At 67.3% G+C, this 53,807-nt stretch carries 62 protein-coding genes and 2 pseudogenes (2 of these 64 cut by a window edge); 38 read left to right on the top strand and 26 right to left on the bottom strand.

Going from position 1 to position 53,807, the window contains the following annotated elements; all coding sequences use genetic code 11:
- From QFZ27_RS27790 to QFZ27_RS27755, 8 genes are all read left to right on the top strand, one after another.
- Nucleotides 1–773: the 3' portion of a lipoprotein-releasing ABC transporter permease subunit gene (locus tag QFZ27_RS27790; protein WP_429229706.1), read on the top strand. It extends 475 nt beyond the left edge of the window; the window shows 773 of its 1,248 coding nt (coding positions 476–1,248); its start codon lies beyond the left edge, outside the window; the stop codon is at nt 771–773.
- A 40-nt stretch (nt 774–813) separates the two neighbouring features.
- Nucleotides 814–1,071, top strand: coding sequence for a type II toxin-antitoxin system prevent-host-death family antitoxin (locus tag QFZ27_RS27785; protein WP_429229705.1), 258 nt, complete (start codon nt 814–816; stop codon nt 1,069–1,071).
- Nucleotides 1,059–1,373, top strand: a complete 315-nt coding sequence (locus QFZ27_RS27780; RefSeq protein WP_429229704.1) for a type II toxin-antitoxin system RelE/ParE family toxin — start codon at nt 1,059–1,061, stop codon at nt 1,371–1,373. The genes QFZ27_RS27785 and QFZ27_RS27780 overlap by 13 nt, the downstream gene beginning before the upstream one ends.
- 86 nt (nt 1,374–1,459) lie before the next feature.
- Nucleotides 1,460–4,933: a DNA polymerase III subunit alpha gene (dnaE, locus tag QFZ27_RS27775; protein WP_429229703.1), complete on the top strand. Its 3,474-nt coding sequence runs from the start codon at nt 1,460–1,462 to the stop codon at nt 4,931–4,933.
- Between the two features lie 206 nt (nt 4,934–5,139).
- On the top strand, nt 5,140–6,417 hold the full coding sequence (locus QFZ27_RS27770; RefSeq protein WP_429229702.1) for an ABC transporter substrate-binding protein: 1,278 nt from the start codon (nt 5,140–5,142) through the stop codon (nt 6,415–6,417).
- Nucleotides 6,418–6,432: 15 nt separating this feature from the next.
- Nucleotides 6,433–7,347 carry a carbohydrate ABC transporter permease gene (locus QFZ27_RS27765; RefSeq protein ID WP_429229701.1) on the top strand — a complete coding sequence of 305 codons (915 nt, stop codon included), beginning with the start codon at nt 6,433–6,435 and terminating at the stop codon, nt 7,345–7,347.
- On the top strand, nt 7,344–8,207 hold the full coding sequence (locus QFZ27_RS27760) for a carbohydrate ABC transporter permease (protein ID WP_429229700.1): 864 nt from the start codon (nt 7,344–7,346) through the stop codon (nt 8,205–8,207). The genes QFZ27_RS27765 and QFZ27_RS27760 overlap by 4 nt, the downstream gene beginning before the upstream one ends.
- A gap of 26 nt (nt 8,208–8,233) precedes the next feature.
- On the top strand, nt 8,234–9,133 hold the full coding sequence (locus QFZ27_RS27755) for a nucleoside hydrolase (RefSeq protein WP_429229699.1): 900 nt from the start codon (nt 8,234–8,236) through the stop codon (nt 9,131–9,133).
- A gap of 12 nt (nt 9,134–9,145) precedes the next feature.
- Here QFZ27_RS27755 and mazF read toward each other — a convergent pair whose 3' ends face one another.
- Together mazF and QFZ27_RS27745 are read right to left on the bottom strand one after the other, a co-directional pair.
- Nucleotides 9,146–9,481 carry an endoribonuclease MazF gene (gene mazF, locus QFZ27_RS27750; RefSeq protein ID WP_429229698.1) on the bottom strand — a complete coding sequence of 112 codons (336 nt, stop codon included), beginning with the start codon at nt 9,479–9,481 and terminating at the stop codon, nt 9,146–9,148.
- Nucleotides 9,482–9,727, bottom strand: coding sequence for an AbrB/MazE/SpoVT family DNA-binding domain-containing protein (locus QFZ27_RS27745; RefSeq protein ID WP_429229697.1), 246 nt, complete (start codon nt 9,725–9,727; stop codon nt 9,482–9,484). It abuts the gene before it with no gap.
- A gap of 191 nt (nt 9,728–9,918) precedes the next feature.
- Between QFZ27_RS27745 and QFZ27_RS27740 the strand changes: the two genes are divergently transcribed.
- From QFZ27_RS27740 to QFZ27_RS27660, 17 genes are all read left to right on the top strand, one after another.
- Nucleotides 9,919–10,494 (top strand): chromate transporter, encoded by a 576-nt coding sequence (locus QFZ27_RS27740; protein ID WP_429229696.1) that lies wholly within the window; start codon nt 9,919–9,921, stop codon nt 10,492–10,494.
- A gap of 4 nt (nt 10,495–10,498) precedes the next feature.
- Nucleotides 10,499–11,023: a chromate transporter gene (locus QFZ27_RS27735; RefSeq protein WP_429229695.1), complete on the top strand. Its 525-nt coding sequence runs from the start codon at nt 10,499–10,501 to the stop codon at nt 11,021–11,023.
- 65 nt (nt 11,024–11,088) lie between these two features.
- The gene (locus QFZ27_RS27730) at nt 11,089–11,502 is read left to right on the top strand and encodes a DUF3592 domain-containing protein (protein WP_429229694.1); all 414 of its coding nucleotides are present in this window, start codon (nt 11,089–11,091) and stop codon (nt 11,500–11,502) included.
- A gap of 107 nt (nt 11,503–11,609) precedes the next feature.
- Nucleotides 11,610–12,149: a queuosine precursor transporter gene (locus QFZ27_RS27725; RefSeq protein WP_429229693.1), complete on the top strand. Its 540-nt coding sequence runs from the start codon at nt 11,610–11,612 to the stop codon at nt 12,147–12,149.
- Between the two features lie 13 nt (nt 12,150–12,162).
- Nucleotides 12,163–13,200: a tRNA preQ1(34) S-adenosylmethionine ribosyltransferase-isomerase QueA gene (queA, locus tag QFZ27_RS27720; protein ID WP_429229692.1), complete on the top strand. Its 1,038-nt coding sequence runs from the start codon at nt 12,163–12,165 to the stop codon at nt 13,198–13,200.
- On the top strand, nt 13,197–14,324 hold the full coding sequence (gene tgt, locus QFZ27_RS27715; protein WP_429229691.1) for a tRNA guanosine(34) transglycosylase Tgt: 1,128 nt from the start codon (nt 13,197–13,199) through the stop codon (nt 14,322–14,324). The genes queA and tgt overlap by 4 nt, the downstream gene beginning before the upstream one ends.
- A gap of 9 nt (nt 14,325–14,333) precedes the next feature.
- On the top strand, nt 14,334–14,807 hold the full coding sequence (gene queF, locus QFZ27_RS27710) for a preQ(1) synthase (protein WP_429229690.1): 474 nt from the start codon (nt 14,334–14,336) through the stop codon (nt 14,805–14,807).
- Nucleotides 14,804–15,934 (top strand): tRNA epoxyqueuosine(34) reductase QueG, encoded by a 1,131-nt coding sequence (gene queG / locus QFZ27_RS27705; protein WP_429229689.1) that lies wholly within the window; start codon nt 14,804–14,806, stop codon nt 15,932–15,934. Before queF ends, queG begins: the two co-directional genes overlap by 4 nt.
- An 81-nt stretch (nt 15,935–16,015) precedes the next feature.
- Nucleotides 16,016–16,507, top strand: a complete 492-nt coding sequence (parS, locus tag QFZ27_RS27700) for a type II RES/Xre toxin-antitoxin system antitoxin (protein ID WP_429229688.1) — start codon at nt 16,016–16,018, stop codon at nt 16,505–16,507.
- Nucleotides 16,504–17,010 carry an RES family NAD+ phosphorylase gene (locus tag QFZ27_RS27695; RefSeq protein ID WP_429229687.1) on the top strand — a complete coding sequence of 169 codons (507 nt, stop codon included), beginning with the start codon at nt 16,504–16,506 and terminating at the stop codon, nt 17,008–17,010. The genes parS and QFZ27_RS27695 overlap by 4 nt, the downstream gene beginning before the upstream one ends.
- Before the next feature lie 106 nt (nt 17,011–17,116).
- Entirely contained in the window at nt 17,117–18,499 is a 1,383-nt protein-coding gene (locus tag QFZ27_RS27690; RefSeq protein WP_429229686.1) for an RsmB/NOP family class I SAM-dependent RNA methyltransferase, read from the top strand.
- A gap of 1 nt (nt 18,500) precedes the next feature.
- Nucleotides 18,501–19,031, top strand: coding sequence for a GNAT family N-acetyltransferase (locus QFZ27_RS27685; RefSeq protein WP_429229685.1), 531 nt, complete (start codon nt 18,501–18,503; stop codon nt 19,029–19,031).
- The gene (locus tag QFZ27_RS27680; protein ID WP_429229684.1) at nt 19,028–19,300 is read left to right on the top strand and encodes a DUF1294 domain-containing protein; all 273 of its coding nucleotides are present in this window, start codon (nt 19,028–19,030) and stop codon (nt 19,298–19,300) included. Before QFZ27_RS27685 ends, QFZ27_RS27680 begins: the two co-directional genes overlap by 4 nt.
- Nucleotides 19,301–19,407: 107 nt before the next feature.
- On the top strand, nt 19,408–20,982 hold the full coding sequence (gene guaA, locus QFZ27_RS27675) for a glutamine-hydrolyzing GMP synthase (protein WP_429229683.1): 1,575 nt from the start codon (nt 19,408–19,410) through the stop codon (nt 20,980–20,982).
- Between the two features lie 387 nt (nt 20,983–21,369).
- A protein-coding gene (locus tag QFZ27_RS27670) for an IS5 family transposase (protein ID WP_429227308.1) occupies nt 21,370–22,124 on the top strand; the annotation gives its coding sequence in 2 pieces (ribosomal slippage) (nt 21,370–21,708 and nt 21,711–22,124; 753 coding nt in all).
- 37 nt (nt 22,125–22,161) lie between these two features.
- Nucleotides 22,162–22,533 (top strand): Arm DNA-binding domain-containing protein, encoded by a 372-nt coding sequence (locus tag QFZ27_RS27665; protein WP_429229682.1) that lies wholly within the window; start codon nt 22,162–22,164, stop codon nt 22,531–22,533.
- Complete coding sequence (locus QFZ27_RS27660) at nt 22,476–22,823, top strand: phage integrase central domain-containing protein (RefSeq protein WP_429229681.1); 348 nt, start codon at nt 22,476–22,478, stop codon at nt 22,821–22,823. The genes QFZ27_RS27665 and QFZ27_RS27660 overlap by 58 nt, the downstream gene beginning before the upstream one ends.
- A gap of 117 nt (nt 22,824–22,940) precedes the next feature.
- Here the strand turns inward: QFZ27_RS27660 and QFZ27_RS27655 are convergent.
- The 3 genes and pseudogenes from QFZ27_RS27655 to QFZ27_RS27645 all read right to left on the bottom strand — a co-directional run.
- Nucleotides 22,941–23,327, bottom strand: a pseudogene (locus tag QFZ27_RS27655) (ATP-binding protein); the annotation flags it as partial.
- Nucleotides 23,328–23,374: 47 nt separating this feature from the next.
- Nucleotides 23,375–23,539, bottom strand: a pseudogene (locus QFZ27_RS27650) (MFS transporter); the annotation flags it as partial.
- A gap of 216 nt (nt 23,540–23,755) precedes the next feature.
- Nucleotides 23,756–24,496, bottom strand: a complete 741-nt coding sequence (locus QFZ27_RS27645) for an SDR family NAD(P)-dependent oxidoreductase (RefSeq protein WP_429229680.1) — start codon at nt 24,494–24,496, stop codon at nt 23,756–23,758.
- A 173-nt stretch (nt 24,497–24,669) separates the two neighbouring features.
- Here QFZ27_RS27645 and QFZ27_RS27640 point away from each other — a divergent pair, with 173 nt between their 5' ends.
- Entirely contained in the window at nt 24,670–25,620 is a 951-nt protein-coding gene (locus QFZ27_RS27640) for an AraC family transcriptional regulator (protein ID WP_429229679.1), read from the top strand.
- Here QFZ27_RS27640 and QFZ27_RS27635 read toward each other — a convergent pair.
- From QFZ27_RS27635 to QFZ27_RS27620, 4 genes are all read right to left on the bottom strand, one after another.
- A complete protein-coding gene (locus tag QFZ27_RS27635; RefSeq protein WP_429229678.1) occupies nt 25,589–26,314 on the bottom strand; it encodes a glutathione S-transferase family protein in 726 nt (241 codons plus the stop codon). The genes QFZ27_RS27640 and QFZ27_RS27635 overlap by 32 nt on opposite strands.
- An 80-nt stretch (nt 26,315–26,394) precedes the next feature.
- A complete protein-coding gene (locus QFZ27_RS27630; RefSeq protein WP_429229677.1) occupies nt 26,395–27,150 on the bottom strand; it encodes an SDR family oxidoreductase in 756 nt (251 codons plus the stop codon).
- Between the two features lie 178 nt (nt 27,151–27,328).
- A complete protein-coding gene (locus QFZ27_RS27625) occupies nt 27,329–28,240 on the bottom strand; it encodes a LysR family transcriptional regulator (protein WP_429229676.1) in 912 nt (303 codons plus the stop codon).
- A 226-nt stretch (nt 28,241–28,466) separates the two neighbouring features.
- Nucleotides 28,467–29,339 (bottom strand): AraC family transcriptional regulator, encoded by an 873-nt coding sequence (locus QFZ27_RS27620; protein WP_429229675.1) that lies wholly within the window; start codon nt 29,337–29,339, stop codon nt 28,467–28,469.
- Nucleotides 29,340–29,471: 132 nt separating this feature from the next.
- On the opposite strand from QFZ27_RS27620, the gene QFZ27_RS27615 reads away from it, so the two are divergent.
- From QFZ27_RS27615 to QFZ27_RS27600, 4 genes are read left to right on the top strand one after another with little or no spacing between them, the layout of a single operon-like run.
- The gene (locus tag QFZ27_RS27615; protein ID WP_429229674.1) at nt 29,472–30,215 is read left to right on the top strand and encodes an SDR family NAD(P)-dependent oxidoreductase; all 744 of its coding nucleotides are present in this window, start codon (nt 29,472–29,474) and stop codon (nt 30,213–30,215) included.
- A 10-nt stretch (nt 30,216–30,225) separates the two neighbouring features.
- On the top strand, nt 30,226–30,627 hold the full coding sequence (locus QFZ27_RS27610; protein WP_429229673.1) for a VOC family protein: 402 nt from the start codon (nt 30,226–30,228) through the stop codon (nt 30,625–30,627).
- Nucleotides 30,628–30,631: 4 nt separating this feature from the next.
- A complete protein-coding gene (locus QFZ27_RS27605) occupies nt 30,632–30,943 on the top strand; it encodes a nuclear transport factor 2 family protein (protein WP_429229672.1) in 312 nt (103 codons plus the stop codon).
- Nucleotides 30,944–30,994: 51 nt separating this feature from the next.
- Nucleotides 30,995–31,984 (top strand): saccharopine dehydrogenase NADP-binding domain-containing protein, encoded by a 990-nt coding sequence (locus QFZ27_RS27600; RefSeq protein WP_429229671.1) that lies wholly within the window; start codon nt 30,995–30,997, stop codon nt 31,982–31,984.
- 44 nt (nt 31,985–32,028) lie between these two features.
- On the opposite strand, the gene QFZ27_RS27595 is transcribed toward QFZ27_RS27600, so the two are convergent.
- The 5 genes from QFZ27_RS27595 to QFZ27_RS27575 all read right to left on the bottom strand — a co-directional run bounded on the left by QFZ27_RS27595 (nt 32,029) and on the right by QFZ27_RS27575 (nt 35,246).
- Complete coding sequence (locus QFZ27_RS27595) at nt 32,029–32,427, bottom strand: VOC family protein (protein WP_429229670.1); 399 nt, start codon at nt 32,425–32,427, stop codon at nt 32,029–32,031.
- A 14-nt stretch (nt 32,428–32,441) separates the two neighbouring features.
- Nucleotides 32,442–33,188, bottom strand: a complete 747-nt coding sequence (locus tag QFZ27_RS27590; protein WP_429229669.1) for an SDR family NAD(P)-dependent oxidoreductase — start codon at nt 33,186–33,188, stop codon at nt 32,442–32,444.
- A gap of 29 nt (nt 33,189–33,217) precedes the next feature.
- Complete coding sequence (locus QFZ27_RS27585; protein WP_429229668.1) at nt 33,218–33,949, bottom strand: SDR family oxidoreductase; 732 nt, start codon at nt 33,947–33,949, stop codon at nt 33,218–33,220.
- An 8-nt stretch (nt 33,950–33,957) separates the two neighbouring features.
- Nucleotides 33,958–34,440 carry a nuclear transport factor 2 family protein gene (locus QFZ27_RS27580; protein ID WP_429229667.1) on the bottom strand — a complete coding sequence of 161 codons (483 nt, stop codon included), beginning with the start codon at nt 34,438–34,440 and terminating at the stop codon, nt 33,958–33,960.
- A gap of 65 nt (nt 34,441–34,505) precedes the next feature.
- Nucleotides 34,506–35,246: an SDR family NAD(P)-dependent oxidoreductase gene (locus tag QFZ27_RS27575; protein WP_429229666.1), complete on the bottom strand. Its 741-nt coding sequence runs from the start codon at nt 35,244–35,246 to the stop codon at nt 34,506–34,508.
- 208 nt (nt 35,247–35,454) lie between these two features.
- Between QFZ27_RS27575 and QFZ27_RS27570 the strand changes: the two genes are divergently transcribed.
- The gene (locus tag QFZ27_RS27570; protein ID WP_429229665.1) at nt 35,455–36,012 is read left to right on the top strand and encodes a TetR/AcrR family transcriptional regulator; all 558 of its coding nucleotides are present in this window, start codon (nt 35,455–35,457) and stop codon (nt 36,010–36,012) included.
- 339 nt (nt 36,013–36,351) lie between these two features.
- Here the strand turns inward: QFZ27_RS27570 and QFZ27_RS27565 are convergent, their stop codons facing one another.
- Together QFZ27_RS27565 and QFZ27_RS27560 are read right to left on the bottom strand one after the other, a co-directional pair.
- Nucleotides 36,352–36,999, bottom strand: coding sequence for a TetR/AcrR family transcriptional regulator (locus QFZ27_RS27565; RefSeq protein ID WP_429229664.1), 648 nt, complete (start codon nt 36,997–36,999; stop codon nt 36,352–36,354).
- 49 nt (nt 37,000–37,048) lie between these two features.
- Nucleotides 37,049–37,288, bottom strand: a complete 240-nt coding sequence (locus tag QFZ27_RS27560; RefSeq protein ID WP_429229663.1) for a hypothetical protein — start codon at nt 37,286–37,288, stop codon at nt 37,049–37,051.
- On the opposite strand from QFZ27_RS27560, the gene QFZ27_RS27555 reads away from it, so the two are divergent.
- From QFZ27_RS27555 to QFZ27_RS27545, 3 genes are all read left to right on the top strand, one after another.
- On the top strand, nt 37,287–38,180 hold the full coding sequence (locus QFZ27_RS27555; protein WP_429229662.1) for an NAD(P)/FAD-dependent oxidoreductase: 894 nt from the start codon (nt 37,287–37,289) through the stop codon (nt 38,178–38,180). The two genes, QFZ27_RS27560 and QFZ27_RS27555, sit on opposite strands and share 2 nt — an antisense overlap.
- Before the next feature lie 22 nt (nt 38,181–38,202).
- Nucleotides 38,203–38,676 carry a methyltransferase family protein gene (locus QFZ27_RS27550; RefSeq protein ID WP_429229661.1) on the top strand — a complete coding sequence of 158 codons (474 nt, stop codon included), beginning with the start codon at nt 38,203–38,205 and terminating at the stop codon, nt 38,674–38,676.
- Nucleotides 38,677–38,810: 134 nt separating this feature from the next.
- Nucleotides 38,811–39,140: a hypothetical protein gene (locus tag QFZ27_RS27545; RefSeq protein WP_429229660.1), complete on the top strand. Its 330-nt coding sequence runs from the start codon at nt 38,811–38,813 to the stop codon at nt 39,138–39,140.
- 44 nt (nt 39,141–39,184) lie between these two features.
- Here the strand turns inward: QFZ27_RS27545 and QFZ27_RS27540 are convergent, their stop codons facing one another.
- The 8 genes from QFZ27_RS27540 to QFZ27_RS27505 all read right to left on the bottom strand — a co-directional run bounded on the left by QFZ27_RS27540 (nt 39,185) and on the right by QFZ27_RS27505 (nt 50,300).
- Nucleotides 39,185–39,610: a type II toxin-antitoxin system VapC family toxin gene (locus QFZ27_RS27540; protein WP_429229659.1), complete on the bottom strand. Its 426-nt coding sequence runs from the start codon at nt 39,608–39,610 to the stop codon at nt 39,185–39,187.
- Nucleotides 39,610–39,852, bottom strand: a complete 243-nt coding sequence (locus QFZ27_RS27535; protein WP_429229658.1) for a type II toxin-antitoxin system Phd/YefM family antitoxin — start codon at nt 39,850–39,852, stop codon at nt 39,610–39,612. The genes QFZ27_RS27540 and QFZ27_RS27535 overlap by 1 nt, the downstream gene beginning before the upstream one ends.
- A gap of 230 nt (nt 39,853–40,082) precedes the next feature.
- Complete coding sequence (locus QFZ27_RS27530) at nt 40,083–41,321, bottom strand: TIGR02679 family protein (protein ID WP_429229657.1); 1,239 nt, start codon at nt 41,319–41,321, stop codon at nt 40,083–40,085.
- Entirely contained in the window at nt 41,318–45,481 is a 4,164-nt protein-coding gene (locus QFZ27_RS27525) for a TIGR02680 family protein (protein ID WP_429229656.1), read from the bottom strand. The genes QFZ27_RS27530 and QFZ27_RS27525 overlap by 4 nt, the downstream gene beginning before the upstream one ends.
- On the bottom strand, nt 45,478–46,755 hold the full coding sequence (locus QFZ27_RS27520) for a TIGR02678 family protein (protein WP_429229655.1): 1,278 nt from the start codon (nt 46,753–46,755) through the stop codon (nt 45,478–45,480). Before QFZ27_RS27520 ends, QFZ27_RS27525 begins: the two co-directional genes overlap by 4 nt.
- Nucleotides 46,752–48,272, bottom strand: a complete 1,521-nt coding sequence (locus QFZ27_RS27515; RefSeq protein ID WP_429229654.1) for a TIGR02677 family protein — start codon at nt 48,270–48,272, stop codon at nt 46,752–46,754. Before QFZ27_RS27515 ends, QFZ27_RS27520 begins: the two co-directional genes overlap by 4 nt.
- 117 nt (nt 48,273–48,389) lie before the next feature.
- Nucleotides 48,390–49,034, bottom strand: a complete 645-nt coding sequence (locus QFZ27_RS27510) for a Vgb family protein (RefSeq protein ID WP_429229653.1) — start codon at nt 49,032–49,034, stop codon at nt 48,390–48,392.
- 45 nt (nt 49,035–49,079) lie between these two features.
- Nucleotides 49,080–50,300 carry a hypothetical protein gene (locus QFZ27_RS27505; protein WP_429229652.1) on the bottom strand — a complete coding sequence of 407 codons (1,221 nt, stop codon included), beginning with the start codon at nt 50,298–50,300 and terminating at the stop codon, nt 49,080–49,082.
- Nucleotides 50,301–50,390: 90 nt separating this feature from the next.
- Between QFZ27_RS27505 and QFZ27_RS27500 the strand changes: the two genes are divergently transcribed.
- Nucleotides 50,391–50,627 (top strand): hypothetical protein, encoded by a 237-nt coding sequence (locus tag QFZ27_RS27500; RefSeq protein ID WP_429229651.1) that lies wholly within the window; start codon nt 50,391–50,393, stop codon nt 50,625–50,627.
- A gap of 28 nt (nt 50,628–50,655) precedes the next feature.
- Nucleotides 50,656–51,555 carry a GFA family protein gene (locus QFZ27_RS27495; RefSeq protein WP_429229650.1) on the top strand — a complete coding sequence of 300 codons (900 nt, stop codon included), beginning with the start codon at nt 50,656–50,658 and terminating at the stop codon, nt 51,553–51,555.
- A 57-nt stretch (nt 51,556–51,612) separates the two neighbouring features.
- Here QFZ27_RS27495 and QFZ27_RS27490 read toward each other — a convergent pair whose 3' ends face one another.
- Nucleotides 51,613–52,017: a VOC family protein gene (locus QFZ27_RS27490; protein ID WP_429232498.1), complete on the bottom strand. Its 405-nt coding sequence runs from the start codon at nt 52,015–52,017 to the stop codon at nt 51,613–51,615.
- A gap of 116 nt (nt 52,018–52,133) precedes the next feature.
- On the opposite strand from QFZ27_RS27490, the gene QFZ27_RS27485 reads away from it, so the two are divergent.
- Both QFZ27_RS27485 and QFZ27_RS27480 read left to right on the top strand, forming a co-directional pair.
- Nucleotides 52,134–52,616 carry a MarR family winged helix-turn-helix transcriptional regulator gene (locus QFZ27_RS27485; RefSeq protein WP_429229649.1) on the top strand — a complete coding sequence of 161 codons (483 nt, stop codon included), beginning with the start codon at nt 52,134–52,136 and terminating at the stop codon, nt 52,614–52,616.
- 132 nt (nt 52,617–52,748) lie between these two features.
- On the top strand, nt 52,749–53,615 hold the full coding sequence (locus QFZ27_RS27480) for an aldo/keto reductase family oxidoreductase (protein ID WP_429229648.1): 867 nt from the start codon (nt 52,749–52,751) through the stop codon (nt 53,613–53,615).
- A gap of 3 nt (nt 53,616–53,618) precedes the next feature.
- Here QFZ27_RS27480 and QFZ27_RS27475 read toward each other — a convergent pair whose 3' ends face one another.
- Nucleotides 53,619–53,807: the final stretch of a LysR substrate-binding domain-containing protein gene (locus tag QFZ27_RS27475; protein ID WP_429229647.1), read on the bottom strand. Its footprint extends 675 nt past the window's final position; only the last 189 of its 864 coding nucleotides appear in the window; its start codon lies beyond the right edge, outside the window; the stop codon is at nt 53,619–53,621.

Raw genomic sequence — 53,807 nt, 5'->3', positions numbered from 1 at the left:
GCCTCGGCCTGGGCGGCAAGCTGACGCTGCTGGCGCCGGGCGCGGCGGGGCAGGGGGAGCAATCCGCCGGACCGACCGCGCGGGCCTTCACAGTGGTCGCGATCTTCGATGCCGGCCTCTACCAGTTCGACAGCGGCGTCGCCGTGGTGCCGCTGCCGGCGGCGCAGTCTCTTCTCGGCCTCAAGGGCGTGTCCCGGCTCGACCTCATGGTCCGCGACCCGGACCGGATCGGTGAGATCGCTGCGGCCCTGCAGCAGGCCGCCGGCCCCGGCGTGCGCTTCTTCGACTGGAAGCAGGCGCTGAGCGGCTACCTCGACATCGTCGCCGGGCAGCGCAACGTGCTGTTCGTGATCCTGTCGCTGATCGTGCTGGTGGCCGCCTTCAACATCATCTCCAGCCTGATCATGCTGGTGAAGGAGAAGGGCGCCGACATCGCCATCCTGCGCACCATGGGGGCCTCGCGCGGGTCGATCCTGCGCATCTTCTTCCTGGCCGGCGCCACCATCGGCGTGATCGGCACCCTGGCCGGGCTCGGCCTCGGCATCGCCCTGGCCGACAGCCTGGAGACACTGCGGCAGTGGCTGCAGCAGCTCACCGGCACGCCGATCTTCGACCCCCGGCAGTACTCCCTGACCCGGATACCGACCGAGATCGACGCCGCCGAGGTCATGCTGGTCTGCGGCATGGCGCTAGCCCTGTCGCTGCTGGCCTCGATCTACCCCGCCTGGCGCGCCGCCCGTCTCGATCCGGTCGAGGCTCTGCGGTACGAGTGAGCGCCTTGCCGGGATGAAAGTGATACTCTAGTATCACTCCATGCGAACCGAACTGGTAACGACCCTCAAGCGCAAGGCCACCGATCTACTCGCCGAGCTGGAGCGGGACCGCGAGCCGATCCTGATTACCCAGCATGGGCTGCCGAGCGCCTATCTCGTGGATGTTGAGACCTTCGAGACCCTGCAGCAGCGCATGGAGTTGCTCGAAGGCATCGCCCGTGGCGAGCAGGCGATTGAGGACGGGCGAACGTTGACGCAGGACGAGGCCGTGCAGCGCATGGCGCGATGGCTGAAATAGTCTGGACCGAGCCGGCGCTGAGCGATCTGGATGCGATCGCCGACTATATCGCGATCGAGAATCGGGCGGCGGCGCAGCAGCTTGTCAAGCGCGTCTTCCGGCATGTTGGCAGGCTGGCAGAGCAGCCAGACCTGGGGCCGAGGCCGCCAGAGTTGGCGAATTCACGCTTTCGGCAGATCGTTGAGCCGCCTTGCCGCGTCTTCTATCGAGAGGATGGAGAGCGGGTCTTCATTCTCCATGTGATGCGCGGGGAGAGGCTTCTCCGGCCCGAGCTTCTGGCGGCTCGAACCTCGTCGCAGTGACGACGAAGGCCTCCCCGATACGCTATGAATATCCGTCGCCCGATTCCGTCGGGCCATTCCCGTCCGTCGCCGCGGAGAGCCGCCGCATGCCACACGCCGATTTCGTCCATCTGCGCGTGCACAGCGCCTATTCCCTCTCGGAAGGGGCGATCAAGATTAAGGAGCTGGTCGGCATCTGCAAGAAGCTGCAGATGCCCGCCGTGGCGGTCACCGACACCGGCAACCTGTTCGGCGCGCTGGAGTTCGCCTTCGCTGCCAAGGATTACGGCATCCAGCCGATCATCGGCACCATCCTCAGCATCACCCGGGCGGAGACGGAATCGGGCGCCCGCGTCGGCGGCCCGGCCATCGCCGACCCCGACTGCCTGGTGCTGCTGGCCCAGAACGAACGCGGCTACGAGAACCTGATGGCGCTGACCAGCCGCGCCTATCTGGAGACCGAGCAAGGGTTGGCGCCGCAGCTGGCGCTGGAGGATCTGGCGGGCCACACCGAGGGCGTCATCGCCCTGACCGGCGGGCCGAAGGGCCCGGTCGGCCGCCTGCTGCTGGCCGAGCATCCGGAGCGGGCGCTGGCCACGCTGCGCTATCTGAAGACGCTGTTCCCCGGCCGGCTCTATGTCGAGCTGATGCGCCACGGCATGGAGGAGGAGGACCGGATCGAGGCCGGCCTGATCGACTTGGCCTATGCCGAGGACGTGCCGCTCGTCGCCACCAATGACTGCTTCTTTGCCGGCGAGGATATGTACGAGGCGCATGACGCCCTGCTGTGCATCGCCGACGGCACCTATGTGGTCGAGGCCAACCGCCGGCGGGTAACGCGCGACCACCGCTTCCGCTCGGCCGAGGAGATGCGGCAGCTTTTCGCCGACCTGCCGGAGGCGGTCGACAACACGATGGTGATCGCCCGGCGCTGCGCGGTGATGCCGAAGAAGCGGAACCCGATCCTGCCGACCTTTCCGAGCGAGGCCGGCCGGACGGAGGCGGAGGAACTGCGATCCCAGGCCCATGACGGGCTCGCGGCCCGGCTGGAGGCGCATGTCTACACGCCGGAGATGACGGCGGAGGAGCGGGAGGCGGTGCGGGAAAAGTACACCGCCCGGCTCGACTACGAGCTCGACGTCATCGAGAAGATGGGGTTTCCGGGCTACTTCCTGATCGTCGCGGACTTCATCAAATGGTCCAAGGCGCACGACATCCCGGTCGGGCCGGGCCGTGGCTCCGGCGCCGGCTCGGTGGTCGCCTGGGTGCTGACCATCACCGACCTCGACCCGCTGCGCTTCGGCCTGCTGTTCGAGCGGTTCCTGAACCCCGAGCGTGTGTCGATGCCGGACTTCGACATCGACTTCTGCCAGGACCGGCGCGACGAGGTGATCACCTATGTCCGCGACAAATACGGCCATGACCGGGTCGCGCAGATCATCACCTTCGGTAAGCTGCAGGCCCGCGCCGTTCTGCGCGACGTCGGCCGGGTGCTGCAGATGCCCTACGGCCAGGTCGACCGGATCTGCAAGCTGGTGCCGAACAACCCGGCCAACCCGGTCACCCTGGTCCAGGCGATCGATGGCGAGCCGGCGCTGCAGCAGGAGCGCGACAACGACCCGGCGGTGCGCCACCTGATCGACCTGGCGATGAAGCTGGAGGGGCTGTACCGGCACGCCTCGACCCATGCCGCCGGTGTCGTCATCGGCGACCGGCCGCTGCACGAGCTGGTGGCGCTGTACCGAGACCCGCGCTCGCCGATCCCGGCCACCCAGTTCAACATGAAGTATGTCGAGCAGGCCGGGCTGGTGAAGTTCGACTTCCTCGGCCTGAAGACGCTGACCGTGCTGCGTGTGGCCGAGAACCTGATCAAGGCCAGCGGCGTCGACATCGACCTGGCGCATATTCCGCTCGACGACGGCCCGACTTACGCCATGCTCGGCCGGGCGGAGGCGACCGGCGTGTTCCAGCTGGAAAGCTCGGGCATGCGCGACGTGCTGCGGCGGATGAAGCCGAACCGCATCGGCGACATCATCGCGCTGGTGGCGCTGTACCGCCCGGGCCCGATGGACAACATCCCGACCTTCATCGAGGTCAAGAACGGCACCAAGGCGCCGGACTACCTGCACCCATCGCTGCAGCCGATCCTGGAAGAGACCTACGGCATCATGGTCTACCAGGAGCAGGTGATGCAGGTGGCGCAGACCCTGGCGGGCTATTCGCTCGGCGGCGCCGACCTGCTGCGCCGCGCCATGGGCAAGAAGATCAAGGCGGAGATGGATGCCCAGAAGGCCACCTTCGTCGAGGGCGCCGTCGCCCGCGGCGTGCCGGCGGGCCAGGCCTCCACCATCTTCGACCAGGTCGAGAAATTCGCCGGCTACGGCTTCAACAAGTCGCACGCCGCCGCCTATGCCATCGTCGCCTACCAGACCGCCTATCTGAAGGCGAACCACCCGGTCGAGTTCCTGGCCGCGTCGATGACGCTCGACCTCGGCAACACCGACAAACTGAACGTCTTCCGGCAGGAGCTGACACGCCTGAAGATCAAGCTCCTGATCCCCGACATCAACAAGTCGGAGGCGGTGTTCGCGGTGGAGACGCTGCCGGACGGCAACAAGGCCATCCGCTACGCCCTCGGCGCAATCAAGGGCGTGGGGCCCGAGGCGATGCGCAGCCTGGTGCAGGAGCGCGAGCGTGGCGGGCCGTTCAAGGACCTGTTCGACCTGGCCAGGCGGCTCGACCTCAAGCTCATGAACAAGCGTCAGCTGGAGAACCTGGCCCGCGCCGGCGCCTTCGATTCGATCGAGCGCAACCGGGCCCGTGTCGTCGCCTCGTTCGAGACGCTGCTGCGCTATGCCCACACCATGGCGGCGGAGCGGGAGAGCGGCCAGATCGGCCTTTTCGGCGGCCCGGCCGGCGGGGGCTTGAGCGCGCCGCCGCTGCCGACCATCCCGGACTGGGATTCGATGGAGCGGCTGCGGCAGGAGTTCGACGCGGTCGGCTTCTACCTCTCGGCCCATCCGCTCGACACCTACAACACCAAGCGTCTCGGCTCCGTGCGCTCGGCCGAGATCGGCCAGAAGATGCGGATGGGGCACACCCAGCTGCGTCTTGCCGGCATCCTGATGGCCAAGCGCGAGATGACGACCAAGACCGGCAACCGCATGTGCTTCGGCACCTTCTCCGACGCCAGCGGCGTGTTCGAGGTCACCTTCTTCGCCGAGACCCTGGCCACTGCCCGGCAGCTGCTCGAGGTCGGCGCCGCCTTGGCCATGGCGGTGGAGATCCAGAGCCGCGGCGAGGAGTTGCGGTTGACCGCGCTGTCGGTCGAGCCGATCGACCAGGCCCTGGCCCGCAGCGCCGCCCGCTTCGTCGTCTATGTCGACGGGGTGCAGGCGATCCAGCCGCTGCACGGGCTGCTCGACCGCGAAGGGCAGGGGCGCTGCAAGGTCAACCTGCAGCTGCTGCTGTCGCCGAGCGAGGAGGTCGAGATCGAGCTGCCCGGCGGCTACGCCGTCGGCGGCCGGGCCAAGGCGGCGCTGAAATCGGTGCCCGGCGTGCTCAGCGTGGAGGAGTTCTGACGTGGTGCTTTAGCCCACGCCTCACGCAGAACCTTGCTCCAAGCCCCGCCGGTGAAAGCCCGCGGGGCTTTTCATTTTGCCCTCGGCTTGCTCGACTTTGCTGGTTGACTCATCATACCAGCACACCATAATGGCGATAACCAACAGGCGGCCGAACGCCGGACATAAGAACGACCTCAATGTCTCAATCGCCGGGGGAGGGCGACATGCAGGCTCTGACGCGTCGATCCATGGTCGCGGGCGCAGCGATGCTCACGGCGGCTCTCGTCGCCGGTCCCGCCTGGGCGCAGGAGGCCCCGGCCAAGCCGGTCACGATCGAGTTCTTCGGCCTCGCCTCGCACAACTGGCCGCTGGTGATCGAGCGTTTCCAGGCCGATTACCCGACCGTCACGGTGCATTTCACCAAATTCGGCACCGATGAGCTGAAGCAGGCGCTGCGGGTGGGCGCGTCGTCGGGCAAGCTGCCGGATGCCTGGTGGAACTGGGGCGGGTCGCTGGCCTCGCCCTACAACCGGGCCGGCCACGCGCTGAAGCTGACGCCGGAGCTGCTGACGGCGCTCGGGGTCGAGGCCAATGTGACGCCGGCGGCGCTCGACATCACCCGCGATGGCGCCGACCTCTACGGCATCCCGAACAAGATCGGGCCCTTCGGCTTCGTCTACAAGAAGGCGCTGTTCGACAAATACGGGCTGCAGCCGCCCCAGTCCTTCGCCGAGCTGGAGAAGGTGGCGGAGACGCTGAAGGCCAACGGCGTCACGCCGTTCTCGATCGGCGGCAAGTTCAGCTGGATGACGATGCGCTTCTTCGACTTCTTCCTCGAGCACTACGCCGGGCCCGAGGGGCATGACGCGCTGCTGGACATGACCGAGACCTGGGAGTCCGAGCCGGTCGTCCAGTCCTTCGCCAAGCTGAAGGAATGGGCCGACAAGGGCTATTTCCCGGACGGGTTCCTGACCGTCGACCCGGCCACCAACATGCCGCTGCTCTACAATGACCAGGCGGCGATGGTGTTCGACACGCCGAGCCTGGAGACCGCCCGCATCCTGCGCGAGGGCAAGTCGCCGGCCGATTACGGCACCTTCCCGCTGCCGACCGACCGGACACCGAAGCGGGTGCCGGGGTCGCCGTCGCAGATCCAGGTCAACGCCAAGGCGTCCGACGACGTCCGCAAGGCCGCGCTGCTGTTCGCCAGCTATGTCGTCCGGCCGGAGGTCGCGCCGGTCACGGCGCAGGCGGTCGGCTTTCCGAGCGCGACCAAGGGCATCCTGCCGGCCGAGGACCTGCCGATCCAGCGGCAATGGTCGACATGGACCCAGGGCGAGATCGGCTTCTACCGGCTGACCGACCAGGGCCTGCCGCAGGACGTCGTCGCCGCCTATTTCGAGGCGCAGGACTCCGTGCTGCTCGACCTGATGTCGCCGGAGGAGGCGGCGGCCCAGGTGCAGGAGGCGATCGAGCGCAGCAAGAGCCGCGCCAGCAACTGAACGGAGGCCCGCGGCATGGCCGATACCAGCCTGCAGACGAGACGGCGGCTGCCGCGCAAACTGGTCGACCAGGTGTTGGCGCCCTGGCTGTTCCTGGCCCCGGCGGCGCTGATCTTCGCCATCGTGCTGGTCTATCCGATGGCGTATTCGAGCTGGCTCAGCCTGTTCCGCTGGGACGGCGTGTCACCGGACAAGCTCTGGGTCGGGCTCGGCAACTATGTCGAGCTGTTCACCCGCAACCGGGTGTTCTGGATCGCACTGAAGAACAACGTGATCTGGAGCCTGCTGTCGCTGGTGGTCCCGACCGGCATCGGCCTGGCCCTGGCTCTGGCGCTCGAGGGCCGGTTCCGCGGCAGTTCCTTCTTCCGCAGCGTCTTCTACTTCCCGGCGATCCTGTCGATGAGCATCGTCGGGCTGATCTGGAGCTGGATGTACCACCCCAGCCTCGGCCTGGTGAACCAGTTGCTGGAGGAGCTGGGCCTGTCCGGCCTCGAGCGCAACTGGCTGTCCGACCCCAAGATCTCGCTCTACTCCGTCTTCGCCGCCGCCGCCTGGCACAATGCCGGCCTGCCGATGCTGCTGTTCCTGGCCGGGCTGCAGACCATCTCCCGGGAGGTGCTGGACGCCGCCCGCATCGACGGCGCCGGCCGGTTCCAGCGCTTCTGGTACGTGACCTTCCCGCTGCTGCGCGAGACCACCATGGTCGTGGTCGCGATCACCGCGATCAACTCGCTGAAGGTCTACGACATCATCTACGTCATGACCTATGGCGGCCCGGCCAACCGTACCCAGGTGCTGGGCAGCTGGATGTATTTCCTGACCTACAACCACAACGAGGTCGGGCTCGGCACCGCGATCGCCGTCATCCTGTTCCTGCTGACCCTGGTCTTCGCCATCCCGTACACCCGCCATATGGTGCGCAGCCGATGACGGCCGTCTCCCTCGCCGGCGTGGCGGCCCGGGGCCGGCCGTTGCGGCTGCGCTTCGGGTCGCTCGGCTTCTACGCCGCGCTCGCCATCGGCGGCATGGTCTGGACCGCGCCGCTGATCATCCTGGTGTTCACGGCGCTGAAGAGCGCCGGGGACTTCGCCCAGAACGGCGCCTTCGCCCTGCCGCAGTCGCTCGAATTCGGCAACTTCGCCAAGGCCTGGGCGATCGGCATCCAGACCTATTTCTGGAACTCGCTGGTGCTGACCGTGCTCAAGGTCCCGGCCGGGATCTTCATCTGCTCGCTCGCCGCCTTCGCTTTGACCAAGATGAAGATGCGCGGCGGCAGCCTGGTCTTCACCATCTTCCTGCTCGGCCTGATCGTGCCGATGCAGATGACGCTGGTGCCGCTGACCCTGCTGTACCAGCGCCTCGACCTGATCGACAGCCTGCCGGGGCTGTTCTTCCTCTATCTCGGCTTCGGCCTGCCGCTGGGCATCCTGGTGCTGCGCGGCTTCTTCCGCTCGATCCCGGCCGAGATGATCGAGGCGGCGCGGATCGACGGCTGCTCCTGGTGGGGCGTGTACCGGCGAGTGGTGATGCCGCTGGCCACCCCGGCCGTGGTCTCGCTGCTGATCCTCGACGGCATCGCCACCTGGAACGAGTTCATCCTGGCCCAGATCTTCATCCGCACCGAGGCGCAGCGCACCCTGCCGCTCGGGGTGGTGCAGTTCAGCACCGAGTTCTCGACCGCCTACGACCTGCTCGCGGCCGGCCAACTGATCACCATCGCGCCCTTGCTCCTGCTCTACCTGTTCTTCCAGCGCTACTTCGTCCACGGCATGGCCGGGGCGGTGAAGTGAGCGCGCCAGCGAAAGGGAACCGATACGTGCTGCCCCCGGAGAAGAAGGCCCGCCTGATCCTCAACACCGACGCCAAGAACGAGGCGGACGACCAGTACACCATCGTTCATGCGCTGCTGACGCCGAGCCTGGACCTGCACGGCATCAGCCCGGCCCATTTCGGCTCGCTGAAGTCGAAGACCAGCCTCAAGGACAGCCATGACGAGGTGATCAAGCTTCTGGAGTTGATGAATCTCTCCGGCCGGGTCCGGGTCGCCGACGGCGCCGAGGGGCCGCTGCCGGACGAGCGGACGCCGGTGCCCTCCGCCGGCGCCCATCTCATCGTCGAGGAGGCGATGAAGGACGATCCGCGCCCGCTCTACGTCGCCTTCCTCGGGCCGGTTACCGACATGGCTTCGGCGCTGCTGCTGGAGCCGCGGCTGAACCAGCGCAACGTCGTCGTGGTCTGGATCGGCGGCGGGCCCTGGCCGACCGGCGGCCGGGAATACAACCTCTCCAACGACATCCATGCCGCCAATGTGGTGATGCGGTCGAAGGTCCAGCTCTGGCAGATCCCGATGACCGTCTACCGCATGATGGCGGTGGGCTATGCCGAGCTCTACGAGCGGGTCTACGACAAGGGCCCGATCGGCAAATACCTGGTCGACCAGCTGGTGGAGTGGAACCGCAAAGTCCATCCCGGCCCGATCGAGCACCGCTCGCTCGGCGACACACCCGCTTTGTCGGTGATCCTCAACCCCAATGGCGGGGTCTCGGAATGGGTGCCGGCGCCGGAGTTCAGCCCGCAGATGCACTACATCCACACCGGCGCCCACCGGCCGATCAAGCTGTACCACTCGATCGACACACGCTGGATCCTCGAGGATTTCTTCGCCAAGCTCGCCCGCTTCAATCGCGGCGAGCAGGAATTCGCGTCCTTCGGCTGAGGGGAGGGCGGCTCAGACCAGCGCGCGCAGCTTCTTGCGGACTTCGGTGACCTCGTTGGCGGAGGCTCGGCCCTTGAACACCGCGCCACGCGCCCGCCAGTCGAGCGACTTCACCTGGTCGGCCAGCACCGCGCTGGGAACGCCGCCGGCGACCGGCACCTCGAAGGGGTAGCCCTTCAGCTTGGTCATCATCGGGCAGGCGACCAGCAGACCGATCTTGACGTTGTAGGCGGCTGGGGAGAGGACCAGGGCTGGGCGGTGCCCGGCCTGCTCGTGCCCTGCCTGGGGGTCGAAATCGATCCAGATGATGTCGCCGCGGTCGGGGACATAGGCCGGCGCCTTCGCCATCTACCAGACTTCCTTGCCGACGGCCGGCCCGAAATCGGCCGGGTCGTGCCGGTTCTCGTCGGTGACGCCGGCCAGGAGGGTGTCGAGGTCGTCACCGGCAACGCCATCATCCAGGATCGGCTCGATGACGATGCGGCCGCTTTCCAGCCGGACATCCACCGCCTGGTCGATCGAGATCTGGGCGACCTCCATGATCGCGGCAGGGATGCGCACAGCGGCGCTGTTACCCCACTTTTTGACGGTCATCCGCATCCGGACCCTCGCGCCAATTGTAGATACATCCGTATAAACATTGGTTGAGAGCCGCTCCGTGTCAACAATTGTCGATACGTCGGCGGGGATCGGCATCGCGATCCGATCGGCCGCGTTGTCGCGCCCCTTGTTGCCGACCCGCGCCTGCGCTTGAGTGGAGGTCTCGCGGAGAATCGGGGACCGGCATGGCTGAGACCGCAGCGGAAATGGCGGCGCCTGCCGGTCCGCCGGGGCTGGGGCAGATCTTCCTGGCCTTCGCCAAGATCGGGCTGACCAGCTTCGGCGGCGGGCTGAGCGGCTGGATGCTGCGGGAGTTCGTGCAGAACCGGCGCTGGATCTCCGAGACCGACTTCCTCAACGGTCTCGCCCTGGCGCAGGCCTTTCCCGGGGTCAACGTCGTCAACCTGTCGCTCTGGATCGGCTTCCGCCTGCGCGGCGGGGCGGGGGCGCTGGCCGGCGTGCTCGGCATGGTGGTGCCGGCGATGCTGGTCGCCATCGCCGCCGCTGCGGCTTTCGCCGAGGTCACGCAGGTCCGCTCCGTCCACCTAGCCCTGGCCGGGGCGGCCGCCGCGGCGGTCGGGCTGTCGCTGCAGATGGGTGTCCGCGCCGCACGCCGGGCTGCCCGCTCGGTTGTGCCAATTGCGATCATCGTCGCCACCTTCGTCGCGGTCGGCGTGCTGCACCTGCCGCTGCTGCCGGTGATGGCGGTGCTGGCGCCGCTCAGCATCGCTTACGCCGCCTGGCGGCCGCGGAAGGACTGAGCCGATGGACAGCATCCTGCTGCGGCTGCTGATCGTCTTCGTGCCGCTGTCCTTCCTCAGCGTCGGCGGCGGCCAGAGCATCGTCGCCGACATCCACCGCCAGTCGGTCGGCGTCTATGGCTGGATGACCGACGCCCGCTTCCTCGACCTGTTCGGCCTGTCGCGGATGACGCCGGGGCCGGGGTCGCTGCTGGTGACGCTGGTCGGCTGGCAGGCTGCCGGCTGGGCCGGGGCGCTGGTGGCGACCGCGGCGATCTTCGTGCCATCGTCGCTGCTGGTCTACGGCCTGGCGCGGCTGTGGGCGCGGTACAGCGGCGCGCCGTGGCAGCGGGCGGTCGAGACCGGGCTGGCGCCGGTCGCCGCCGGCATGGTGCTGGCCGCCTCCTTCACCCTGCTGCAGGCGGCGGAGGGCGGGGTACTGGCCTGGGCCATGGCCGGCATCTCCTGCCTGTCCCTGCTGTTCACCCGGGTCAGCCCGTTCCTGCTGCTGGGCGCCGGCGCGGTCGTGTTCCTGCTGATCCAGCCCTGACCGTCCCGGAGATTGCCACAATACCGGCTTATGCCCGATCCTGAGCGAAACGGGGGGAGGCGGCGATGGCACGAGTCACCGGCGTCAGGGCTATACCGACGGTCGGTCTGGTTTTTGTCTGCCTCGGCCTGCTGGGGCTGATTGCCGCCGGAGTGCTGGGCCTGCTGGAGATGAACAGCAGCCGGCAGGCCAAGGCCAACGGCGTGATCGTCGATTTCGCCGTCGGTCCGGTGGTCGAATACACGACGGGGCAGGGCACGACGGCGCAGTTCCGCAGCGGCGTGCGCAGCACCTCCTTCGCACTCGGCCAGCGCGTGCCGGTCGCCTACGACCCCGCTGATCCGGCCGATGCGGCGATCGACGGCTTCGTCGGGCGCTGGTTCCTGCCCGGCCTGTTTGCCATGCTCTTCGGCATCTTCCTGGGGATCGGCATCGTGCTGGTCCTGTTGGGACGGATGCTGCGGCCCCGCCTGGCGTGACCATGCCTGGCGTAAGGGTGGCCAAGCCGACCGAGTTGCGCTAAAAGCCCCATCGGACCCGGGCGCCGAGGGCTGCGCCGCGGGCGCTTTTTGTTGGAAGAACCGCCTTGCGTACCGAAACCCGCGGCATGGGCCTGGCGCTGATCGCGATGATCACCGTCGTGGTCGCCTCGAACTACCTGGTCCAGTTTCCGATCAATGACTGGCTGACCTGGGGTGCCTTCACCTATCCGGTCACCTTCCTGGTCACCGACCTGACCAACCGCTTCTTCGGTCCGCACCGCGCCCGCCAGGTCGCCTATGTCGGCTTCGCGCTCGCGATCCTGCTGTCGCTGTGGCTGGCGGATTGGCGCATCGCCGTCGCCTCCGGCACCGCCTTCCTGGTCGGGCAGCTGCTCGACATCCACATCTTCGACCGGCTGCGCCGCGCCGCCTGGTGGCGCGCGCCCTTCATCGGCTCGGCTCTCGGCTCGGTGGTCGACACCGCGCTCTTCTTCACCATCGCCTTCGCTGGCACCGGTCTGCCGCTGCTGACCCTGATGGCCGGCGACCTGGCAGTGAAGCTGGCCTGCGCCCTGCTGTTCCTGGCCCCGTTCCGGGCGCTGATGAACCTGCTCATGCCGATGCCGGCGCTGCAGAACGGCTGACCCGGCCTTCGCCATGCGTGTCGATGAGTTCGATTTCGATCTGCCGCGGCGGTTGATCGCCGACCGGCCGGCCGAGCCGCGCGAGGCCGCCCGGCTGCTGGAGATCGCGGCCGACGGTCTCACCGACCGCCGGATCGGCGACCTGCCGGGGCGGCTTGAGGCCGGCGACCTGCTGGTGGTCAACGACACCCGCGTCATCCCGGCCCGGCTGCACGGCAAGCGCGGCCTGGCGGGGATCGAGATCATGCTGCACCAGCCGGCCGGGGCCGGGCGCTGGCGCGCCTTCGCCCGCCCGGCCAAGAAGCTGAAGCCTGGCGACGTGGTCCGCTTCGCCGACGATTTCGCCGCCACCATCGTCGGCAAGGGCGAGGCCGGCGAGGTCGAAGTGGCCTTCGATGACCCGGCCGGCCTGGCCGCGCAGCTGCAGCGCCATGGCGAGATCCCGCTGCCGCCCTATATCGACCGGCCGGACGGACCGGACGAGCGCGACCGCGCCGATTACCAGACCGTCTTCGCCAAGCATGACGGCGCCGTCGCCGCGCCGACCGCCGGGCTGCACTTCACCCCGCCGCTGCTCGACGCGCTGGCTGCGCGGGGCATCGAGACGGTGCGCCTGACGCTGCATGTCGGCGCCGGCACCTTCCTGCCGGTGAAGAGCGACACGGTCGAAGGCCATGTCATGCATGCCGAGCGCGGCGTGCTGACCGCCGGCGCCGCGGACCGGATCAACACCGTGCGCGCCGCCGGCGGCCGCATCGTCTCGGTCGGCACCACCAGCCTGCGCCTGCTGGAGAGTGCCGCGGCCGAGGACGGCACCGTGCGGCCCTTCGACGGGTCGACCGCGATCTTCATCACCCCGGGCTACCGCTTCCGCGCCGTCGACCTGCTGGTGACCAACTTCCACCTGCCGCGGTCGACCCTGTTCATGCTGGTCTGCGCCTTCGCCGGCATGGACCGGATGACCCGGGCCTATGCCCATGCCATCGCCACGGGCTACCGTTTCTACTCCTATGGCGACGCCTGCCTGCTGCACCGGTCGGACCACACATGACTGAGTTCCGCTTCGAGCCCCTGGCGCGCGACGGCGCCGCCCGCACCGGCCGCCTGCACACCGCCCATGGCGTGGTCCAGACCCCGACCTTCATGCCGGTCGGCACCGCCGCCACGGTGAAGGCGATGCGGCCGGAGGAGGTGGCGGCCACCGGCGCGCAGATCGTGCTGGGCAACACCTACCACCTGATGCTGCGCCCGGGGGCGGAGCGGGTGGCCCGGCTGGGCGGCCTGCACCGCTTCATGAACTGGCCCGGCCCGATCCTGACCGATTCCGGCGGCTTCCAGGTGATGTCGCTGTCCCAGCTGCGGCGCATGGATCCGGACGGCGTGACCTTCCGCTCGCATCTCGACGGCAGCGAGCACCGGCTGTCCCCGGCGCGGTCGACCGAGATCCAGCACCTGCTGGACGCCACCATCACCATGGCCTTCGACGAGTGCACGCCGTTCCCGGCGGAGCCGGAGGTGGCGGCCAGCTCGATGCGCCTGTCGATGGGCTGGGCCCAGCGCTCGCGCGACGCCTTCGTCGCCCGGCCGGGCTATGGCCAGTTCGGCATCGTCCAGGGCAGCGTGTACCCGGACCTGCGGCTCGAATCCGCAGCGGCGCTGACCGCGATCGGCTTCGAGGGCTACGCCATCGGCGGCCTGGCGGTGGGCGAGGGGCAGGAGCGGATGTTCGCCGCCCTCGACATCACCGTGCCGGCGCTGCCGGATGACCGGCCGCGCTACCTGATGGGCGTGGGCAAGCCCTCCGACCTGGTCGGGTCGGTGCGGCGCGGCGTCGACATGTTCGACTGCGTGCTGCCGACCCGCTCCGGCCGAACCGGCCAGGCCTTCACCCGCCGCGGCACGGTCAATCTGCGCAACGCCCGCCACCAGGACGACCAGCGGCCGCTGGACGAAGCCTGCCGCTGCCCCGCCTGCCGCAGCTACAGCCGCGCCTATCTGCACCATCTGGTGCGCAGCGAGGAGGTGCTGGGGCTGATGCTGCTGACCCAGCACAACCTGACCTATTATCAGGACTTGATGGCCGGGTTGCGCGGCGCCATCGCCGCCGGCACGCTCGACGCCTTCGCCGCCGCCTTCGAGGCGGAGCAGGCGTCGGGCGACATCGCGGCCCTCTGAGGAGACACCATGGCTCGCAAGGCGAAGACCGGCACGGAAGCGCTCACCCAGCTCGGCCAGGCCACGGCGCTGCCGGTCTCGCCCGAGGCGGCGGTGCTGGAGACGGTGCCGAACCCGCGGCCGAAGCAGCTGTATCTGGTGCGCTTCACCGCGCCGGAATTCACCTCGCTGTGCCCAATGACCGGCCAGCCCGACTTCGCCCATCTGGTGATCGACTACGCCCCGGCGGCGAAGATCGTCGAGAGCAAGTCGCTGAAGCTGTTCCTCGGCTCGTTCCGCAACCACGGCGCCTTCCACGAGGACTGCACCGTCTATGTGGCGGAGCGGCTGATCAAGGCGATGAAGCCGCGCTGGCTGCGCATCGGCGGCTACTGGTACCCGCGCGGCGGCATCCCGATCGACGTGTTCTACCAGAGCGGGCCGGCGCCCGAGGGCCTGTGGCTGCCCGACCAGGGCGTGCCGCCCTATCGCGGACGGGGATGACGGCCGCTACCGACATCAAAGACCGTATCCGGGCCGAAGCTCGTACCCTCGGCTTCGACAGCGTGGGCTTCGCCGCCGCTACGCCCGATCCGAAGCTGCGCGAGCGGCTGGAGCTGTTCCTCGGCGAGGGCCAGCATGGCGACATGGGCTGGCTGGAGGCGAATGCCGACCGTCGCGCCGACCCGCAGACGCTGTGGCCCGACGCCCTGACCGTGCTGTCGCTCGGCCTCAACTACGGCCCGGCCGAGGACCCGCTGCCGCTGCTCGAGCAGCGGGAGAGGGGGGTGATCTCGGTCTACGCCCAGGGCCGCGACTACCACGACGTGGTCAAGAAGAAGCTGAAGGCGCTGGGCGGCTGGATCCACCGCACCTTCAAGAGCGAGCTGAAGGTCTTCGTCGATACTGCGCCGGTGATGGAGAAGCCGCTGGCGATGCGCGCCGGGATCGGCTGGCAGGGCAAGCACACCAACCTGGTGTCGCGCGACTGGGGCTCCTGGCTGTTCCTGGGCGAGATCTACCTGTCGATCGAGCTGCCGCCGGACGAGCCTGAGCGTGACCACTGCGGCTCCTGCCGGTCCTGCCTCGACATCTGCCCGACCGCGGCCTTTCCGGCGCCCTACCGGCTCGACGCAAGGCGCTGCATCTCCTACCTGACGATCGAGCACAAGGGCCCGATCCCGCGCGAGCTGCGGCCGCTGCTGGGCAACCGCATCTATGGCTGCGACGACTGCCTGGCGGTGTGCCCCTGGAACAAGTTCGCCGCCGCGGGACGCGAGGCGGCGCTGGCGCCGCGGCCGGAGCTGGACGGCCCGACGCTGGTGTCGCTGCTGCGCTTCGACGATGCCGGCTTCCGCGCCGCCTTCTCCGGCTCGCCGATCAAGCGCATCGGCCGCGACCGCTTCCTGCGCAACGTGCTGGTCGCGATCGGCAACAGCGGCGACCCTGCCCTGGCCCCGGCGGTCGAGCCGCTGCTGGACGATGCCTCGCCCCTGGTCCGCGGCGCCGCGGTCTGGGCCCTCGGGCGCCTGCTCGGTCCGGAGGGACTGCAGCGGCTTGCGACGGCGCGTGCCGAGGATCCGGAGACCGAAGTGCAGGAGGAGTGGCAGGCTGGGCTCCAGGCCGCCTAAAGCACGGCGGCCCAAGCGGCCCTCCCTTGAAAATCATCGCGACAGATGTCACATTTTTTGCGACATCTGACGGTGATGGCTATGTCCGACGCCCCCGATCGCAATCCCGATGCCCGGTACCGACCGGCACATGACCCGTCCCGGGTCGCGTCCGTGCTGGGTGGCGCCGAGGTGTTCCGGCACCCACCCGACAGCCCGCTCGAGGCGCATGAGATGCTTGAACGCGGCATGCCGGCGGAGGCCGTGACCTACCTGGTCAACAGCTTCTCCTCCCTGGAGATCAGCGGGCCGCTGGAACGGGCGCTCGGGATGAGCCTCCGCACCTTGCAGCGCAAGGCGGCCGGATCGCCCAAGCCGCTCAGCGCCGAGCAGAGCGGCAGGACCTGGAAGTTTGCCGAGATCCTGACGAAGGCCACCGACGTCCTCGGCTCGCAGGACGTCGCCGAGAAATGGCTGGAGACGCCGGCGATCGGCCTCGATCAGCGCCGCCCGATCGACCTGCTGTCGACGCCGGCCGGCGTTGAGCTGGTCGAGGACTATCTGGTCCGCCTCGATTACGGCGTCTACGTTTGACGCCTCTCCCTCCGCCGTTCGGCACCGGAGATCTCGTCGCATGGCGCCTGGATGCCGAGCGCCATGCCGCGAGCTGGGACAGCGGCGAAGGCGCTTTCCTGAAAGGTGGACGCTGGAACAGCCCCGGCGTCCGGGCCGTGTACGCGGCGCTCGACCCTTCGACGGCGATCCTCGAGGTCGCGGTCCACAAGGGATTTCCGGTGCTCGACACCGTGGCGCACACCCTGACGGCCCTGGCCATCACCGACCCGTCGGACGTGCGTGTCGTGCAGCCTGGGGATGTGCCCAATCCGGCCTGGCTGCGGCCCGGGATCCCGGGGGCCGGCCAGCAGGAGTTCGGCAACGCGCTGCTGGCGCGCCACCCCTTCGTCATCATCCCGAGCGCCATGTCGTCCCACAGCTGGAATGTGATCTTCACCGCAGCCGCGGCCGCCGGTTCCTATGAGCCGCGGTCGCAGGAGCGGTTCGCGCTCGACACCCGGCTGCATCCCCCGGCACGGTGACGGGCTGATACCGGCAGCGCATAGCTCGCCCGCGGTATTCGGCAAAAGCTGGCGCGGCACAGGCGAAGCGCGGTAAAAGGCGCGTTTTCCTGTTACGCTTGAGTCCATGACCCCCTCCGCCCGCATCCAGGCCACGATCGACATTCTCGAACGCCTCGGCATCGAGAACCGCCCCGCCGACGCCCTGGTCTCGGCCTATTTCCGCACCCGCCGCTTCATCGGCTCCAAGGACCGCAGCGAGGTCGCCGCCCGGGTTTACGCCGTGCTGCGCCATCACGCCCGGCTGGGCTGGTGGCTGGCCAAGGTCGAGGCCGAGGACACGCCGCGCAACCGGGTGATCGCCGAGCTGACCCTGGCCGAGGGCATCGCGGTCAAGGACATGGGCCGGCTGTTCTCCGGCGAGACCTACGCGCCGATCCCGCTGGACGGGCCCGAGGACAAGCTGGTCAAGGCCACCGCCGGCCAGCCGCTCGACCATTCCGACATGCCGAAGCCGGTGCGCAGCGAGATCCCGGACTGGGCCTCGCCCTCGCTGGAGGCCATGTTCGGCGACCGCTTCGAGGTCGAGGTCAACGCGCTGCTGGACCAGGCGCCGCTCGACCTGCGGGTGAACGAGCTGCGCGGCACCCGCGACGAGGTGCTGCAGACGCTCATCGCCGGCAAGCTCGACGTCGTGGCGACGCCGCTGTCGCCGCTGGGCATCCGGGTCAAGGGCCGGCCGCAGCTGGGCCGCCATCCCGCCTTCCAGTCCGGCCTGATCGAGGTGCAGGACGAGGGCTCGCAGCTGGTCGCCCTGCTGGTCGACGCCCGGCCGGGCCAGCAGGTGGTGGATTTCTGCTCCGGCGCCGGCGGCAAGGCGCTGGCCCTGGCGGCGCGGATGAAGGGCAAGGGGCGGGTCGTCGCCTGCGACGTGTCCAAGGGCCGGCTCGACCGCGGCAAGGAGCGGCTGCGCCGCGCCGGCATCGACAATGTCGAGCCGCGCCTCTTGGAGAATGAGCGCGACCGCTGGGTCAAGAAGCAGCGCGGCAAGTTCGACCGGGTGCTGGTCGACGCGCCCTGCACCGGCACCGGGGCGTGGCGCCGCAACCCGGACGCGCGCTGGCGGCCGATGGACCTGGAGCGGCTGCTGGGCGTCCAGCGCGAGATCCTGGACAGCGCCGCCCGCCTGGCCAAGCCCGATGGCGGCCGGGTGATCTACGCCACCTGCTCGCTGCTGCGCGAGGAGAACGAGGCGCAGGTCGAGGGCTTCCTGGCCGCCCATCCCGACTACCGGCTGATCCCGGTCGAGACGGTGTGGGACGAGACGGTCGGCACCGGCCCGGCCCCGACCACCGGCATGCTGCGCCTGTCGCCCGCCGCCAACGGCACCGACGGCTTCTTCGTCGCGGTGCTGGAGCGCGGGCCGAAGGCCGACGCGGCCCCCGGCGAGGCGGCTGAGGCCGGCGAGCCCGACGATGCCGATGCGGCGGCCGAGGGAGAGGAAGGCTGACATGATCCGCCGCGCGATCCTGGCCGATGCGCCGGCGATCGCGCGGATCCATGTCCAGTCCTGGCAGGAGACCTATCGCGGCCTGGTGCCGGACGAGTATCTCGACCGCATGACCGTGACCCAGCGCGAGCGCGGCCATGAGCGCTCGCTGGCCTATGAGGACGGCACCGCGACCTTCCTGGCGCTGGACCCGACCCCCGCCGGCGGGGCGGTGCCGGTCGGCTTCGCCCTGTGCGGCCGGGCCCGCGGCGCGCCGGGCTGGAACTGGGGCGAGATCTTCGCCCTCTATCTGCTCGACCGGGCGAAGGGCAGGGGCCACGGAAGGGCGCTGATGGCCGCGTCCTCCGCCTGGTTCGCCGAGCGCGGCATGTCGCCCTTCATGCTCTGGGCCCTGACCGCGAATTTCCGCGCCACCGGCTTCTACCGCCATCTCGGCGGCGAGGCCTATGCCGACCGGCTGGAGCGTTTCGGCGGCGCCGTGCTGGCGGAAAGCGCCTTCCGCTTCGACCGGCCGATCCTGCCGGCCGCATGACCGCCCTGGCGCTGTATCTCCTCGCCGCCAGCGTGGCCGCCTTCGCCCTGTTCGCCTGGGACAAATGGTGCGCCGCCGCCGGCCGCCGGCGGATCCCGGAACGGACGCTGCTGACCCTGGCCGCGATCGGCGGCACGCCCGGCGCCATCGCCGGACAGCGCCTGCTGCGCCACAAGACGCAGAAGGAGCCGTTCCGCAGCCGGCTGCTGTGGATCGCCGGTGCCCAGCTGCTGCTGATCGCCGTCATCGCCGTGGTGGCCCTGGCCTAGCCTTCGCCTCGTGCATGGACGTTGCGCGCAGGGCGCGGGCCGCATCGCTTGTCGTACGGTCGATGGACGTATAAATCTCCGTCCCACCGCCCGACCCCGGAGTTGCCATGACCGCCCCGACCGCTACGCCGTCGCCGGACCGCATCCTCATTCTCGATTTCGGCAGCCAGGTCACCCAGCTGATCGCCCGCCGGGTCCGCGAATCCGGCGTCTATTGCGAGATCTGGCCGTTCAACCAGGCGGGCGACGACCGCATCCGGGCCTTCGACCCGCGCGGCATCATCCTGTCCGGCAGCCCGGCCTCGGTCACCGAGGAGGCGTCGCCGCGCGCGCCGCAGCTGGTGTTCGAGCTCGGCCTGCCGGTGCTGGGCATCTGCTACGGCCAGCAGACCATGTGCGAGCAGCTGGGCGGCGCGGTTGAGGCGGGGCACCATCGCGAGTTCGGCCGCGCCTGGCTGGACATCAAGGAGAACTGCACCCTGTTCGACGGCGCCTGGGCGGTCGGCGCGCGCGAGCAGGTGTGGATGAGCCATGGCGACCGCGTCACCCGGCTGCCGGACGGCTTCCGCATCGTCGCCACCAGCGAGAACGCGCCCTATGCCGCGATCGCCGACGATGCCCGACGCTATTACGGCGTGCAGTTCCACCCCGAGGTGGTGCACACGCCGCATGGCGCGGCGCTGCTGCGCAACTTCACCCACCATGTCTGCGGCTGTGCCGGCAACTGGACCATGGCCGCCTTCCGCGATGCCGAGATCGCCAAGATACGCGCCCAGGTCGGCGACGGACGCGTGATCTGCGGCCTGTCCGGCGGCGTCGACAGCGCCGTGGCGGCGGTGCTGATCCACGAGGCGATCGGCGACCAGCTGACCTGCATCTTCGTCGACACCGGGCTGATGCGCACGGGCGAGGCGGAGCAGGTGGTGTCGCTGTTCCGCGGCCACTACAACATCCCGCTGATCCATGTCGACGCGGCCGACCTGTTCCTCGGCCGGCTCGAGGGCGTCAGCGACCCGGAGCAGAAGCGCAAGATCATCGGCGCCGCCTTCGTCGAGGTGTTCGATGCCGAGGCCGAGAAGATCGACGGCGCCCGCTTCCTGGCGCAGGGCACGCTGTACCCCGACGTGATCGAGAGCGTGTCCTTCACCGGCGGCCCGTCGGTGACGATCAAGAGCCACCACAATGTCGGCGGCCTGCCGGAGCGGATGAAGCTGGCCCTGGTCGAGCCGCTGCGCGAGCTGTTCAAGGACGAGGTGCGGGCGCTGGGCCGCGAGCTCGGCCTGCCCGAGACCTTCGTCGGCCGCCACCCGTTCCCGGGGCCGGGCCTTGGCATCCGCATCCCCGGCGCGGTCAGCCGCGACATGCTGGAGATCCTGCGCCAGGCCGACGTGATCTATCTCGAGGAGATCCGCCGCGCCGGCCTCTACGACGCGATCTGGCAGGCCTTCGCGGTGCTGCTGCCGGTGCGCACGGTGGGCGTGATGGGCGACGGCCGCACCTACGACTTCGTCTGCGCGCTGCGGGCCGTGACCTCGACCGACGGCATGACCGCCGACTACTACCCGTTCGACCACGAGTTCCTGGGCCGGGTCTCGACCCGCATCGTCAACGAGGTCCGCGGCATCAACCGCGTCGTCTACGACATCACCTCGAAGCCGCCGGGGACGATCGAGTGGGAGTGATTTATACCCCTCCGACAGTATCCGTTCGTACGCTAAAGTGCGCCATAAAGTGTTAAAATATAAAGATAACTGTCGCGACATCTATCGTGGTCTATCGAAGGGCATTGTTCCGATTTGACGATATAGAAGACGGTATGGGTGAACTTGTTCGATCGGAGATTTCGCTATACCGTCACGGCTGAGAGAGCTGCTGACGGTATAGTTTTTAGATCTAACAGGCGGATTCGAAAAGGAAAGCCCGCTTCCAGCGGCTCATGTTTTGGCCTGACGGTATAATCGGTGCCTCTCTCCTGTTTTAGGGTTAAAACCCAATCATCCTCTTGATGAAGTCGGTGAATCGTGATTCACCCGGATTCCGGATCGACCAGAAGGGAGCGGGGACGACTGATGAGCAATCTGTTCTGGCTCAACGACGAGCAGTGGGCGGCGATCGAGCCGTTCATGCCGACGAACCAGCCTGGGGCGCGGCGCCAGGACGACCGTCGCGTCATGTCGGGCATCTTCCACGTCTTGAGGACCGGCTGTCGCTGGCAAGATTGCCCCGGGGCGTATGGCCCGGCCACGACCATCTACAACCGTTTCAACCGCTGGTCGCGCAAGCGCTTCTGGACGGGCATGCTGGAAGCGCTCGCCAGCGCCGGTGCGGCGACCAACGCCGTCGCCATCGACGCCACCTACGTGAAGGCCCAGCGCGCCGCCTATGGCGGAAAAGGGGGGCCAAGGCGCAGGCCATCGGGCCTTCGCGCGGTGGGAACACAACGAAGATCCATGCGCTCACCGACGTGATCGGCCGCCCTTTCGTCGTCGACCTCACGCCCGGCAACGTCGCCGATGTGACCGCTGCACCGAAGTTGATCGAGCGGGCGGCGGGCTTGGGCTATCTCATCGGCGATAAGGGCTACGATGCCGACGGCCTGCGCGCGATGATCCGCGCCCGCGGCGGCCGGCCAGTGATCCCCGGCAAGGCCAACCGCAAGCGCAAGATCCCGCTCGACAAGGCTCGCTACAAATCTCGCCATCTGATCGAGAATGCTTTCGGCCGATTGAAGGATTTCAGACGTATCGCCACTCGCTACGACAAGCTGGCCCGAAACTTCTTGTCCGCCGTCGCCCTCGCAACTTTGCTTGTCTTCTGGATCTGATTGAGTCTGGAGCCTAGGACGGTTTTGGAGGCCCCCCATGCTTACTGACACTGCCATTAAGGCGCTGAAATCACAGAAGAAATTGTATAAGGTGAGCGATCGTGACGGTATGTACGTCGTGGTGCAGCCGTCGGGGGCGATCGTGTTCCGGTACGACTACCGCCTCAACGGACGGCGCGAGACGCTGACGCTCGGCCGATACGGCCCAGAGGGCCTCTCGCTTGCCAGGGCTCGCGAGAAGCTGATCGATGCGAAGCGGGCCTTTTCAGAGGGTCGGTCGCCTGCTCAAGAGAAGCAGCACGACAAGCGGCGGCTGAAGGAGGCGAAGCGGTTCGGCGAGTTCGGCGAAAAATGGTTCCAGGAATCGCGCATGGCCGAAAGTACGCGCCATGCGACGCTCCATCTATGAGCGCGATATCTTTGACATTCCGAAACAGGCTTCTGACAGAGATCACACCTGACGATCTCCGCATGATGTGCGGGAAAGTGAAAGAGCGCGGGGCTCCTGCCACCGCCGTCCATGTGCGGGATATCGTGAAGCTGATCTTTGCGTTCGCGATCTTGCATGGCGAGAAGGTCGCCAACCCGGCGGATGAAGTTGGGCCCGCGTCTATCGCGACTGTCAATCGGCACAGAATTGGGCCCCCGTGTCGGCTTCCAATCGGGACCCCTTTGGCGGGTTGTCCCGGTAGTGCATAGGAGGGACCCGCGCGTGGCGCGGAGTGGCCGCCACGAGCAGCGGAGCGACACGCGTGGGAGGTCCCTTTGCATCCACTGGGGGAACCCGCGGGGAGGGTGGGGTCCGGGGCGGGGGGATCAGGCGCGGTGTTTGAAGCGCCAGCTGTCGTTGCCGGTCTCGACGATGTCGCAGTGATGCGTCAGTCGATCCAGCAGGGCGGTGGTCATCTTGGCGTCGCCGAAGACGCTGGGCCATTCACCGAAGGCGAGGTTGGTGGTGACGGCGACCGAGGTCTGCTCGTAGAGGCGGCTGATCAGGTGGAACAGCAGCTGACCGCCTGACTGGGCGAAGGGCAGGTAGCCGAGTTCGTCGAGGACGACGAAGTCCATGCGGCAGAGATGATCGGACAGCCGACCTTGGCGGCCGGCGCGGGCTTCGGCCTCGAGTTTGTTGACCAGGTCGACGACGTTGAAGAAGCGGGCCCGGCGGCCGCTGCGGATGCAGGCTCGAGCGATATGGACGGCAAATGGGCCATGCCACCGAGCAGCGAGGCGGCGACGAAGACGATCAGGCCGATCCGGAACGCGCGGACGTGACCGATCATATCCCCGAGCCGACCGCCGAACAGAAGCAAGCCGCCAAAGGCGACACCGAACGCGTTGGGCACCCAGGTCAGTCCGGCCGCACTGAAGCCCAGATCCTGCTGGATGCGTGGAAGCGCCACGACGACGATCATGAGGTCCATCGCGAGCATGAGTTGCGCTGCAAGAACGATCCATAACGCCAGCGCGCGTCTACGCGCTGAGAGAGCAACGTTCCCACGAGACAAGGTCGCCATATAGGTTCCGATAAGCTTTGGGAGCCGGACAGCGCCGATAGTGGATGCGAGCGCCCGGCCATTCAGCCAGGCGTCCGATCGTCGGTCCGGAGCGGGGTGCCCCGCCCTGGGGGATTAGACGCCGCGTGCGCCGCCAGTCGCCCGGATGGATTCGCCGCTCACCCAATGACTGTCGTCGGATGCCAGAAACACTGCGGTGCGGGCGATGTCATCGGGTTCACCGAAGCGGCCAAGCGGCGTCTCGGCAAGCAGCGTCTTGCCAAAGTCGCCGGCGAAGTTGCCATCGGTGGCGGGCGTATTCGTGTAGCCCGGTCGGATAGCGTTCACCCGAATGCCACGAGGACCAAGCTCGCGGGCCAGCCCATAGGTCATGGTGTCGATGGCACCCTTCGTCGCGGAGTAGACCGTGGTCGCGGCGGACGGATGGGTGCTCAGGATCGAGCTGATGTTGACGATGCTGCCGCCCGCCTCGTTGAAGTGCTTCAGTGCTTCGCGCACCGCCAGGAAGGAGCCCAGCACGTTGACGTTGAACTGCGTGTGGAAAGCCTCCTCAGTCAGATCCGCGACCAACTCGAAGACGGCGACGCCGGCATTGTTCACCAGTACATCGACCTTGCCGTGGTCGGCGGCGACGGTGTCGAACAGCCGAACGACGTCTGTCGACTTGGACATATCGGCCTGGAGCGCAACGGCCTTGCCACCGGCTGCCGTGATCGTGGCCACGACGGCATCGGCTTTGTCCTTGCCGTTCGCGTAATTCACGATGACGGTCGCACCCTCGGCACCGAAGGCTTTGGCGATGCCGGCACCGATGCCGCTTGAGGCGCCGGTCACGACAGCCAGTTTTCCTTGCATTCTCATCATAAAGTCCTTCTTGGGCGTCCGATCTGGAGCAAATGGATGGGGTCATCCTCTCGCCACCCACGATATGGTTGTGATCGGGGTGGTACCCATGCCGCTTCTTCTCGCGTTTTTGCCTAATTTTCTCAGTTTGGCTTGTTCAGCGGGGGCAGCAGCCCATCTTCTGGATGATGATTGAAGCATTGAGTGAGTTGCGCGGCATTGTGATGCGCGCCGGTAGCCGATGGACCGAGACCGGGCTTCCCCGCGTCGCCATGGTCAGGGCGGAGGCGTGCTCCGATCAGGTCTATGAGCCGATGCTCCACCTGGTCCTGCAAGGTGCAAAGAGCCTGTCGATCGGTGATCGGATTCTGAAATTCGAAGAGGCGAGCTATTTCGTCGTCCCCGTTGACGTACCCGCGACTGGTGGGATCGAAGCTGAAGGGCTAAACCAACCCTATCTCGCGGTCAGCCTTACGCTCGACCCCGCGGCGATCGCCGCCATGATGGCTGAAATGGGAATGGCGGATACCGCCTCGCCACCGACCGGCTTCTCGGTATCGCCCGCGACACCGGAATTGATCGACGCCTGGCTCCGGATGATGCGGTTGATCGATCGGCCACGGGAAGCGGCAGTCCTCGCCCCGATGATCGAGCGCGAGATCCTTTTTCGGATCTTGACAGGTCCGCAGGGCGACAAGCTGCGCGAGATTGCTAGCGCGGGCAGCCGCCTTTCACAGATCCGCCCTGCCATCGGGTGGATTCGCGAGAACTACGCCGAGCCCATCCGCTCTGAAGCGCTGGCGGACATGACGAACATGAGCGTCGCCGCCTTCTACCGGCACTTCAAGGCGGTGACCTCGATGGCTCCGATCCAGTATCAGAAACGACTTCGCCTGCTTGAGGCAAGACGCATGCTGCTGTTCGAGCTGCGGGAGGCGGGATCAATCGCTCACATGGTCGGATATGAGAGCGCCTCCCAGTTCAGCCGGGAATATGCGCGCATGTTCGGATTGCCGCCGCGTCGGGACGCAGCGCGCTATAAAGTGCCCGGCGCACTCGACGCAACAGCATCCAATGACCGACTTGCTCTCGAGCCCAACGGACTCAAACGGCGAGTGGCCGAAGCGCTTTCTTGATTTCCCTTCGGCCGACGCTGATTGTCTTATTATTACGCCAATGCGGCGGGTAGGCCGCGTCATAGCCGCGGACTGTTTGAAGCCGCTCCAGCCAAGCAGCAATCGATGGATGGGTCCGGCCGAGATCGTCGAAACCGAGGGCGAGCGTGATCGCGTCAGGCTTCGCGCCGAACCGGGCTAGCATCTCGATGATCGGCATCGTGGCGATGTCGGCGGCCGATGCCGACTCGCCGGCAAGATAAGGCTCACGCGCTAGCATATCCTCGAGCCAGTCCAGGCGAGCGGTCGCCACGCTGGCCGTAGTTTTAGTGGCTTCAGGGTCCTTCATGGCTTCGCCATAGGAGATCACCCGAACGACGCCGGTCTCGATCGGATCGCGAAGGTAGTTCACCACTTCGAAGATGCGTTGCCAGATGAGGCCTGTCTCCGCAGGTGTTTCGCCGAACAGCGGCGGCGTCGGATACGTGCGCTCAAGGAAGGCCATGATCGCAAGCGATTCCGTGATGGTTGACCCATCGGCGTTCAGCACGGGTACCTGACCGCGCGGATTTAGCGTCAGGAACTCCGGGGTCTTATGCTCCCGCTTGCTCGGGTCGAGCCGGTGCGAGACATAAGGGGTGCCCTTGTATTCGAGCGCGAGCATAGCGCGCCAAGCATTCGGGCTGCCGCTTATCCAGTAGAAATCATAGGCCATGATGGTTCCTCCGCGGTCGTTATGTTCGGAAATGTGTGTGCGGAGCACGGCTCGGGGAGGAAGCCGTGCTCCGCGGGCGCTCAGATTTGTGCCTGACCGCCATCCGCGAACAGCTCGGTTCCATTCACGAAACTTGAATCGTCCGAGGCGAGGAAGAGCGCGGCGCGCGCGATTTCCTCCGGCTGGCCGACGCGGCCAGTGGGGATCCGGGTTGCAAGATACTCGATCATGCCCTGCTGCTGCGCGACATCGTCACCGGCATATTCGAGGAGCGCCGGGGTGAGCGTGGCGCCGGGGCTGAGGACATTCACCCTGATGCCGAGCTCTTTCAGATCGAGGATCCAGCTCCGTGCCAGATTGCGCACTGCAGCCTTTGAGGCGGAGTAGATACTGAAGGACGCGGTTCCCTCGATGCTGGCGCTCGACCCGGCCAGGATGACCGAGGAGCCCTTTGCCAGCAGCGGCAACGCTTTCTGAACGGTGAAGATCACGCCCTTCACGTTCGATCCGAAGATGCTGTCAATATGCTCTTCGGTGATCTGGGCGAGCGGCATCATCGAGCCACCGCCGGCATTGGCGAAAAGCACATCGATACGGCCCGCTTCAGTTCTGACCTGCTCATAGAGCCGATCGAGATCGGCGATGTTAACGGAGTCTGCTTGGACGCCCGTCACATTGCCGCCGATTTCGCTCTCGGCTGCCTTTAGCGCCTCTAGGCGACGGCCCGTGATATAAACGTGAGCGCCTTCTGCCGCGAAAAGCTTTGCCGTAGCGAGGCCGATCCCGCTGGTGCCGCCTGTAATAACTGCAATCTTGCCGTCGAGCCGATCCGACATGAATATTCTCCATTTTGTTGGGAGGGCCGGCCCGGTGCTTCGGAACGACGTCCTGCTATCCAAATAGGCGGGGGAGATACGGCCCAGAAGCCCGCCCGCGTGGAGAGAGTATTCACCCTGATGGACGCCCCCCGGCAGATCGGTCTCAGCGTCAGAATTCGCGCTCAGGGTTTGTCAGTCAGGCATTCGAGCGCGCTTCGTCCGCGAATATCTCGACCGCCCAGTCGGCGAAGACTCTGAGCTTGGCGGCCGGATGGCGGGCGGCAGGGTAGACAAGGTTGATCGGCAAGGTCGGCTGGGTCCAGTCGGCCAAAACCTCGATCAGGCGGCCTTCGGCGAAATGGCGCCGGGTGCCAAAATCGAAAATCTGGCCGATGCCCAGCCCTGCCAGCACCGCATTCGTATGTGCGGTGCTTTCGCTTATGCTTACGGCCGAGCCTGGATTGATGTCGTGGATCTCCGCATCCTTGGCATAGTGCATCGGATGCGACTTGCCGGTCTGCGGAAACAGGTAGGTGATGGCTGTATGATCCGCCTCGAGTTCCCGAGGGTGGGTCGGCGTGCCGTTCGAGGCCAGATAGGCGGGCGTCGCGCAGGTGACCGACTTGAGCGTGCAAAGCCGCCGGGCGATGAGCGTGCTGTCCGGCAACTCGCCACCCCGAATTACGCAATCGACGCCGTCGCCGACCAGATCGACCGGCCGATCGTTGACCCCTAGCAAGAGGTCCACGTCGGGATAGCGCGCTCGAAACTCGGTGAGTCTGGGTATGATGACGAGGTTCGCGAGCGACGATCCGACATCGACACGCAAACGCCCGCGGGGGATCGCTTGCGTTCCGGCCGCGGCCGTATCCAACTCGTCCAGTTCGGCGAGCAAACGCTTTGCTTCGTCGCGATAGGCCTGGCCTTCCGGCGTGATCGTAAGCCCGCGTGTGTTGCGCTCGACCAGCTTTGTCCGCAGATGTCGCTCCAAGTCCTGCAGCAGCTTGCTCACGGAAGAACGCGGCAGGTTAAGCGAGTCCGCAGCTTTTGCGAACGATCCGGCGTCGGAGATCCGGACGAAGACCCGCATGGCGAGGAGTTGATCCATTAGGTGTGCTCCTCATGCAGTGGGATTAACCGGTCAGCATGGCTGAGAACTTCGGAGTGTGTGCAGGCTGTCATTCGAAGACGGAAGGCGGGGGAAGCAGAAATATTCGCGAGTGAAATAGGTCGCGCATTCGTAGTCGACCCCGAATACGACCGAGATGCGCTCGACGATAGCTGCTGGTAGTTGGGAATAATGCAAATCCTTCGATATGTGGGCCTGGAGCCGATCAGGCCCGAAACCTTGCTGCATCTTTTGACGGCGGCAGACCGAACTGTCGCGCATATTCCCGGCTGAACTGCGTCGGACTTTCGTATCCCACCCCGAAGGCGATGGATGTGGCGTTGCCCTCTCCTGCTATGAGGAGGGAGCGCGCATGCAGCAAGCGCACGTGCTTCTGGTACTGGAGCGGACTGAGGGCGGTTACGGCCTTGAAGTGACGGTGGAAGGCGGAAACACTGAGTGCCGCCATCGCCGCCAAAACCTCGACGCGCAGCGGCTTGGCGAAGTTTTCCCTGATCCACTGAATGGTGACGCCGATCCGGGAGAGAGCGGTGTCGGGGGTGGCGATATCGCGCAACATCCAGCCCAGCGGCCCCTGTAGTACCCGGAAGAGGATCTCGCGCTCATAAGCCGGCGCTAGGGCCGCGATCTCGTCCGGCCGCTTTATCAGGCGCAGCATGCGCAGCCACGCATCAAGCAGGTCGGGCGTCACGGGCGCGACCGAGAAGCCAGGGCTGTAGAGTTCGCCTCCGGCAGGTTTGGGCAGGTCCGCCAGCAGGTTCGCGACGATCGCTGGCTCCAGCGTCAGGCTGATGGCGAGATAGGGTTCGCCATCGTCAGATGGATGCACGGAGCCTACCGCCGGCAGATCGACCGACATCACGAAATAGGTCGCAGGATCATACCGGAACGTGCGGTCGCCAACCGTCATGGTCTTCGAACCTGTCAGGATCAGATTGACCATGGGCTCATAGACGGCCGCAAGCTGATGTTCGGGGATTTCGCCCTGCACCATGGCGACGCGCGGAATACCCGTCTCCGTGCGGCGGTTCTCCGCCCGTGACGCCAATTGCCTGAGTTCCTGAAGATGTGTGTGCATGGATCTGTTGTTTCAGACGGACAGCCCAGATTCAACGTAAAAGCAGAAATAGGCAAGATTGAAAGAGGATTGTGAGAGCGGGCTTCCAGGCATGTCGGCTATCCCTTGGTCATCCAATCGAAGGAGCACCAAATGAGCATCGTCATCATCACCGGCGGAAGCCTCGGCCTCGGCGCCAGCATTGCAACCCAGTGCGCAAGGCGCGGTATGGGCGTCATCCTCACTTACAATAGCAACGGGCAAGCTGCCGAGCAGGTCGTCAGCGCAATCGAGGCTGACGGCGGCAAGGCCGTCGCTTTTGAGCTGGACGTCAGCAACAGCGCGAGTTTCCCGGCGTTCCGCGGCTCGGTCACTGAAGCGCTGGCAGAAATCTGGAATGCCCAGACATTCGACTTCCTCGTCAACAATGCCGGTTACGGGCTTTACAACCCGATCGCAACGGTAACCGAAGACGAGTTTGACGGACTGTTCCGCGTGCATCTCAAAGGGCCGTTCTTCCTCACGCAGGCACTGCTTCTCCTGATGGCCGATGGCGGTCACATCGTGAACGTCACCAGCGCGACCAGCCGCGTGGCAACCGCGGGCGTGGCACCCTATGCTTCCTTCAAGGGCGGGCTTGAAGTGCTGACCCGCTACATGGCCAAGGAATTCGGCGAACGCCGCATCCGCGCCAACTCCATTGCACCGGGACCGATCCGCACCGAACTTGGCGGCGGCCTCACGGAAGAATTCGAAGCGCTGCTGGCCGGGCAGACCGCACTCGGTCGCGTCGGCGAGCCAGAAGATGTCGGCTGCATGGTTGCCAGCCTGCTGTCGGACGACAACCGCTGGATCAATGCCCAGAACATCGAAGTCGCTGGCGGCTACAACATCTGAGGAAGTTCACATGCTCGATCATATCTTCCTGACGGTGAGCGATACTGCTCGCTCGATCGCTTTTTACGAGAGGGTTCTCCCGGTGCTCGGGATCACGGCTCGCCACGACTATGACGGCAACCAAGGCCCGGCGGGGCATTCCGACCTCAAGGGCTTCGGCGCCAAAGGCCGGATGTTCTTCTGGCTGAGGCAGGGCACGGCCGCACCCGGCGCCGTGCATGTCGGCTTTGTCGCCGATTCCGAGGCAATCGTGAATGCCGCCCATGACGCGGCTCTGACCGCCGGGGCGACCGAAATCCATCCACCGGGGCCGCAGCTTCACTACGATCCCCGCTACTATGCGGCGCAAGTCAGCGACCCCGACGGCTACAGCCTCGAATTCGTCTTCAAAAGCTGGCAGCACGGGAATTGATGCGATGACAGCCAGAACACTGCGTGAGACGGCAGACGCGCTGATTGCCGCCACAAATGCCTTCGACGTCAACACTGCTTTGGCCCCTTTTCACGCTGATGCGGTGATCGACGACCCGTCGACGGGTCATCGTTTCGACGGTCATCCCGGCATCCGCGATTATGTCGAGCGGTATTTCATCGGCTATCACTCAGTGACCCGCTTTCTCTCGATCGAGACGATCGGCGAGACCGCGCCCGCCTGCGCGTCGATTTCGCCGGTGACTTCGGCCACGAAATCGGCCTTCTCGACATCTCGATCACCGCCAACGGGCTGATCACGCGCATCGACGCCGACCTCGAATAATCACGGAAGAAGAAACACTCCCATGAACACTCTCATGATCTATGGCGCCGCCGGCTACACCGGTGCCATGGCAGCGGAACATGCCGCTTCTGCCGGATTGGACCTCGTCCTTGCAGGCCGTGAACAAAGCCGGCCAAGCTTGGAGGCGCTGGCCGACCGCCTCGGTGTGGGTGTCAGGACATTTTTGAGCGACAATCCCGATGCTGTCGCGAACGGTCTCGACGGCATCTCCGTTCTGCTCAACGCCGCTGGTCCCTTCGCGAACACAGCCGAGCCTCTGATGTCCGCCGCGATCCGTGCCGGGGTCCACTATCTCGACTTTTCGGCCGAACTCGACACATACCGCGAAGCCGTGGCGCTCGACGCCAGAGCCCGCGCGGCCGAGGTCATGCTGCTGCCGGGAAGCGGAGGAAGCGTTGCGATTCTGGGAAGTCTTGCCGGACATGCCCTCGCGCGCGTCAGGCATGCCCGGAAGATCAGCATCGCGCTTCATGTGGCAGGTGCGATGTCGAGGGGTTCAGCCACCAGCGCGAGCCAGAATATCGTGACGGAGACGCTTTATCTCGTTGACGGTGAACTCGTGACGCGCAGCCCGGACGAACTGCGCGACTTCGATTTCGGAAGCGGGCCGCAATCGTGCTTTCCCGTGACGCTACCGGACCTCGTCACAATCCATCATGCGACGGGCGTGCCTGACATCGACACCTTCGTTCACGTCACGGCAGGCGCGTTTCCGACGGGAGATGTCAAGGATCTCCCCGCCGGCCCCGGCTTCGAAGAGCGTGAAGCGAACCGCTATCATGCGGCCGCCGAAGTCACCGACGCGGACGGAACGGTGCGACGCTCCGTGCTCGATACGGTGAACGGATACACCTTCACCGCCATGGCCGCGGCGGAAGCGGCCCGGCGGGTGCTTGCCGGTGAGGTTCGGCCTGGCTTCCAGACACCGGCTGGGCTGTTCGGCAATGGCTTTGCCGAAACGATCGCCGACACGCGGATCATCGATCTCTAGCCGAGATCGCAGAGGGCTTCGTCCCTGACCTTGTCGGCGATGCTTCAAGCCCTCTGGCAGACGGCTTCGATATTGTTGCCGTCGGGATCGAGGATATAGGCTGCGTAATAGTGGTCATGATAGCGCTCTCGGATTCCGGGAGCGCCATTGTCCATGCCGCCATTGGCAAGTGCTGCGGCATGAAACGCGTCGACTGTTGCCCTGTCATCAGCGGTGAAGGCGAGATGGATCCGGAGCCTCTCCCCGCTCTGCTGGTGAATCCACAGGCTCGGATAGCCATTCTTCCCGAAGCCGTGTCGCGCGCCGCCATGAGGCGTGCGGGCCGGATCGATGCTGATGACGAGCGTCAGCCCGAGCGGCGCCAGAACCGCTTCGTAAAATCGGCGCGCACGCTCCGCCTCTGCGACGGGGAACTCGACGTGATTGATGATATCGGTGGACATGATCGTCGTTCCTCTCAAGCTTGTGACGCGCCGCCATCGGCGAACAGTTCGACGCCGTTGACGTAGCTGGCGGCATCGCTGGCCAGGAAGGCGGCGACCTCTGCTATTTCCTCCGGCTCGCCGATGCGACCGATCGGGCTCTTGTTCTTGAGGAAGGCCATGCCTTCTTCCGCATGCTCGCCAAAAGCATCCCGCAGCGATTGCGTATTTGTCGGGCCTGGACTGACGATGTTGATACGGATCCCGGTGCCCTTGAGATCGCTGACCCAACTCCGGACGAGATTGCGCGCCGCCGCCTTGGTGGCCCCATAGATGCTCATCGTCGGGCCGGGATCGATGGAGGCCGTCGAGCCGACGATGACAATGGACGAACCCGGCTGCATGAGCGGCAATGCGCCCTGCACGGTAAACACTATGCCTTTGACGTTCGTATCGAACTGCTGATCATACGCCGCTTCGGTGATCTTCCCGAGAGGCGCATGAACACCGCCGCCGGCGCTGGCGACGAGGATATGGATCGAACCGAAGCGGATCTTGATTTCGGAAAACAGCGCCTCCAGTCCCGCAGTGCTGGAAACATCGGCGACGATCCCGACAGCGTCGCCGCCGAGGTCTTCGACAGCGCGATCAAGCGCATCCCGGCGGCGCCCGGTGATGATGACCCGCATGCTCTGCGCCGCCATCTTTCGCGCGATGGCAAAGCCGATCCCGCTGCTGCCGCCGGTCACGACGGCGACTTTGCTTCTGTCTGATGTGCTCACTGTATTGCTCCTTTTATAGCCCGTTGCACTCACCACGGCTGCCTGCCATGGCTGCCGAAGAAGCCGCCTGATGGGCCGTCCTTCCCGATCAATGCCATCCTGATTGCGGTCGCCGCCCCCTCCTCAGGCGTGAGAAAGCCGGTATTGTCGTTGAGGTCGGTCTGCACATGGCCGGGCTCGACCGCATTCACCTTGATACCGAGAGGCTCAAGCTCCTTGGCGAAGGAAACCGTCACGGCGTTGAGCGCCACTTTCGACGAGCTATAATCAAGGAGATTGACGGTCGAGAATATCGAGGTCGGATCGGTGATCAGCGTGAGAGAACCGACGCCACTGCTCATCATGACGATGCGGGCATCCTCCGCCGCCTTGAGCAGCGGAATGAACGCTTGTGTCACTCGAATGGGGCCGAAGAGGTTGACTTCGTAGGTCGCCTTCACATCCTCCATCCGGACTTTGCTGGGCGGCGTGGTCACATCGACCAACATCCCGGCATTGTTGACGAGGACGTGTAGTGCGTCGATTTCGCTTCCGACTGTCTCGGCCGCACGATGCACGCCAATATCATCGGCGACATCGATGTCCAGAAACCGGACATCGAGCCCTTCGTCGCGCAATTTCTGGAGAGCCGCCTCTCCACGGGCGCGATCGCGAGCGCCCATCCAGACCGACATGCCCGCCTGGGCAAGTCCCCTGGAGATGGCAAAGCCGATCCCCTTGTTGGCGCCGGTGACCAGTGCCTGTCGCTTGTTGGTCATCATCTGCCTCCTCAGGCCGCGGCGTTGTCGGCCGGCGCGGCGACATGGAAGCTGACATCACCGAACAGGCGGGGCTGGACCCAGCGCGACGCGTAACGCCACTTTCCATCGCGAAGCGTGAACGTGTCCACGTAACGCCCGGTCACGATCGGCTGCAGCGGCAGGCCGGGCAGTTCCTGATGTACGGTAAAGTAGCTCACCGACCTTGCCGTCGTTGCACTTTCGATATCGATGAGGATGTTCGACAACGCGTGCCAGGTGCGCGGCGTATCATCCTGGTGATGCTGCACGTTGTTTCTGAAGAACTGGGCGACTTCGTCGCGGCCATTGACGACAGTATCGCCCACCTGGAACCGGGCATCGGCCAGCAGCTCGGCGTTTTCAACGATCTTTCCGTCGTCCACGTTATGGATATAGGTGGCGAGCAGCCGGTTGATCTCACTCTCGATCACGAGACGGTCGAGAGCGTTATGGGTGTATTCATTGGCAGGCATCGAGGTTCCTTTTTCAGGCAGTTGCCACGAGGTTGTCAGTTTGGGATTTGTCGGATTGGGGGGCGTCAGACCTGCGAAGCGCCACCGTCGGCGAACAACTCGGCGCCGTTGATGTAGCTGGCGGCATCGCTCCCCAGAAACGCCACGGCACGGGCGATCTCTTCAGGCTGACCGATGCGGCCGATCGTGCTGCGATCGTTGAGATAGGCGATCGCTCCTTCTGCCTGGTCGCCGAGGAACGAGCGCAGTGATGCCGTATCGGTCGGTCCCGGACTGAGGATATTGATGCGGACACCCGAACCCTTGATTTCCACGACCCAGCCGCGAACCATCGCGCGCAGCGCGGCCTTGGTGCCGCCATAGACACTGAGGCCCGGTCCCGGTTGGATCGACGATGTCGAGCCGATGATGACGATTGCACCACCTTGGACCATCAGCGGCAGCGCTTTCTGGACGGAAAAGGTCACGCCCTTGACGTTGCCCTCGAACGCCCGGTCGAAATGCTCCTCGGAAATCGACGCGAGGGGCACGATCTCGCCGGCGCCGGCATTGGCGACCAACAGATCAAGGCGACCATGTCTGTCTTTCACATGAGCGTAGAGCCGATCGAGATCTGCAAGGTTGGATGTCTCTGCCTGGACGCCCTCAGCATCGCTGCCCAGCGTCTCGACGGCCGCGTTGAGCTTTTCCACATTGCGGCCGGTGATGATGACCTTCGCACCTTGCGATGCGAGTTCCTGCGCGATTGCGAGGCCGATCCCCGACGTCCCGCCTGTAACGACGGCGATCTTCTGTGCGAATGACATGGTGGCTCTTTGGCTGCCTTGAATATGTAGTGAACGCTATAATCTCTCAGTCATGGCATGGCAAGGGTTATGTACCGTTCGCTATATGATGGCAGAGTTTCCGCTTGAGAACTGATGTAGGAATCGCTATATAGGGGCGATGGAATCCAACCCTGCGTCACTTCCCACCACACGACAGAGACGGCCGGCGTTCGACCGCGAAAAGGGCGTGGAGACGGCGAAGGCCTTGTTCCACGCCCGCGGCTACGATGCTGTGAGCATCGCCGACTTGACGCAGGCGCTGGAGATCAATCCACCGAGCCTTTATGCGGCCTATGGGAATAAGCTGGCGCTGTTCGAGCGGGCGCTGCGCTCTTATCGGTCGACGGACTTTTTGCACATCGAGACCATCTTGCGTCCCGGCAGACCTCCGGCGGAGGCACTGACGGACCTGATGGTGGCGGCTGCCCGCCATTACACCAAGGATGCCGACAAGCGTGGATGTATGATCACTGAGGCTATGCAAGCCGATGACGAGCAGGCGCGAGCTCTGGCCGCCGAGCAGGCGAAGAAGCCTAGGGAATTAATCCGAAGCTACATTGCCGGGCACGCGCCGAAGAGAGAGATAGACCGGATAACTGATTATCTGCTGCTCAACCTGCGTGGGCTCTCGTCCTACGCTCGGCTCGGCTACACCCAGAAGAAACTGGTGGACTGCTCACGAACAGCAGGGCGCGCGCTTGAGGGGGAGTTTGGCCAAGAAGCATCGTTCCGAAAAGGTCGGTGACGGCAATTGACGGTACTTTTGGTCGCGTTCGTGATCTGGACATCAGACCTGGAACGGTCCGCAAAGGGCCGACAGATGGCGAAGGTAGGGTTTCTTGAAAACGCCGAATTTCGCCAATGAAATCAACAGTCAGCCTTTCGAGACGGTACAGCTGACGGTAATCTTTGAGAGTGAGATTTTTTACGTGAGCAATTTCAACGTGTTAGCAATGCTGCGAACAATCGAGTGGGAGTAGGGGGAACGGTGGCGATCGCGCAGTCGAAGCGCCAATATTCGCTGCCGTGCCTGTCTCATCCATTTGGCCGCGCTTGAACGCCCTCCTTCGCGGCCTCGTCCAGGCTATCCGCCCGCGTGGTCGTTGCCACCGTGCGCGGCGATGAACATCGCGACGGCCGACCGGCAATAGGATTCGATTTCGTTGTCGTCCTGTGCTCTCGCCTGATCGAAGCGGGCGATAAGCAGGAGATCGGATCCTTTGATAAGCGCGGCAAACAAGCGGGCGGACCGGAGAGGATCGGGCACGTTCAGAACCGCCTTCGCGTGCAACTGACGCAACAGGGCCTCGGTTTGGGCGATGACATAGGCGGGGCCGGCTTCGTAATGGAGCTTGCTTAACGACGTTTGATTCGTCTTGTCGGCCATGATCATGGCTTCGACACTGCGGACGTCCGGGCTCAACAGCGTGCGAAGCAGGGATGTTCCCACCGCCATGAGCTGATCTTCGGCCGAACCGTCGACGCCTTCAAAAATGGCCTGTGGTGCAAACTGATGGCAGTGGGCCGCGATGGCCGCGCTGAACAGCGCCTCCTTGTTCTCGAAGTGCCGATAGATGCTGAGCTTGGATATCCTCGCCCGCTGGGCGACCTTGTCCAATGTCGTCGCTTGAAAACCCAATTCCACAAAGAGTTCGCAAGCGGCGTCGACGATCGTTTGGCCAAGCGCCTGGTTGGCGGGCCGGCCGCGCCGGCCCTGGCTGTTCACGGTCACGACAATTCCAGTCCTTGACAGTATCGTAATTTCTGCATTACGATACCACTTAGTATCTGAAACGTGCAAGCCAATGGGTAGGTTTTCGACCGTCCTCCAAATCAAGTTTCCCCGGCCGCCCGGCGATATCGAATGCGGCATTGTCCGGCCGGGTAACATAGTGATGGGCGACTTTCTCGCAGATGCCGAAGCCCTGCTCGCTGCCCGTCTCGAGCGCGTATCGCTGGACGATGTTGCGCGCCAGGCCCAGCCCAACCCCCTCCATCCACAACACGGAGCCCATCACCATGGATGACGTCATCATCATCGGCGGCAGCTTTGCCGGTCTCGCCGCCGCCCTGCAGCTCGGCCGTGCCCGCCGCAAGGTCACCGTTCTCGATACCGGCCTGCCGCGCAATCGCTTCGCCGGCCACTCGCATGGCCTGCTCGGTCACGATCACAAGCCACCGCTGGACATCCTGGCCGAGGCGCGGCAGCAGCTGGCGCGTTATCCCACGATCAGGCTGGTCAGTGCCCGGGCCGACAGCGTCTCCGGCACCATCGACGATTTCTCCGTCCTCACTGGCGATGGCGAAAGCCTTGCCGCGCGCCGCCTGATCCTGAGCTATGGCGTCGCCGATCAGATGCCTGATGTTCCGGGCTTTGCCGAAGGCTGGGGCACCTCCATCGTGCCCTGCCCCTATTGCGACGGCTTTGAAGTCGCCGGCCAGCATTGGGGCCTCGTCTGGTCCGGCCGGCAGTCGCACAATCAGGTCAGGCTGTTCCACGATTGGACCGACAGGTTGACGGTCTTCGCCGATGGTCACGACATTCCGCCCGATATCCGGGCCGATCTGGCGCGCCGCACCATACCCGTCGTCGATGGCCGGATCACCGGGATCGCCCGTCACGGGGGCCATAGCGCCACCGTCAAGCTCGATGCCGGCCCCGATGTCGCGGTCGACATCCTGTTCGCGCATCCGCGCAACACGCCATCCGCAAGCCTGCATGAACCACTGGGTCTCGCCACGGTCGATACGCCCCTCGGCATCGCCATCAAGGTCGACGAGCGCCGCGAAACCAGCACGCCCGGCATCTACGCCGCCGGCGACCTCGCCAACCCCCTCACGCCGTCGGTCACCACGGCATCATGGCAAGGCGCGATGGCGGGCATCTCCGCCCAGCAGTCGATGCTGGCTTGAGAGCACGGATCGGAGAATGAGCATGGCCGTCGAACCGGACAGCGCGGGTGTGCGCTTCCCTCCGCCCTTCGTCTATCTGGGAGCGCTGCTGTTGGGGCTGGCGGCGGAGCGGTTCGTCACCCTGCGCTCTTTCGGCATCGACTGGCGGTTGCTGGTCGCGACGGGCGCGCTGCTGTTCGTTGCCGGCGCGGCGATGATGCTGGCGGCGGCGGGGCTGTTCCGGCGGCTGGGCACCAACGTTCCGCCGTCGCAGCCAACGACCCTCATCGCAACGACCGGTCCCTATCGGTGGACCCGCAATCCCATGTATCTCGGCATGGCGCTTGTCTATGCCGGCCTTGCGATCGGCTTCGACGGGCCGATCGCCTTTGCCTTGCTCCCGTTGGTGCTGATCGCGATCCAGACGCAGGTGATCGCCCGCGAGGAGCGCTATCTCGAAGCGAAGTTCGGCGACGACTACCGCCGCTACAAGACCGAGGTTCGCCGCTGGCTCTGACTATTCCGCCGCTGCCGCCTGCGGGGCCTTCTGATAAACCAGCACCGGCTTCCTTGCCGCGCCCCCCTCCGGGAAGACGTTCAGCAAGTGAGGCGCGACATTGCTGCTCTTCGAGCGAATAGAAGGCCACGCTCATGTTCGACCTCAAATGGACCCCGTCCGAGAAGAAGATTGCACGCCGCGCCTATGAAGCCGCACTCGACGCGGCGCTCGCGAGAATCGTGGCCGAGTTCAAGACCAAGGCCGCTCGGGTGGCGACGCCGTCCGAGATGTGGGATCTCGAAGAGTATCTGCGCCAGCAGCGCAGGCATATCGACACCCTGTTCGACTATCGGTATTCGCAACTCGCCTTCGTCTTTGCCGTCCTCATCCGCGAAGGCTATCTGGATGAAGGCAGCCTTGCCGGCCTGTCCGAGGAGAAGCTGGAGGCCATTCGACGCGTGCTGAGATTCGCGGAAGGCTGATCGTAACGTGCCGGGCACGTCGAGGCGCCGACGGATAGACTGGACTAAGACAGGAGTCGCGTCGGTATGCCGAGCACCGGGCCGGCGTGGGCGAGCCGATGGCCGAGCGTGTGCAGCGTGGCGCCGTGCTCCGACGCGACCACGAGATGGAGCGCATCACCCGCGCGCAGCCCGAGCGCGTGCTGATCGACGAATGTCGCCGCTGTCCGGAAATGCCGGCCGGCGACCGGAAGAACGGTGAAGCTTTCCGCGACCAGCTTGTTGAACATGGCCAGCGCCGCAGCGCGCTGATCCAGCGCGATCCGGCCGGCGCGCAGCTTGATCGCCAGGGCGGATGACAGCTCGGTGATGGTCCAGTCGCTGATCAGCAGCCGCGCCGGATCCTGCGCCGCGAGCCAGCGCTGAACGAGCGGCGTCGCAGCTTCGTTGGAGAGCGCTGCGACGATCAACGACGTATCGAGATAGAGCATCAGGTGCGATCGCCATCCCGCATCGACCGCACCAGTTCAGCGGCGTCCTGCGTCTGCGCCGGGATGGCTGCCGTCAAGGCCTGGAGCGCAGCCAGATCGACCCGCTTGCGGGGCCTCGCCACGGCGGTCAGCCTTGCCACCGGCTTGCCGCGTCGCGTGATATCGATCGAATCCCCGCCTTCGACCCGATCGACGAGCTCGCTCAGATGGGCCTTGGCATCCGCCAGATTGACCACGTCCATGCCACGCTCCTGACCATGTAAATGGTCATATAACTCGCGACGTCGGGCAATTCCAGCGAAGAGATCTGGCCGTGGCCTCGACCGACGGCATGGCCCCCCACTGCAATCCCTTCGATCACGAGTTCCTGGGCCGGGTCTCGACCGGCCGCCATCCGCGAACGCTCCTTGGCGATCGCACCGGTTCGGCGGCGTCCCGCACGCCGGAGCGCCGCCGCGATACGCATGCAGGATCATCGGGATTGGAGATCCTGCAGCAGCACGTCCGCCACAGCCTCCTCGGCCACCATGATGCGGTGCTTCGCCATGGCTTCAGTCAGCGCGGCATCCCACGATGAGGCGACCGTTGCCCCGGCGAGGGACGGCGCCGCACGCGGGACGTTGCGGATCGCGGTCGCATAATCGTCCGCACCGAAGCGCCACGGCTCCGCGCCGTGCTCGCGCATCACCTGGTTGCCGATGCGCAGGCCGGGCCAGTCGAAGTCGCCATGATAGCGCAGCCGCGCCCCGGCTCCGGCCAGTTGGGAGAGCAGCGTCCGCTGGGCGGCGGCCGGCATGCCGTCGGTGCAGACGAGCGGCCGGCACTCCGGACCCAGGCGATCCGCTGCGATCGCGACCAGATTGGGATTCTCGCAGACATGGACGTCGCGGCCCGACACGTCCCAGCGCGGCGGCGCGCGCAGGAGCGAGCGCAACGAGGCGTAGCGCGGCTCTCCGCCGCCCTCGTCGCCCGTCCCCTCCACCGGGAGGTTCAGGAACAGGGCAGGGCGCGCCAGCTCGTTGACCAGCACGCCGGCGGCGGCCCAGAGCTCGCGGCTCCGTTCGGCTGCCCGCGGCGAATCCGGCTCCTCGTCCGGTTCCCCGCGCTCGGACAGGACGCGACGGCGCCATGCCGCGAGAACCAGGGTCGCGGCCGGCCGGCCGGCGTCCAGGGCGTGGGCATCGCCCAGCACCTCGGCCGCGAGCTGGGAGCGCGTCACGCCGCGGGCGGGCAGCCGCAGCAGGACGGCCTCCGCATGGCGGCACAGCGTCGCCGCCCTCGCCGGATCTTGCCGCGCCAGGCGCCTCAGCAGGCCGAGGCCGGCGGCACCGCCGAGCAGCTCCGACAGGACGGGATCGCGGCAGCTCTCGACGGCCTGCGCCCATCGATCGCGAAGCTGCAGGCGCGCCGCCGCGTCGACGATGGGGCCGTCCAGCCGTTCCAGCGCGTCCCGCAGCGAGGCCGCGATGCCGGCATTGCGAAAGGATGCGTCGACGAGGCCGAGATCGATGCGCATGGAGGCGGAGAACCGCTGCGGCCGGCCGGTGAGCGACGCCAGTGCCGCATGCTCCTCGGCGGTCAGGCGGTCGATGTGGATCTGCTCCGGCACCACGTCCTTGCGGGCGAAGCGCCGCCGCAGGCGCTGGCGCAGCCCGGCGAGGCGGTCGCCGCCGAGCAGGCGTTGCAGGCGGGCATCGGCCGGGTCGCTCATGCCGACGCGAATCTGAGGTCCGGATCGGGATCGCGCGTGCGTGCCCGGCCGTCCCAGGTCCAGCGCGACACGAACACGGCATCGATGCCTTCGCGCCGTTGCAACTGGCAGATCGCGACGCCGGGCAGCTCGGCATAGCAGGCCCATTCGCGTTCGCTGGTGAGGACGAAGTCGAGGTCGAATTCCCGGATGAGGCCCATGCAATGGGCCCGCGCGGCGTCGTCGATGCCGGCGAAGGCTTCGTCCAATAGCATCAGCCGCGGCGCCAACGCCGAGGCGCCCTGGCCGTAGAAGCTGGCGATCGCCGCGAACAGCGGCACCGTCAGGCCGAGGGCGCGTTCGCCGCTGGATGCCGGCCCGGACAGCTTGCGCCACTGCCCGTCCTGCCAGCGCTCCACCCGGAACCGATGCCAGCGGCGATAGTCGAGCGCGGCGGCGAGCTGGTCGAGCAGGCTGCCGCCGCCCGACGCGTCGCCGCGCTCGCGTTCGGCGAGGATGCAGCGCTGCAGCATGGCGCCGACGACGCCGCGGTCCTCCGGCGACCAGAGGTCCGCGCTGGTGTTGAGCAGGTGCTTGCGCGCGGTCTCGAGGCCGAAGGGGGCGCCCTCGTCCTCGCTCAGCGTCTGCCACACCAGGCGGAAGCGGACGCCGGTCGAGGTCGGGCGTTTGTGCAGCTCTCGGTTGATCGCGTCACGCTGGCGCTCAGTGCCCTGCAACAGGCGCTGGATCTCGGCGGCGATCTCGGCCTGCAGATGGTTCTCCAGCACCTCGCGCTCCTTGGCCGTCAGCAGCTCGCTGCGCTGGGCGATCTCGTCGAGCAGCAGGGCGGCGAGACGGTCCGGGCGCTCCGGGCGGTTCTGGTAGACGATATGGACGACCAGGCCCCAATCGCCGATATCCGCGACGGCCTGATGGCCCAGCGCGCCGAGGGCGCGCTGCAGCTCGGCGAACTCCTCGTTCATCTGCCTCTGCACGCGCGACCAGGCATCGTCGTCATCCTTGAGCTCCGCGAGCTCCTGTTCGGTGCGCCGCGCCAGCGTCAGCGCCGGATCGATGGTCCATGGCGAGCGCATATCCGGCAGCTCGATACGAGGGATCGCGGCCGCCAGCAGCCCGGTGGCGGCGAAGTGCTGCCACTGGACCACCGCCTGGGCGCGGGCGTCGCCACGCTGCAGCAAGGTCTCCTGAGCGGCGGTGGCCTCCGCACCCGCCACAGCGCGGGTCTCGCCGGCGGCCTGGAATCCTTTTCGGGCCCGCTCGAGCGCGGCCTCGCTGGCCTCGGCCGCCTCCCGGGCCTCCGCCAGCTGCCGCAAGAGATCCTCGACCCTGGCGCCGACCGCGTCGCGCAGCGTTTCGAGCCGCGCCGCAGCTTCCTCGAACTCGGTCCGGGCGGCGGCGAAGCGTTCCTTGCTCGCCTCGCGGTCCTCTCGCGCCTCCTCCTCGCGGATGCGGGACCGGTGCAACTCGGGCAGTGCGAGGCGCACCGCCTGGGCAGCGTGCGTGACCCGGCCGACCGAGTCGCGGTAGCGATCCAGCGCGGCTTCGACGCCGAACAGGGCCTCGGCGGCCTCGGGGAGGCGCAGATCGGCCGCGTCCGCTGCGAGCCGCTCGCGCGCCGCCTTGAGGACCTGTTCGGCCGCCCGGTGCCGGTCCTCGGCTTCGGCCAGACGCGCGCGGGCGGTCTGCACGTTGCGCGCCTCCGCCACGACCGCCAGGTGAGCGCCGCGGAGCGCATCGTCGGACGGGGCCCGGCGCCACTCCTCCCCGGCGCGGTGGCGGTCGGAGCCGAGCTCCTCGTCCATCGCCCGCAGCGCCGCATCGTCGTCGGCCAGCTGCGCCAGCCGTGCCGCGATCTCGGCCAGCCTCCTGGCGCGGGCCGCGGCCCGGGCGGTGTGGCCGACATGGACCGCGGCCGGCTTGATCCAGGCGCCCGCGAGTGTGCCGAGGCGGAAGCGCCCGTCAGGGCCGATCCAGGCTTCGGCCTCGACCACATCCTCGTCGGCGCAGGCGATGCCGGAGAGCAGCCGCGCCACGACGTCGGCGGGCACCATGCTGTCGGGCGGCGGCGCCGGAACCAGCCAATCCGCCAGCGAGGATTGCTGTCGCACCCGGGTCAGCAGTTGCGTGTCGTGCAGCACCGCGCCGCCGTCGCCCGCCTGCAATCGGCCTTCGGGCGAGACCCATGCGTCGAGTATCCCGGCGGCCTCCAGCGCGGCCTCGAGCCCGGCGCGCTGCGCCTCGGTCACCGCGTCCCGGAAATCGACGAGCCGCCAGAACGGAGCGCCTTCGCGTGCCACCCGCGTGTCCGGGTCGCGCGTATAGGGCGGGGACGGCTCCGGATCCGAGCCGGCTTCGAGGCGGCGGCGTTCGTCCTCGATCGCGCTCCGTTCGGCATCGAGGAGCTTGCGGAGGCCGTCGATCGCTGCCGCCCGCTCCGCCAGCCGCTGCATGGCGCGCTGCTGCGCCGCCTGCAGCAGGCTTCGCGCCGGGTTGTCGCCGTCCAGGACCGACACCCAGGCGGCCAGGGCGGCGAGCGCCCGGGCGGCCTCCTCGGGCTCGACGGTCAGCTGCACGAGGCCGGCGATATGGCGTTCCCAATCGCCGACCAGGGCGTCTCCCTGCTTGTCCACCTCGGCATCGGCCTGCGCGCGGCGATCCTCCGCGGCATCCGCGTCGATCTGCCTATCGTCTCGGACGCGACGATGCTCCGCGTGCTCCCGCTCCGCCCTTTCCGCGTCGTCCCGGCGCCGCCGCACCAGCGCGATTTCCTCGCGCCGGCCCGTCACGGCCGCCTGCAAGGCCGCCCCGGCTTCGTCGAAATCGCTCTGCGCGAGCGCGACCAGAGAGGCGGCATCGAGTGCCGCGACGGGGCTCGCATCATGCCCGCCGGCGAGACCGGCAGCCTTGGCGTGCGGTGCGACGTCCCGGCGCTGCTCCGACAGGGTGCGCTGCGCGTGATCCGCCCGCTGCCCGGCCTGAACCACATCCTCCCGGATCTGGTTCAGCCGGCGGACGGCTTCGTCGACGGCTGCGGAGGCGTTCCCGGACGCCTCCCGTCGCCGCGCGACATCGATCTCGGCGCGCTCCAGGGCCCTGGCGTCCTGCATGGCGGGATCGTCGCGCAGCGCGTCGAGCCGGGCACGGGCGCGCTTGAGCTCCGTCTCAGCCAGGTCGGATTGGAGACGGGCGCGGTCCTCGTCGGCCAGCGCCTGCTCGAGCCGCGCCTGTGCGTCGTTGCGGGCGCGGCTGGCATTGTCGAATTCCGTCTGCACGTGCCGCAGGACTCGCGCCTGCCGGCGGCTCTGGGTCCCGGCATAGACCCGGTAGCGCTGCTCGAAACGCTCGACCGCCCTGGCCAGCGCCTGGAACTCGTCGAGCTGGCGGCGGTCCTCCTCCAGCTGGCCGAGCGCCTCGGCGACGTCGCCAAGCAGCTCGGGGGCGAGCGGCGGCAGGGCTTCGGTGAGCGCGTCCGACAGCGCGGTCTCGTCGGGCCGCTTCGACAGCTGCGGCTGGCGCAGCTGGATCAGCGTGTCCATCAGCGCGTCGTAGCGCCGGGGCCCGAGCCCGAAAAGGCGCTCGTCCACGGCGCGGCGGTAGTCGCGTGCCGTCTCGAACACATGGCCGCGGCCGTGCAGCGCTTCCCGGAGGCGGTCCTTGGTCAGCACGACCTGCTGCGGGCTCATCAGCCACAGGTCGCGGTTGATGCGCGCGCCGTCCGCGTCCTCCAGGATGAAGAACCAGGCATCCACCTGCGGCCGGGCCGCCGCCGCCGAGAGGCCGGCGCCCAGCGACAGGAAATGCGGCGTGCCGTTCTTGCCAAGGCGGCCGAACTCGATCCAGGCATAGCCGATGCGCCTGTCGTAGCTGTTCATCAGCAGGTTCCAGGCCATCTTCTTGCCGCCGTCGCCGTCCGGCTCGACGCGCGAGGGCTTGAGCTGCGCGTCGAGCAGGAAGGGCAGGGTCAGTGACAGCACCTTCGACTTGCCGGTGCCGTTGTTCCCGCGCAGCAGCAGATGGCCGTCGCGGAACCAGAACTCCTCGCTATCATAATGGAACAGCTCCACCAGGCCGATCCGCAGCGGCTGCCAGCGCTCCCGCGTCGGCATCGGCAGGGCCGGCTTCGCGCCGGACGCCGCGAACAGGGCCGGGCTGTCGTTCATGGCATGTCGAGCCCGAGCTCCGCCTGGGCGCGCCGGGCGTTGCCGACCGGTTCGATCTCGGCCTCGCCAAGCGAGAAGCGTGCCAGCGCCGGCCGTGACCGGACGCCGTCGGAATCGCGTCCCACCAGTTGCAGCTTCTCCAGGCGTTCGATCGCGATCGCGGCGAGTTCGTGCTCGGCGCCCGGCTCGCGCGCCGATTTGCGCCAGTAGCGGCCGAAACGCTCCCCGGACCGGCGCAGGAAGTCGGTGATGTCCGGCACCGGAACGGCACCGCGGGCCGCTTCGTCACCGGCGGGGCGGCGCGCGAGATACTCGGCCACCAGCAGCGTCACATGGGCATCGGTCCCTTCGGCCGGCATCGCGACGTCGGTCAGCGATCCGGTTTCGTCGGTGAGCGCGAGGCCTTCCGCGCGCTGTTCCGGCACCAGGCCGGCGGCCTCGCACAAGCGCGCCGCCATGGTGCCGCGCTGGTTGACGAAATAGGCGCGGGCCTGCGGATCGAGGCTCTCGACATAGACCACCGGATCGTCCAGCAGCCGCCGTGCGATGGAGTGGCGCAGCGCCGTGCGCCGCCCTTCCTCGCTGTCGGCCACGTGTTCGTCGACCAGCGCGTGCAGCCGCTGTTCGAGGGTCGCAGGCGCGTCCTCCGGCGGCCAGGTCGAGGGACCGCGCACGGCCGCCAGCATGCCGGCCAACGCGCCGCGGTGCACGTCGTACAGCGCGTCGGCGTGATCGCCTGTCGCCTGGACGAACAACTCCTCGTCGCCGGCGACCCGCTGCAGCACGTCGAGTTCGAGCAGCGTGCGGCACACGGCCACCAGATCGCGCCGCTCGCTCTGGCTGCCGAGGGTGAAAGTGAAGTCGAGCGCCGCGAGCACCGGTTCGGCGGCGGCAAGCGTCAGTACCCGTTCGCCGAGCATGCGCAGCGTGATCTGCGGATCGGCCCGTTCCAGCACGGCACAGGCCAGGCACAGCAGCACGTAGCGGCCGCGGCCATAGCCGCGCAGGCCGCGTGTCGCATCGTCCAGGTCGGCCGGCCGCTTGTACAGGCGGGCGCCCTCGCGGTCGACGTGGAGGATCCAGCCGGTCTCGCGCGCGAACCACTCGCGCAGGGGGTCTGCGTGGCGGCGCACCGCGGTGAAGTCCTCGTGACCCGAGCTCATCAGCGGTGCCATCAGCAGGCCTCGCACGGCTGCACGGAATTCGTCGCGTTCGACCCGCTGCTGTCGCTCGCGGAGGCCGCGGCTAGCCCGGTCTGCGCCCTGGTCGCTCATTCGCCGGCCTGTGTCGGCGAGATGGTGATGACATGATCGCGGCCGGCGAAGATGCCGTGCGGCGTCGCGATGCTGGCATGGCTGTCGGCCGCCAGCGGCTCCAGCCGGATATCCAGCAGACCGTCGCCGGTCCGCCGTTCCACGGCGGCGTCGGGCCCACGCTGCTCGCTCAAGGCTTCGCCCAGCAATCCGAGGAACAGGCCGAACGCGGCCGGATCGAGCTCGCCGAGGTCGGACAGCCGCGCCGGCCGGCCGGTGGCCAGGCGCCGGCGCGCCGCCTCCACCTGCGCCGATTCCTGCGCGAGCTGAACCGCGAGCAGGGCTCGGGCTTCGCCGCGGTCCTTCACCCGCGGCAGCGGGCCCCGGGGCGTGGCTTCGCCATACTGCCGCAGGCGGGGATGGATGCGCAGCGGCGGGGCCTCGGCCCAGGGCGTATGGGCCGGCAGCTCCGCCTCGGCATCGACATTCAGCAGGAAATGCCGCGCCGGGTTGATTGCGAAGGCCGCGCGGGCGAGCCGGTGCGCCGCATCGTCGTCGCCGCAAGCCGCGAACCAGCCGGCGAGCACCCGGAAATCCGCCGAGCGGTCGCTGCGGCCGCTGCGCCGCTCATTGATCGCGGCGATCGCGGCCAGGAGCTGCGGAATGGCGGACCGGGCCCGCGCCCGCAGCAACTCGGCCTGCGGCGGCTCGTTCCCGGTACTGATGAACCAGCCGCGCAGACCGATCCAGCGCTCCTGCCAGATCGCGCGGTAACGGTCTCGGGCATCGGCCTGGCCCCGCGCATCGTCCGGGGCGGCGTCGCGCGCCTCGCGCGCGGCGACCTGCTGCAGCATGGCGTCGACCTGGGGCTCGAGAGCCCTGATCAGGCGTGCGATCGAATCCGAGCGGCGGACGAGGTCGCCCATGAACCGTTCGAGATAGTCGATCAATCGGCGCTTATAGCTCGCCACCGAGCCGGCTTCGGCCCGCTGCAGTTCGATGCTGCGCGCCACCCCGGCCATGAAGGCCTGCGCATTCTCCGCCAGCCCTTCGAAAACCCGCACCAGATCGCGCATGGTCTCGTGGATCTTGGCGACGTCGACGTCGGAGGCGCCGACCAGCACCCGGAGCGCCTCGAGCCTGCTCGCGATATCCTCGAGTGCGACGGTCTGAAGCTCGGCCCGGCGTTGCAGAGTCTGCACGAAGACCGTCAGAGCGGATTCGACGGCCTCGCCGCCTTGCGACAGCCGGTAGAGGAAACGGGCCCGATAGAAGTCGCTCAGGCTCGAGACCCGCGCCGTGTCCGGATGGGATTCCAGATTGCCCCATGCCGTGAGCTGGGCCAGCGCGGCGTTGACGTCCTCGATACGGGGCGCAGGACCCTGCCACCTGGCCTCGACCAGAACCTCATCGGGTCTCAACTGCAGCCGGTACTGGCGCTTCGCGGCCGCAAAGACCTCCATGATGCAGCGATAGAACGCCGCCTTTTCGGCACTCACGTGCCGGAACAGATCGGCCGAGGACTCTGCAGCTGACACGAGGCCTGTTGGCTCCGATGCGGTGCCTCCGATACCGGCGAAGGTTTGTGCTTCGTTCGCAGCCCGTCAAGCCCCGTGGCGGCCTCCGTGATGATTTGTTGGCCATGACGACAGGATCTAGGAGCCGCTCCTCGTGGCGCCCCGCTTCGGCCGCCGCACCGCCCGGATCGTGCCGGTGTTGCCGCCGCCGCAGAAGAACTGGTCGGCGCCGTCGGATTCGAGGCCCGACACATTCACCCCGGCCGGCAGCTCCAGGCTCTCCAGCACCTCGCCCGATTGCGGGTCGATCCGGCGCAGCTCGCTCTCATCGGCCTCCCAGGTGGCGTGCCACAGCTCGCCGTCGACCCAGCTGACGCCGGTGACAAAGCGGTTGGAGTCGATGGTGCGCAGCACGCGGCCGGTCTCGGGGTCGACCTGGTGGATCTTGCGCTCGCGGTGCTGCCCGACCCACAGCGTGCCCTCGCCCCAGGCGAGGCCGGAATCCCCGCCGCCGCCCGGCGCCGGGATGGTGGCCAGCACGCGGCCGGTCTCGGGGTCGATCTTCTGGATCCGGCTCTCGGCGATCTGGAACAGGTGCCGGCCGTCGAAAGCCGTGCCGGCATGCGCCGCCACGTCGAGCGAGCGCACCGTCTTGCCGCTCTTCGGATCGAGCGCGTTGAGCTTGTCGCCGGATGCGAACCAGACGTGCTCGCCGTCATAGGTGACGCCGGCCACCTCGTCGATGCCCGGGAACGGCCCGTATTCGCGGATGATGTCGGCCATGGGTCGCGCCTCCGTTCGGTTTCCTGGTCGTCTCATGGGTTCATTCTAGCCGTCGGGCAGCAGGGCCGGGAGTAACAAGGCGGTCGTGAAACCGGGCAAAGGCGGGGTCACCCAGCGGCGCGCCCGGCCCTGGCCGAAGAACTGCACCTTGCCGGCCTCCGCCAGCGCGTCGAGCGCCCGCTGCACGGTGCGCTGGCTGGCGCCCAGCGCCAGCGCCAGGGCCGAGCTGGACCAGGATTCGCCGTCGGCGAGGAAGGCCAGCACCGCCGCATGCCGCTCCTCGACCGGCCGGGCCAGCACCACCACCTCGCGGCCGTGGCGCGGCACCAGGGCGAAGCCCCGCGCCGTGGCGTGCACATCCGCCAGCGGCTTCAGCGCCGCGCGCAGCCGCCCGATCTCGACCCGCAGCCGCGCCCGATGCGACTCATCGGCGAATCTCGCGCCGAAGGCCCGCTGCAGCAGCACGCCCCGCGGCGCGTCGCCGGGCCAAGCCTCGGCCAAAGCGCGGGCCAGGGCGAACAGCACCGGGCGCCGGGCCAGCGGCACCATGGTGCCGGCCTCGCTGACGGCATGGCGGCAGGCATCCACCACCAGCGCCGGCGATTGCAGCAGCGCCTCGACCTCAGCCAGCAGCAGCGAGCGTTCTTCGCCGCGCGCGATCAGGCGGGCCGCCGGCGTGTCGAGGAGGCGGGAGGCGCTCTCGACCTCCGCCGCCAGTGCGGGGATCCGGGCGAGGCGGGCGGCGTGGCCGGCCCGGGCCAGCGCGGCGCGAGCCGGTGCGGTGCGCAGGCGCCGCATCGCGATCCCGGCGATCACCAGCTCATGTGCGGTGCGCCAGGCCGGCGGGAAGGGGGCGGGGTCGAGGTCGGACAGGGCCTGCTCGGCCTCGTCGAGCCGCCCGATCAGCAGCAGGCGGCGGATCGCCAGGGTGCGTGCATGGGCGGCGTTCAGCCGGTCGCCATGCGCCTCCAGCGTCGCCCGCGCCGCATCCAGCGCCTTGGGCGGCCAGCCCAGGTCGCGCGAGGCCAGCGCCACCTCGGCCTCGGCGACGACGCAGCGGGCGCGGGCCACCGCTTCTTTCGCCCCGAAGGCGCGCGCCGCCCGGCGCAGCAGAACCTTCGCCCGGGCGAGGTCGCCCAGCTGCGCCATGGCGATGCCGCGCAGCGCCAGCGCCGGCGCGTCGTCGCGCAGCGCGACCCGGTTCAGGGCGCCGAGCGGATCGCCCGCGGCGAGAGCGCGCCCCGCCGCCGTGATCAGCGAGTCCATCGGAATCCCGTCACACTTGTCACTCCCCGCTGGTCGCTCCCCGGCAGCAGTCTACCCCATGACCACCGGACACCAATGGAGAGCGGAACGATGGCTGACCTAACGAGGTCCCGCCCGCCCAGCGCGGCCGGCTGGCTGCATCTCGCCGCCACGCCCACCTTCGCCGTCATGGCGCTGGTCACCGGCGTGTCCGGCGGCGATGTCCTCTGCTCGGCCATGGGGGCATCGCCCCTGGCCGGAATGGTGCCGATGTACCTGCTGATGAGCGTCTTCCACGCGGCGCCCTGGCTGAGGCTGGTCGCCGGCCGCGATCCAGCGGCCCGCTGACCTCTGAACCCCCTGAAGGAGATCGATCATGAACGACATCGCGCCGCGGTCCGGCACGCAGGACATCGTGGTGGACACCGACTTCCGGCACCCGCCGGAGACGATCTGGCGGATGCTGACCACCAGCGAGCTGATCGGCCGCTGGATGATGGTGCCGACCGGGTTCGAGCCGGTGGAGGGCGAGCGCTTCACCTTCCAGACGACGCCGGCCGGCGCCTGGGACGGCGTCATCCATTGCCAGGTGCTGGAGGTGATCCCGAACGCGCGCCTGGTCCATAGCTGGACCGGCGGACACGAGGGCAACGCCGGATACGGCTCGCGGCTGGACACGGTGGTCACCTGGACGCTCGCCGCGACCGAGACCGGGACGCGCCTTCGCCTGGTGCATTCCGGCTTCGTCCCCGCGAGGAACGAGTCCGCCCTCGCCACCTTCGGCGAGGGCTGGAAGAAGGTCGTCGCGAATATCGGCGCCATCGCCGATGAGGGCGGACCGTCGCGGCAAGAGGACGAGGCAAGCGAGCCCTGGGCCGGCGGATGCGCCTGCGGCGCGGTCCGCTACGAGATCGCGGCCGAGCCGATCTTCATGAACGACTGCCAGTGCCGCGACTGCCAGCTCCGCAGCGGCACCGGCCACGGCTCGTACCTGACCTTCCTGAGCGCCGGGGTGAAGACGCTCACGGGCGAGGCCACGCGCTGGGACATCGTCGCCGACAACGGCAATGTAAAGAGCCACGCCTTCTGCCCCGCCTGCGGATCGCCGGTCTACCTGACCTCTGCGGCCAAGCCCGACTTCTTCACCATCCACGCCACCAGCCTCGACGATCCGGGCCGGTTCAGGCCGCAGGCGGTGATCTATCGCATCCGCGGCCATGCCTGGGACCGCATCGACGAGACCCTGCCGCAATTCGAGAAGATGCCGCCGATGTGACGGCAAAAAGGGCGCCCGGATCGCTCCGGGCGCCCTTTGTCATGACTGGCGGCGGGGTCAGGCGGGCTGGGCGATGGCGGCGTGGTCCATCCACATGATCTCCCAGACGTAGCCGTCGGGGTCCTCGACGCTGCGGTTGTACATGAAGCCGTGGTCCTGCACCGGGTTGGGATCGGCCCGGCCGCCGGCGGCCGCTGCCTTGGCCACGGTCGGATCCACCGCCTCGCGGCTGTCGACGCTGAGCGCGATCAGCGCCTGGCTCTCGCGCCGCGCATCGCCGATCGGCCGCTGGGTGAACTGGCGGTAGCGGTCATGGGTCAGCAACATCACGCCGATCGCGTCGGAGAGCATCACCGACGTCGCGTTGTCGTCCGAGAACTGGGCGTTCACCGTGCCGCCCAGCGCGACATAGAAGGCGCCGGAGACTGCGAGATTGCGCACGGGCAGGTTCACGAAAATCATCTTCGGCACGGTTTTCCTCCTTCACCGGATACTGCGGATCGCCTTATCATCTCGACGGAAAGTTAGTAGGCGAGTTGTATCTCGTCGTCAAGATACTCATCGTCGAGAGGGTTGAGATGGACCGAGCGGCCAAGGCCGTCGAGCAATGGGCCCGCGAGCGCCCGGATCTTCCCGGCCTGCCGATGGCGATCTTCGGCCGCCTGTCGGAAGCGGCCGAGCGGGTAATGCGTGATCACCTGAACCCGCTCTTCGCCGAGGCCGGCCTGCAGCCGGGCGAGTTCGACGTGCTGGCGACGCTGCGGCGCTCGGGTGAGCCCTGCATGCTGTCGCCGACCGCGCTCTCCGAGGCGCTGATGAAATCCTCCGGCGGCATGACCGCCCGGCTGGACCGGCTGGAGCAGGCCGGGCTGGTCGAGCGCCGGCCCGATCCGAACGACCGCCGCGGCAAGCTGATCGCACTGACCGCGACCGGCCGGCGCCTGATCGACGAGACCATCGGCCGCCATGTCGCCAATGAGGAAAAGCTGCTCTCGGTGCTGAGCCAGGCCGAGCAGGAGACCTTGAACGCGCTGCTGCGGAAGCTGATCGCCGGGCTTTAGGACCTGACGCAGCGAGGTCGTTCCGGCTCAGGCGCATTGTTCGCAAATTCCAACAGCCTGTGCGGATCGGGCGGCATTATCCAACAGAACCATCGCCGCCATATCGGGGATCGTCCCTCAAGGAGACCCGATATGCCGACCCTTTCCGCCGCAGGCGCGTTCCCCCTCGGCGACCGCACCGTGAACCGCATGGGCTACGGCGCCATGCAGCTGGCCGGCCCCGGCGTGTTCGGGCCGCCGAAGGACCGCGCCGCCGCCGTCGCCGTGCTGCGCGAGGCGGTGGAGTCCGGCGTCGACCATATCGACACCAGCGACTTCTATGGCCCGCACGTCACCAACCAGATCATCCGCGAGGCGCTGCATCCCTATCCGGACACCCTGACGATCGTCACCAAGGTCGGCGCGGTCCGAGGCGGCGACGGGTCCTGGATCCCGGCGCAGGAGCCGGCCGAGCTCGAGCGCGCGGTGCAGGACAACCTGCGCAACCTCGGCCTCGACGTGCTGGACGTCGTCAATGTCCGGATCATGGGCGACATCCACGCGCCCAGCGAAGGCTCGATCGAGGCGCAGGTCACGGCGCTGGCGGAGCTGCAGCGCCGCGGGCTGGTGCGCCATGTCGGCTTGAGCAACGCGACCTCGGCCCAGGTGGCGGAGGCGCGGCGCATCACCCCGATCGTCTGCGTCCAGAACCAGTACAACCTGGTGCAGCGCGACGACGACGCGCTGGTCGACGAGCTGGCGGGGCAGGGGATCGCCTATGTGCCGTTCTTCCCGCTCGGCGGCTTCTCGCCGATCCAGTCCTCGGCCCTGTCGCGGATCGCCGAGGGGCTGGGCGCGACGCCGCGCCAGGTGGCTCTGGCCTGGCTGCTGCGCCGCGCGCCGAACATCCTGCTGATCCCGGGCACCTCGTCGCCCGAGCATCTGCGCGAGAACCTGAAGGCGGCGGAGCTGGTGCTGCCGGATGCGACGATGGCCGAGCTCGACGCGATCGGCCGGTAGCGCTTATGGCCGGGGCGCCGCCGGCAGGCCCTCGCGCAGCACGCCGATCGCGGCGTCCACCACCGGGGGGCGGCGGTCGCGGGCGAACAGCCCGTACTGGGCAGCCAGCGGCCCCGGCACCCCGGCCTTCAGCACCTTCATCGATCCCGGACGGACGGAATCGGGCGGCAGCACCCCGACGCCCAGCCCGTT

Origin of the sequence: Inquilinus ginsengisoli, assembly GCF_050434925.1 — a bacterium.
GTDB lineage: Bacteria > Pseudomonadota > Alphaproteobacteria > DSM-16000 > Inquilinaceae > Inquilinus > Inquilinus ginsengisoli_B.
This window is presented reverse-complemented; position numbering and strand designations above follow the sequence as displayed.

Coding starts and splice junctions, on each gene's coding strand:
- QFZ27_RS27785 (WP_429229705.1), top strand. CDS start 814: ATGCGAACCGAACTGGTAACGACCCTCAAGCGCAAGGCCACCGATCTA.
- QFZ27_RS27520 (WP_429229655.1), bottom strand. CDS start 46,755: ATGAGCGACCAGGGCGCAGACCGGGCTAGCCGCGGCCTCCGCGAGCGA.
- QFZ27_RS27665 (WP_429229682.1), top strand. CDS start 22,162: ATGCTTACTGACACTGCCATTAAGGCGCTGAAATCACAGAAGAAATTG.
- QFZ27_RS27595 (WP_429229670.1), bottom strand. CDS start 32,427: ATGTCCACCGATATCATCAATCACGTCGAGTTCCCCGTCGCAGAGGCG.
- QFZ27_RS27685 (WP_429229685.1), top strand. CDS start 18,501: ATGATCCGCCGCGCGATCCTGGCCGATGCGCCGGCGATCGCGCGGATC.
- QFZ27_RS27780 (WP_429229704.1), top strand. CDS start 1,059: ATGGCTGAAATAGTCTGGACCGAGCCGGCGCTGAGCGATCTGGATGCG.
- QFZ27_RS27640 (WP_429229679.1), top strand. CDS start 24,670: ATGATGATTGAAGCATTGAGTGAGTTGCGCGGCATTGTGATGCGCGCC.
- QFZ27_RS27635 (WP_429229678.1), bottom strand. CDS start 26,314: ATGGCCTATGATTTCTACTGGATAAGCGGCAGCCCGAATGCTTGGCGC.
- QFZ27_RS27680 (WP_429229684.1), top strand. CDS start 19,028: ATGACCGCCCTGGCGCTGTATCTCCTCGCCGCCAGCGTGGCCGCCTTC.
- QFZ27_RS27480 (WP_429229648.1), top strand. CDS start 52,749: ATGCCGACCCTTTCCGCCGCAGGCGCGTTCCCCCTCGGCGACCGCACC.
- tgt (WP_429229691.1), top strand. CDS start 13,197: ATGACTGAGTTCCGCTTCGAGCCCCTGGCGCGCGACGGCGCCGCCCGC.
- QFZ27_RS27645 (WP_429229680.1), bottom strand. CDS start 24,496: ATGCAAGGAAAACTGGCTGTCGTGACCGGCGCCTCAAGCGGCATCGGT.
- QFZ27_RS27625 (WP_429229676.1), bottom strand. CDS start 28,240: ATGGATCAACTCCTCGCCATGCGGGTCTTCGTCCGGATCTCCGACGCC.
- QFZ27_RS27730 (WP_429229694.1), top strand. CDS start 11,089: ATGGCACGAGTCACCGGCGTCAGGGCTATACCGACGGTCGGTCTGGTT.
- QFZ27_RS27490 (WP_429232498.1), bottom strand. CDS start 52,017: ATGATTTTCGTGAACCTGCCCGTGCGCAATCTCGCAGTCTCCGGCGCC.
- dnaE (WP_429229703.1), top strand. CDS start 1,460: ATGCCACACGCCGATTTCGTCCATCTGCGCGTGCACAGCGCCTATTCC.
- QFZ27_RS27760 (WP_429229700.1), top strand. CDS start 7,344: ATGACGGCCGTCTCCCTCGCCGGCGTGGCGGCCCGGGGCCGGCCGTTG.
- QFZ27_RS27585 (WP_429229668.1), bottom strand. CDS start 33,949: ATGATGACCAACAAGCGACAGGCACTGGTCACCGGCGCCAACAAGGGG.
- QFZ27_RS27580 (WP_429229667.1), bottom strand. CDS start 34,440: ATGCCTGCCAATGAATACACCCATAACGCTCTCGACCGTCTCGTGATC.
- QFZ27_RS27660 (WP_429229681.1), top strand. CDS start 22,476: ATGGTTCCAGGAATCGCGCATGGCCGAAAGTACGCGCCATGCGACGCT.
- QFZ27_RS27735 (WP_429229695.1), top strand. CDS start 10,499: ATGGACAGCATCCTGCTGCGGCTGCTGATCGTCTTCGTGCCGCTGTCC.
- parS (WP_429229688.1), top strand. CDS start 16,016: ATGTCCGACGCCCCCGATCGCAATCCCGATGCCCGGTACCGACCGGCA.
- QFZ27_RS27605 (WP_429229672.1), top strand. CDS start 30,632: ATGACAGCCAGAACACTGCGTGAGACGGCAGACGCGCTGATTGCCGCC.
- QFZ27_RS27500 (WP_429229651.1), top strand. CDS start 50,391: ATGGCTGACCTAACGAGGTCCCGCCCGCCCAGCGCGGCCGGCTGGCTG.
- QFZ27_RS27550 (WP_429229661.1), top strand. CDS start 38,203: ATGGCCGTCGAACCGGACAGCGCGGGTGTGCGCTTCCCTCCGCCCTTC.
- QFZ27_RS27620 (WP_429229675.1), bottom strand. CDS start 29,339: ATGCACACACATCTTCAGGAACTCAGGCAATTGGCGTCACGGGCGGAG.
- QFZ27_RS27740 (WP_429229696.1), top strand. CDS start 9,919: ATGGCTGAGACCGCAGCGGAAATGGCGGCGCCTGCCGGTCCGCCGGGG.
- QFZ27_RS27540 (WP_429229659.1), bottom strand. CDS start 39,610: ATGCTCTATCTCGATACGTCGTTGATCGTCGCAGCGCTCTCCAACGAA.
- guaA (WP_429229683.1), top strand. CDS start 19,408: ATGACCGCCCCGACCGCTACGCCGTCGCCGGACCGCATCCTCATTCTC.
- QFZ27_RS27495 (WP_429229650.1), top strand. CDS start 50,656: ATGAACGACATCGCGCCGCGGTCCGGCACGCAGGACATCGTGGTGGAC.
- queG (WP_429229689.1), top strand. CDS start 14,804: ATGACGGCCGCTACCGACATCAAAGACCGTATCCGGGCCGAAGCTCGT.
- QFZ27_RS27575 (WP_429229666.1), bottom strand. CDS start 35,246: ATGTCATTCGCACAGAAGATCGCCGTCGTTACAGGCGGGACGTCGGGG.
- QFZ27_RS27505 (WP_429229652.1), bottom strand. CDS start 50,300: ATGGACTCGCTGATCACGGCGGCGGGGCGCGCTCTCGCCGCGGGCGAT.
- QFZ27_RS27610 (WP_429229673.1), top strand. CDS start 30,226: ATGCTCGATCATATCTTCCTGACGGTGAGCGATACTGCTCGCTCGATC.
- QFZ27_RS27765 (WP_429229701.1), top strand. CDS start 6,433: ATGGCCGATACCAGCCTGCAGACGAGACGGCGGCTGCCGCGCAAACTG.
- QFZ27_RS27690 (WP_429229686.1), top strand. CDS start 17,117: ATGACCCCCTCCGCCCGCATCCAGGCCACGATCGACATTCTCGAACGC.
- queA (WP_429229692.1), top strand. CDS start 12,163: ATGCGTGTCGATGAGTTCGATTTCGATCTGCCGCGGCGGTTGATCGCC.
- QFZ27_RS27560 (WP_429229663.1), bottom strand. CDS start 37,288: ATGGTGATGGGCTCCGTGTTGTGGATGGAGGGGGTTGGGCTGGGCCTG.
- QFZ27_RS27510 (WP_429229653.1), bottom strand. CDS start 49,034: ATGGCCGACATCATCCGCGAATACGGGCCGTTCCCGGGCATCGACGAG.
- QFZ27_RS27615 (WP_429229674.1), top strand. CDS start 29,472: ATGAGCATCGTCATCATCACCGGCGGAAGCCTCGGCCTCGGCGCCAGC.
- QFZ27_RS27770 (WP_429229702.1), top strand. CDS start 5,140: ATGCAGGCTCTGACGCGTCGATCCATGGTCGCGGGCGCAGCGATGCTC.
- mazF (WP_429229698.1), bottom strand. CDS start 9,481: ATGGCGAAGGCGCCGGCCTATGTCCCCGACCGCGGCGACATCATCTGG.
- QFZ27_RS27630 (WP_429229677.1), bottom strand. CDS start 27,150: ATGTCGGATCGGCTCGACGGCAAGATTGCAGTTATTACAGGCGGCACC.
- QFZ27_RS27745 (WP_429229697.1), bottom strand. CDS start 9,727: ATGACCGTCAAAAAGTGGGGTAACAGCGCCGCTGTGCGCATCCCTGCC.
- QFZ27_RS27545 (WP_429229660.1), top strand. CDS start 38,811: ATGTTCGACCTCAAATGGACCCCGTCCGAGAAGAAGATTGCACGCCGC.
- QFZ27_RS27555 (WP_429229662.1), top strand. CDS start 37,287: ATGGATGACGTCATCATCATCGGCGGCAGCTTTGCCGGTCTCGCCGCC.
- QFZ27_RS27525 (WP_429229656.1), bottom strand. CDS start 45,481: ATGAACGACAGCCCGGCCCTGTTCGCGGCGTCCGGCGCGAAGCCGGCC.
- queF (WP_429229690.1), top strand. CDS start 14,334: ATGGCTCGCAAGGCGAAGACCGGCACGGAAGCGCTCACCCAGCTCGGC.
- QFZ27_RS27535 (WP_429229658.1), bottom strand. CDS start 39,852: ATGGACGTGGTCAATCTGGCGGATGCCAAGGCCCATCTGAGCGAGCTC.
- QFZ27_RS27530 (WP_429229657.1), bottom strand. CDS start 41,321: ATGAGCGACCCGGCCGATGCCCGCCTGCAACGCCTGCTCGGCGGCGAC.
- QFZ27_RS27600 (WP_429229671.1), top strand. CDS start 30,995: ATGAACACTCTCATGATCTATGGCGCCGCCGGCTACACCGGTGCCATG.
- QFZ27_RS27485 (WP_429229649.1), top strand. CDS start 52,134: ATGGACCGAGCGGCCAAGGCCGTCGAGCAATGGGCCCGCGAGCGCCCG.